Here is a 57,671-nt window from a genome sequence, read left to right as displayed (position 1 = left end):
CAGGGTTTGTAATCCTTTATAGCGTCCTACCCCAAATTGTAAGTGGACGACAGGAGTATCAATTCGAAGTTCAGCTAAATCTCGAATAATTAAGTCTGGATCGACCGTTTTTTGGCTACTGCGTCGTTGAGGTATTGCTTGTTCCCCAAACAATTGCGCTTCCACGATAATTGCCAAGCGCTGCTCTGTTAATTCAGTCCCATAAATGAGCGAACCTGTAGTAATGTTAATAGGTGCATCGTCATTAAGAAAATCTTTCCATGAGGATTGGACTTTAGGAATTATGGAGGCCTGTTTCAGTAAATCTAATAAAACCTCGCGCCTTCCGGCACTCTCTGCAACGATTAAAAAGCGTTTATCTTTATCAGTTAAATAGGCACAAAATTTTGCTAGTGGGTTCTCTGACTGTCGTTCGATAGGTAACGATGGGGCCTTGGCAATATTAAAATTAAATACGATGCCTTTTCTATCAACGGTTTCATGATGACAGCGAATTTGTTGATACTGATTAGCATGAGTGAGTAATTCTGTTGGTGTGAGAAAACAGCTAGCTGGTTTGAGAATAGGGCGAGTAATGTCATAACTTCTTTGTCCATAACGTGTTTCTACCTCTTGCCAAAATTGCTCGGCATGCTCAGGAATGTCTTCAATCAGACAAATACTTGCATCTTTGGGTAAGTAGTCGAAAAAAGTGGCGGTTTGCTCAAAAAACAAAGGCAAATAATACTCAATTCCTGAGGGGAATTGTGCCTCACTCACTGCTTCATACACCGGACATTGGCTTGGGTTGCCAGAAAATTGTTCTCTAAATGCTCTGCGAAAGAGTGTAATACTCCGCTCATTCAGAGGAAATTCTCGAGCAGGTAAAACTTGGATGTCATTAATTTTAGCAATAGTACGTTGAGTCTCAGTGTCAAATTGACGTAAGCTATCAACAACATCATCAAATAACTCAATGCGAAAAGGAACTACACTTCCCATTGGATAAACATCAATAATTGCACCACGAATTGCAAACTCACCATGCTCTAACACTTTGTTAACGCAATGATAGCCGGCTTCTTGTAATTGATGGCGGAAGAGTTCCAGGTTTAATGTTTGTCCCTCTTTTAATACGAAGGCGTGATGGTGTAAAAACTGCGGTGGACACAAACGATGCATTAAAGTATTAGTGGAACTGATAACAATAGCATTAGAAACTTGTTGCAGGCGGCTTAAACAGGCTAATCGTTCAGAAATTATATCTTGATGAGGTGAAAACTGATCATAGGGTAGCGTCTCCCAATCTGGAAAATAGAGTAATTCAGGTGAATTTTCTTTATTTAGGAAAAAAGCCAGCTCGTCTAAAAGTTGTCCTGCACTTAAGTTGTCAGGAGTAACCAATAGCGTTATGCCTGTTTTTTGTTGACAAAATTCAGCGATAGCTAAAGGAAGACTGCAGCCATACAACTGCCCCCAGGCTTGCTTTTTTTCGATTTTTGGAAGGTTGAGTACTAGTTTGACCATAGAATGCCGGATACCTCTAAACTTCAGGTGCAGTAGTATACTATAGAGTAGTTCATAAAACATGGGTTCTTTATAGGGATTGCATTCAACTGAGTATCTCCAAGAAGCCGAGGCAGGTGGAAAAAATGCGAAGAGAATATACTAAGTTATTTTAGAAGCAGTGAACTACTCTACGTGCCTCGGCTTGTCCGAGGCATCCAGAAATATGCTGACATGAGAACGCTAGAGTCATTAGCCCAACACACATTCATGATATGACAGAATTAACACCACAAGCCAACTTTACTCAGGCATGCAGGTGGGGTTGCAATTATTAGGATTAATGCTATTTGCATCGCAAGCATTTTTAGCTAAGGCATTCGCTTGTTCTTGAGTGGGTGCAAAAAACGACCAATGCTGGCCTTTCAAGTTACTGACTACACAATGCCAACGACCAGCAGCCACACCATTATCAAAACAAGTTGGATTGCAGTTATTGGGATTAATACTATTGGCATCACAGGCATTTTTTGCCATGGTTTGTGCGCCTTCTTGAGTTGGTGCGGTAAATGTCCAGTGCTCACCACGCTTATTGGCAACATTACACACCCAGTTGGCATTCACTACAAATGTCACTAATGACAAGCTAACTATACCTACCAATGCTCTAACTCTCATACGATTTCCTTATGATTATGAAATATCCTGAAACAGTATAAACGGGTCTCATATTTATGAAAATTGGTATAAGCTAGGTATAAAGGTTTTTCGTGATTGGGGTATTGCATGAGTTTAACGTTATTTCGACTAGAAGATATTAAAGAGTGCATTTCCATGAAAGAAGCTATAGAGACTATGGAAAGGGCTTTTATCCAATTAGCGACACAGGATGTTATAATGCCACTGAGAACGCCTATCTCCATTGAAAAGAAAAATGCATTAACGCTGACTATGCCTGCCTTTTTGCCAAAGCAAGAAGCATTAGGTCTTAAGGTTGTTTCTATTTTTCCAAACAATGTAAGAAAAGACCTTCCCAGTATTTATGGAACTATTCTTCTTTTGAATGTTAATACAGGAGAATTAGAAGCTATTATGGAAGGTACTTATTTAACTGCTCTAAGAACAGGGGCTGTATCGGGTTTGGCAACAAAATATTTAGCGAGTGAAGATGCCAAACATTTGGCCATAATTGGTTCGGGTGTACAAGCAGTGACACAATTGGAGGCGATAGCTGCGGTGCGAGAAATTGAGAAAGTATCAATTTGGTCACGCAATCGCGAGAGGGCTAAGTTATTTGCAGAGACGATAGCAGATCATTTTGAAGTAAAGACTTATAGAAATGTGAAAGATGCCGTCAAAGAAGCCGATATTATTTGTACGGCGACAAGTAGCACGGAGCCACTGATTCATTTGCAGGATATTAAACCCAACGTGCATATTAATGCGATTGGTTCACATACAAAAGAAATGCGCGAAATTGCCAATGATATATTGACAAAAGCATTAGTCATTGTGGATCAGAAAAAAGCGGTTCTTGCTGAAGCTGGAGAAATAATTCATGCAATTTCCAGTAAAGCCCTTACCAAGACTCGACTTAAAGAATTGGGTCATATGATTCAGAAAAATACAACTTACTATAAAAAAAGATTAACTGTCTTTAAATCAGTCGGATTAGCAATCCAGGATATTAGCATTGCGCAAAGGGTTTATCAGAATGCGAAAGAAAAACGTTTGGGTTTAAAATTTGAACTTTAGACCGGGCCTAAATAACCCATTAAATAGCTGGTGGCAAAACCTGCTATTAATCCAAATAAATGCCCTTCCCAAGAAACACCTTTCTTGCTGGGAAAGATACCTAAAAAAATCCCGGCAAAATAATAAAGACTTATTACCCCAAGAATAATGGCGGTAACTGTGCCCTGTTGCAAAATATCACTGACCAATAATCCCCAATAACCAGTGATTAAAGAGCTGGCTCCAATATGAATACCAGGTTTAGCGAAACACCAAATTAAAAGACCGCTAAAAATAGTAATCAATACCGTAACATATAAAAAATAAGTCAAACCATTAATCAGAATAAAATTACTTAAGACAAGTAAAGGAATTGAATTAAAGAAAAGATGATTAAAATTGGCATGCAAGAGGGGCGCAAACAAAATGCCAAATAGACCATGAAGCCGTCTTGGAATAATTCCTAGATAAAGCAACCGATTATTGAAGAATACATTAATAAAATAGACTAGCCAGGGTATGCATACAATGATAATAAGGATATTCATATTCGCTTGTGTTTGTTGAATAATTACTGACAAACTGTGATTGATCTCATCAAGCATAGATGCTCCTTATTAATGATTCGCTAATGCTGGTTTTTGCGGTTTTTGTGCGGTTTTATCAGTTGCTGGTATCGCCGTAATAATTCGGACTGGAACAAAAAGTAGTGGATCAACCAAAGTTTGGTTCATTATCATTGACCAGTGTAGATGAGGACCTGTTGCTCGTCCGGTTTTCCCTACAATTCCAACTTGTTGACCTTGTTGTAATTGATCGCCAACTTTTACATCCATGTTTTTTAAATGCGCATACAGTGAAAATAAACCCATACCGTGATCTACGATGACTGTGTTTCCGGTAAAGAAATATTCCTTGGCGCTGACAACATTCCCTTTGGCTATCACATGAACAGGTGCGCCTTCAGGTGCACCAATATCCAAGCCTGAGTGAGGCGGTCGGGATTGGTTGTTATAAAATCGTTTTAATCCAAATAAACTGGTAATAGGGCCGTGAGCCGGAGGGGTGAACTTTACTGCAAAAGGATTGGTCGGTGTGTATTGGGCATACAATGCCCCCATTTCCTTAGTTTCTTGGTCAATACGTGCCTGATCTTCAGGGGAAGGATTAATTAAACTCTGATCTTTAATGGTCAAATATTGGGTTGCATAATATTTATCAGTGACGTGAAAAGGGATCGACATGCGATAAGGTTTTTTCATGATTAGCTCTTGGATAGGTTGTTCTTTATCCAGAGGTATACCAACAATAAGTAACCATTGATTGGGTTTCATGCTTGGGATTACTGCAATCTTTTTATTGTCATAATAGATTTCAGGCTGTTGTTTAATATCAATAGGGATAATGGTAACACCACCATTCACAGCATGATTTTCCGGGAGTGCATCAGCCATGGCAAACAGACTGTATATCAAAGACAAAGCAAAAAAAATTAAACGGAAAAATTTAAAATAATCCTTCATGGTTTATCCCTTTTATTAATTACTTCACAATTTAAACTACCTTGAGCTAAACGAACATGGATCTGATCGCCTTTTTTTACTTGAGAGCTGTGGTAGAGCACTTTCTCATCGATGGATGCAATCGCGTAACCTCTGTCCAGTGTAGCTAATGGGCTGACTGCATGCAATGTGGCTAGCTGTGCTGTAAAAGTTTGTTTTAATCGGGACAGTTTGATAGTGATAAGTTGTATAAGTCGTTGTTCGATTGTATGAATTTGATTTTGTAATTGCCGCAGTAATGTTTGGGGATTATTGGCCTGTAATTTAGTAAGTAGTAATGTTAGTTGCGTCTTTTGTTTTCTTAATAAATTCTGCATGGATTGGTAGAGTTGTCGCTCTAAAAAATCAATGGCCTGCCAATGCTTGCTAATAAGCTGTTGAGGAGACAAAATTTTAGCCATTTTGTGGGATAGCAGAAGTTTTTTATGTTGAGTTAAGCGTGCTATCAAAGACATGGCTCGACGTTCAAGTGTTTGGAGGGCAACGATTAACTCGAATTGGTTTGGTGTAACGGCTTCAGCAGCGGCTGTAGGGGTTGCAGCTCTTAAATCGGCAACAAAATCGGCGATGGTAAAATCAGTTTCATGCCCAATTCCTGTAACAATAGGTATAGTGCTTTGACTTATTGTCAAAGCGAGCTGTTCGTTATTAAAAGCCCACAAATCCTCAATGCTTCCGCCACCTCTTGCAAGAATAAGGACATCCGCTTGTTTATCCTGGTTTGCCTTATTGATTGCTTTGATAAGCTGCTGTGCGGCGTCTTTACCTTGTACCTCGCTGGCGTATATCTTTACGATAGCCAATGGGTATCGTCTGGCTAAGGTAGTGAGTATGTCGTGTAGGGCTGCACCAGTGGATGAGGTAATTATACCTATTATTGAAGGAAAACGAGGGATAGTTTTTTTTCTTTCTGCTGCAAATAATCCTTGTGACTGAAGTTTTTCTTTTAACTCTTCAAATTGTCGGTAGAGTTCTCCTAACCCTGCTTCAGTTAGTGAGTGTACAATGAGTTGATAATCACCACGCGCTTCATAAAGGCTTAGTTTTCCTTGCGCCAAAACTTGTTGACCATCTTTAAATTGTCTACTCTGTGCGGAATGATAATTACGAAAATAGACACACCGCAACTGTGCTGAAGCATCTTTTAGCGTAAAGTAAAAATGTCCGGAGCTTGGTTTACTTAAATTAGATAATTCCCCAAGTACAACTACTTCACCAACTTCATTTTCCAACCAAAAGCGAATTTGACGATTGAGTTGGGTCACTGTGAGCGCTGGTAAATCTTGTTGCATAATAATCCCAATAAAGAGGCAAAAACGCATTATATTAACAATAAAATTAATAGGAAAAATAGTTAATGTAATGTAAGCTTTCATTTAAGCAAAATAAGAATAATAAAAAGAAAGGGATTAGATGAAAACGAAGTGTTTTTGGATTATTGCAGGGTTAATAATCACTTGCTCGGTATCCGCTGAAACACTGTATGATGCTGTTCAACATGGGATGATTTCTAACCCGGATGTGTTATTTAACACGGCAAGAGGATTGTCTGCTCGTCAAGCTGTTGATAAAGCAAAGGGTGCTTACTGGCCGACTGTAGATGTAACGGGAGGGTTTGGTCGGGAAAAGAGTCTTAACCCAACAACAGAGGCAATTGATGGCCCTGGTCAACGTATTTTAAATCGCACCGAATCTAATATTGAATTCAAACAAAATTTGTTTGCAGGTGGTGGTGTTGCTTATGAGTTAAAACGCAATGTCTATCTCTGTGAAGCCCAGAAATTAAAAACTCAAGGTGTTGCTGAGGATTTAGCGCTTGATGTGGTCAATCGTTATTTGCTCGTTCTTCTTCATGAAAAGCTTTATGTTTATGCGATTAGAAATTATCAAGCACATCGCTCTGTATTCACAATGATTAAAGAGCGAAGTGATGCCGGTATTTCTCGAGAAGCTGAGCTTGACCAGGCAGATGCACGTTTAGCGTTAGCAGAGGCCAATAAAATTAGCGCAGAAGCAAATCTTCAGGAAGCAAGAATCAATTATGCCAAAGTAGTGGGAAATTGGCCGGGTAAACTAGCCTGGCCTAAAATTCCAACACGTAGCGAATTACCTCAGTCATTAGGACAAGCGATTGAACGAGGCCTGGACAATCACCCCACGGTAAGATCAACCTACGCCGATATAAAAGAAGCCAAATCACAATATCAAGTGGCTCAGGCAAGCTATTATCCTCGTGTGGATTTAGTGTTAAGTGCCTCGCAAAACCGTAATTTGGATGGTCTTATTGGACGAAATGACGATAGGCTCGCTATGATTCGCATGAATTATAACCTCTTTCGTGGGGGAGCAGACGAAGCCCATGTGAGAGAGACCGCTTATCAAGTTCAAGAAGCTTATGAGGTAAAAAACAAAGCCCTTATCGATTTGAAAGAGTCAATACGGCTGTCGTGGAACGCCTGGATGGCAGCAGGTTTAAGACTGAAGCCACTAAGGCAGCATGTTGTTTCTTCTCGCCAAACACGCAGTGCTTACCAGGAACAATTTAAAGTGGGTAAACGGACACTGCTGGATTTGCTTGACTCACAAAATGAATTTTACCAGGCACAAATTGAGCTTGCTCGTGGTGAGAATGATGAGGTTTATTCTCGCTACCGTATATTGAATGGTATGGGCAGGTTATTGTCTTATCTCAAACTCAGATTACCGGCAAATGTAGTAAACAATGATGTCTTTAGCTCAGCGCAGACTCATATTCTGTTGAATAAGGAAATGGATAAGATTCCATATCCTAACGACGTAACAGATAGTCAATTAGTGCTGGATCATCCTGTAAAAAATATGAATACCACCCCGCTAACCAAGGCTACGATTTATAAAAACACGACTACACCTCCTATTGTTGCACCAAAAATTTGGTATGTTTCCGCTGGGTATTTTGCGGCGAAAGAAAAAGCAATAGCATTAACGAAACATCTTAGAGGCTTGGGATTTAATGCATGTATAGTGCTTGTTAATGATTGTTTCCATGTAATAGTTGGTCCTTATGAATATCGAGGTCACGCAGGGAATGCCATGGAGAGACTAAAGGAAGTTGCTCATGTACCAGGAAGACTGGTTACTTATAAAAGAAGGCCAAAAGCATTTTTTTAATTTAATCTCCAGCATACTGATTACTTTGGGTTTGGTATTCCAGGGAGGGTATAGCTTTGCACAAAATTCTTCTTCCATCTCAATCGAACAAATTGACGAAGCGCAGCAGAGATATACTGGCGATATAGCGCGACGATTTGCAGCATGGAAAAAATTAATTTTAACTTATCAAAATAAGGCGATAACGAATAAGTTAAAAGTGACCAATGACTTTTTTAATCAATTCACTTTTCAATATGACGATGCACAGGGGCATGACTATTGGAAAACGCCTGAAGAACTTATCGCTTCAGGAGTAGGGGATTGTGAAGATTTTTCCATTGCCAAATATTTTACGTTGCTGGCGCTGGGAGTGCCTATGTCTAGTTTGCGCATTACCTATGTTAAATCCCTGCAACTTAATCGTGCACATATGGTTTTAGCATATTACCCGACGCCAGAAGCAGAGCCACTGGTTTTAGATAATTTAATAAGTCGCATTCTACCAGCATCGCAACGACCAGACTTAACCCCTGTTTATAGCTTTAATGGTAGAGGGCTGTGGTTAGCAAAACAACGTGGACGAGACAAGCTTTTAGGGGACTCGAATCGTTTAAGTAAATGGCAAAATCTCATTCAAAGAATGCAAAAAAGGTGATTTCATGACATTAGCCAAGAAGATGTCTCTCGTTGTATTAAGCTTATTAATGTTAATTTTTATAGGCTCGTATCTTATTACACTCAATAATGAACGAAATTATTTTATTGAGCAGCTGAGTAGTAATGCTCAAGATACAGCGACGTCGTTAGGATTATCACTTTCCCAAGCATTAATGAAAAATGATAAAGCACTGATGCATTCCATGGTGCAGGCAGTGTTTGATCGTGGTTATTTTTCTATGATTGAAGTGCGTGATCTTAATGGGAGACTATTGGCTTCACGTTACGCTTCGACTGAACACAAGAAAACGGTGCCTAATTGGTTTTATAAACTGGTTCAATGGCAGCCTGTTATTCAATCGTCTATTGTAATGAGGGGATGGAATCAGGTTGGTGAAGTATTTGTTACAACCGATTCCAATTATGCGTTACATGCATTATGGAACAATGCTTTTTACCTGACAGTTTGGTATGCCATTTTTGCCGTGATTTCTTTGTTTATTATTTATTTTTTCATTCATTGGTTGCTGAAACCTCTTAAACGTGTAACTCAACAAGCACAAGAGATTTGTTTGCGCAAATTCCCAATTCAGAAAGAAATTCCTAAAACACCTGAGTTAAGACAGGTCACTCTGGCTATGAACAAGATGGTCAGGCGAATTAAAGAAATTTTTAATGATCAACTGGAACAAATGGAAAAACTAAGCGACCAGTCGCTTCAAGATCCATTAACAAATCTAGGTAACCGTCGTTATTTTTTACAACAGTTAACGTCATTATTAAGTGATGAAAAGGAATTTGCACCCGGTTTTATGATCCTGGTTGCTGTAGATGGATTAGAGAGTGTGAATAAAGAACAAGGATTCCAGCAAGGGGATAAAGTTTTATGCGATATTGCCGATGGTTGTACGAGATTCTGGACAAATTCTGTTGCTATTAATATCTCAAGAATTAGCGGCACCAATTTTGGATTATTAATACAAGAACACGATCCAGATGTGTTTATTAAAAACTGCGAATCATTCAATCAAACTATTCAAAAACTAATAAACGCTTATCCTTCATGTGAGGTAGCTATTGCTGCACTGTCCTATTCTTTTCAACAAACATCGACTGAACTATTAATTGAGGCCGATCGCTTGTTAAAAATAGCTCGGCATGAACCGAGTAAACTGGCCTACAGTCCCCAACTGTCGATACCTTCGGTAAATATCACCAAAGATGCCATTACTGCAGCATTGTCCGAACTACGTTTTTCATTGTATGGCCAATGGGTTGTTGCGATTCAAGGAAAATTACATCAAGAAGTATTTGTTCGTCTCAATGAAGCAGGGAAAGAAATCAATGCAGGTTATTTTATGCCGATTGCGGAAAAAGAGGGAGTCGCTTATTTGATTGACCAAGTTGTTTTATCAAAAGTGATTACCGCAAATCTGTTAAACCAAACTCCGTTGGCTTTAAATATCACGGAGGAAACAATTACTAATACCAACTATCGCTCAAGCTATTTAGATAAACTCGAACAATTACCAATAGAACTGCGCAAGCGTTTGCATATTGAATTTAATGAAAAGGCCGTCTTAAAGAATTTTTCCAAGACATTATTGTTTGTGCAATCCTTACAAAAGTTAAGTATTACAGTGGGGATTGATCAGGTTGGGGTTAACTTTTCACAGATGCATTATTTAAATGAATTACCGATTAATTATATAAAATTGCATGGTAGTTTATTTTGTGATGTGACCGAAAATCAGAATAAACAATTTTTTATTCATTATTTTAACGAAATGGCAAAAATTCTGGATATTAAGGTCATTGCTACCTTTATAGAAACACAGGATCAATGGGGGGTTTTACAAAGTTTGGGTTTAAAATGGGGACAGGGACAATTTCTTAGCGGCATTCAACCGCTTTAGATGGACTCGTTTCAATGATTTATGTAAAATTAAAGTACATATCGATTGTTTTAAATGCGTAGACCATGCCTCATATACCGTTAAAGAATTTAAAACTCGAAGTCCCAAACTTCACATTTAAAACGGTAAATACAAGCGTAACCCGACCAATTACGGACCATCCTCCAATTATTCAAAATACATTGTGGGGCGCTATAGGGACAATCAATATACTAAATCCGGGCTCTCCTTTAGCTCCTCCGGCCCTGGTAAATGGTGTTACCAGTTTACCGAAAGACGGCAAGGCACAAATGGAGCACATGGCTGAATATATTTATGACATGTTTCAAAAAGGAGTGGGGATGCTGGCGCTGCAGGAAGTTCCGGCTCCAGGTACAGCAAATTTCGGATTTTTAATCAATAAATTGAAAAGTCTTGATAAAGCTTCGAAGCTTATTGATGTCGATAGTTTAGCCACTCAATGGTCAAAGACAGGTACTCATGAGTTTGGTACTTCTTTATTATATAACCCAAAGATGTTTACTGTCTCTGGTAGCCCGACCCTTCAATTAAATAATCGTGCAGCTGTCTATAACGTCACTGCTGCGGATGGAGCATCTATTCCTGTCGCCAATGTTCATGGGGATTTTAAGGCGCAACAAGCAACCGCTAACTTTTATGCTAATTTTGATGGTTTTTGTTTAGGGGATTTAAATATTCCTAGCTCTTCCATGTGTCCTGGTATTCAGCCCCAAGCTTTACAATCTATCGTGAGTCCCTCACTCCAGATAAACAATCGACCCTGCCAGATAAACACAGTTGATGCTGTGCAAGATACTTATAGTAGAAAAGTTAATCCTGGTTTTACTCCCAATTTAAACGGAATTTCTAACCCCGTAAGCTCCTACAGAGCGCCTGAGGAAGATAAAGGTGTGTATTTCAACCTGTGGTGATTAAAACTTTAGCGGAAAATACAAAGCCTTTTTTAAATTACTTTGCTAACTCTCTGGTAAGTAAGTCCTGATTTTATAGGAGCATCTGGACGTATAAAGGGGATTGATTTAAAAACAGCGCCACCTTATAACGTAGCTCATATCACCATAACTGACCCGCGAGTTTATTGCGAATACCTAGAGTTAAAACAATCCAAAATGACTGGCTTTATAATGAGCATTCAGGAAGTTCAAGGGCAATTTGTTTCTAGTCTGGATGAGCTGAATACAAAACTTAATTCGCGCGCAAAGAAAATCTAACTCCCAAGATTTAAGCTAAAACTAGAGTTTGTTGACATTTCATCTTACAGTCGACGTCCCACGGCTTGTCCGCGGGATCCATGGGTGTCGTGGGTAACTATGGCAAGATAAATTGTCAACAAACCCTAGTTTTGTAAAATGTTTTCCCTCACGGCTTTTTCAGCAACTGGCATGCCCCCTCTTAAAATGACATATCTTCCTGAAAAAGCAGAAACACGCTCGCCGGGCAAAACAATACCTATTAAATTTAGAGGGTCAACTGCAGAGATACTGATGTTGTTTTCATCCGGTATTTTCTTTTTGATAGCCCGTACCGAGTCGACGGCATAAGGAAGAGCAAATTGCTCTCCAATAAAGCCACTGACAAAACGCCCTCCTCTGATCTCTCCTTGCGCTTCCAGTCGTCGAAACGCAAGTAATAAATCCCGCCAGGAAGGAATAATTTTTTCCCGTGCTAGCAATTCACGGAAGCAAACACCGTATCGTTTAAGTAAAACCCAACAAATTGCTTCAAGTTGATGATCTTTATGGATGGCTTTTTTAGATTTTAATAAAGACCAACGACCTGTTGAATGTCTGAAGACGCTACGAGCTCTTTTACCTAATCGGCGATGAGGATCGATTAATGTTCGCAAATTGTCAAAACCATCAGCAGTGATTAACCCTGCTGAAACCAACTCCCACAAACCGGTCTCAATTTCAGATTTAAGATGATTGATACCCTGAACCATATCGATAAAAAATGAAGCCCCATTCTCCTTTAAATAAGCATAAATGGCCTGGGCAACATGACTTAAAACTGGGAGAGTCTCATCTTCCAAATGAGCTTTGGCTGACATCCAATCTGATTCTTCGCGCACAAAAAATGTAATAGGGGCAACGCTAGTTGGGAGTATACGCTTTGGTTTTAAAGAATCTGTGTTTTCTGGCGCCTCTGGAGCAATTAAAGCAGGGTGGGGTGATAAGCGTCCCCAACCAACGACACCTGTTAAACACAATCGATCGAGCATGTCTGGACTGTAATCTTTAACCCGTTTTGCAAAAATTTGTTTTTCCCAGGCATTTGCAGGAATCTCATATCCTTGCATTTGTTTAAGTGTTTCCAATAAACCCTGGTCACCACTTAATTGTGTACCTGGTTTGATGTGCTGCCAGATAGTTAACCACTCCATAAACTGGGCAGCACTAACAGGTTGAATTTCTTTACGTAATTTACCTAAGGTTAAGCTATGAATTCTTGCTAGCAATCGTCTGTCACACCACTCTAGTTCAGAGCGAGTTATTCTAAAGTGGCCTCGCAAAATGGTGCCTGAGGACTCAAGATGAAGGAGTGCTTGTTCTATTTCTGATGATTCCAGCCTCAAATCTGCTCCTAATTCAGAGACGCTAATGGGTCCTAGATGTTGCATCCATTCTCGAATCATTTGGACAATCGCTGTGTCGCGTTCGGGTCTTTTTTCCTCAATGTCGATAAGTGACGTTGAAAAAATAGCCTCAGTATAAATCGTGAGGAAGGTTTGTTTTTTTTCTGTAGCTACCCAGAATGGTTGATGATCTATAAAGGCAACGCCTGCTCGACCCTGGGCAATTAATTGCTCAATAAAAACTTTCCACTCTGACGGAATGGTTTGTTCTTCAGTAAAATGAGTATCTGTAGGTAATGCAATCAAGCTTTGTAAAGTATCATGCAGTTCGTCAGCATTTCTAATGTCGGGCCATGCTTGTTTTTGGACTTCAGCAATGGCCTCAGGATCTAATGCACCGACTTCACGTAATATTGCATCCGGTAAAACACGACGCATTTCAACAGCACGAGCTCTTCGTTCTTCCAGTGGAGCATCATCAAGAAAAGCATAAGGATTTGCATTCAATATTTCATGTGAAAAAACAGAGGGTACCGGTGTATCTACAGCCAGACATTGGATGTTCCCCTCGACGATGCTTTGGAGAACACGAGTAAATCCCTCAATATCGAGCGCTTCAGTTAACGCATCTTTCATCGTTTCGATAATTAAAGGATGTTTTGGAAGCTCAATGTCTTGACCTGCAAGATTGTCTTGGCAGGCTGCTGCATCAGGAAATACCGCTGCTAAAAGATCATCAGAAAGCATTCGCAAAATGTTAGGAGGTACTTTTCGCCCATTACGAAAGCGCACTAACGCTAAAGCTCTTGTCGCGGCCCATCGCCAGCGTGTTGTAAAAAGGGGAGACTGTAAAACGGCTTGAGTTAGCACATCGGCGATGGTATTTGGGTGTAGAAAATTAAAAACATCAACTAATGGAAAACTGTGTTGTTCAGCTAAAGAAATATTAATACCATCATCTGTAGCTGCCGCTTGTAATTCAAAATTAAAAGAACGACAGAATCGTTTTCTTAAAGCTAATCCCCATGCTTTGTTAATTCTTGCACCAAAAGGTGAGTGAATGACAAGTTGCATTCCTCCCGACTCATCAAAAAAGCGCTCTGCAATAACTGTTTCTTGAGTAGGTACTGTTCCTAAGACAGTTCGCCCTTCCAAAATATATTCGACCAACTGTTCGGCACCCGCATCAGTAACACCGCAATGCTCTTTGAGCCAGTTAATCGCTTCTCGAGTATCTGCTTGTTTTCGAACCTCTTCAACAGGTGATAAAGTGAGAGGAAGCATTGCATTGATTTTTTTTCGTAGATCAGAAACCTGTAAGGAAAGCTCATCGGTGCGTGGTGGTGCTTCTCCTCGCCAAAAGGGAACACTAGGAGGCGCCCCATAAGCATCTTCAACTAAAACACGACCTTTGGCACTTTCAATCCGCTTGATTTTCCAAGAGGTATTGCCAAGCAAAATGATATCCCCACGATTGCTTTCAACAGCAAAATCCTCATCGAGAGTTCCTACGATTACTTCGTTAGGTTCAGCAACAACTGTAAATAAACCATTTTCAGGAATAGCACCGCCACTGGTAATTGCTGTCAAACGACTGCCTCGCCTACCTTTGACGATACCATTAACTCGATCACGGAAAAGATAAGCACTATAACGACCACGTGAACCTGCAATACCTTCGGCCAGCATTACCAGAATCTCGTCAAATTCCTCCCGTGATAAATGTTGATAGGGAAAACTTCGTTTGACTAATTCATACAAAGTATCTTCATGCCACTCATCAGTAGCACATGCGGCAATAATCTGCTGAGCCAAGATATCAAAAGGGGCTTCAGGGATAATAAGTTGGTCTAAATCTTTTTGGCGAATGGCATGAACTAAAGCAGCACACTCTAAAAGTTCATTCCGAGTCGTGGCAAAAATTCTTCCTTTCGAAATTGCACCATGCCAATGTCCAGCACGGCCAATGCGCTGTAAGGCAACAGAGATAGAGCGAGGAGAGCCAATTTGGCATACTAAATCGATAGCACCAATATCGATTCCAAGCTCTAAAGAAGCCGTGGCAACCAGTGCTTTTAATTCTCCATTTTTTAACTTAGTTTCAGCGGCTAATCGCAATTTACGGGATAAACTTCCATGATGCGCCGCTACCAGATCTTTGCCTAAACGTTCCGCCAAATGATGAGCAACCCGTTCGGCCAAACGCCTTGTATTCACGAAAATTAAGGTAGAGCGATTTTGTCGAGCCAAAGCAGATAGACGCTCATAAATTTCGTCCCACAATTCATTTGAGGCAACAGGGGCTAATTCACTGGAAGGGACTTCGATGGCCAGGTCAAGTTTACGAATATGACCAATATTAACAATTACCGGTGGTGGGCGATTGTTACCGGTTAGAAAGTTTGCAACCATCTCGATGGGTTTTTGTGTAGCTGACAAACCAATACGAATAGGAGATTGTTCTACGAGTACCTCCAGACGTTCTAAGGATAAAGATAAGTGAGTTCCTCGTTTACTATTAGCAAGAGCGTGAATTTCATCCACTATAACTGTTTGTACACTTCTAAGAATTGTGCGACTCTTCTCGGCCGTGAGTAATAAGTACAATGATTCAGGAGTCGTTACTAAAATATGGGGAGGCTTTTTTAGCATGGCTTGTCTTTCGCGAGATAAAGTATCGCCTGTGCGCACAGCGACCTGAATCTCTTCCATATCATAACCTTGTTCTTTGCCAAGTTTGATAATTTCCTCTAAAGGTCCCAGAAGATTTTTTTGCACGTCATTTGTCAATGCTTTTAAGGGGGAGATATACAAGACTTGAGTTTGATTCTTTAGCGTTTGCGCGATGGATTGACGAACTAATCGATCAATACAAACCAGAAAGGCAGCAAGGGTCTTTCCCGAGCCTGTTGGCGCAGAAATTAAGGTCGTATTGCCTGCCAAAATTTGCGGCCAGCCTTGCTCTTGTGGTTCAGTCGCCAGAGTAAATTTCTTGACAAACCATTCTTGAACGAGAGGGTGAGCCCATTTCAGGCTGTCGAGATAAGTCGAATTCATAGTTTACAGTATATGCAAAATTCACAAAGATACTATGTTGTGTAATGAATTAATCAGCCACTTTTATCCTTTTACACAGGCTAAAGGTTTTAAAAAGGCTACACGACGGGCTAATCCAGCCCATTCGGTAGCCTCGACTACTTTGTGGACATCTTTGTAGGCACCAGGTGCTTCTTCTGCAATACCACGCATTGAATAGCTACGAATGTAGATACCTTCCTTTCTTAATTGCTCAATAAGGGCTTTCCCTTGCCAATGCTTTAGTGCCTGTCTTCGGCTCATGTGGCGGCCTGCTCCATGACAGGCTGATGCAAATGCCTGATTCTCAGCATTACCTGCCAAAATAAAAGAGCCTGTTCCCATGCTTCCTCCAATACAAACTGGTTGTCCAACTGCTTTATAACGCTGTGGTAGGGATGAATGTTCTGGTCCGAAAGCTCGAGTTGCTCCTTTGCGGTGAACATAAATTTCTTTTTCTTTACCTTGTACGGTATGTTTTTCCTTTTTGCAGGTGTTATGCGATACATCAAATAAAGTTTCTAGTTGTGCATCAGGGAGAACGTTGGCGACCGCTTCACGAGTTAAATGAACAATAATTTGGCGATTAGCTAAGGCACAGTTAACTCCAGCACACATCGCACCTAGGTATCGTTGACCTTCATCAGAAAGAATAGGAGCACAAGCAAGTTCGCGATCGGGTAAATGAAGCCCCAGTTTTCGTGCAACTTTAGCTAAAGATATCAGATAATCTGAACCAATTTGATGTCCTAAACCGCGTGAGCCACAGTGGATAGCAATAAGAATTTGATTTTCATGGAGCCCAAAAGCGTCAGCGGCTTTTTTATCGTAAATCTGTTTAACGACTTGTAGTTCCAAATAATGATTACCCGATCCAAGAGTGCCCATTTCATGCAATTGACGTTTTTTCGCATGATCGGAGACATAATCAGGATGAGCACCGGCCATGCAGCCATTTTCTTCAACATAGTTCAAGTCGATTTGCTCTCCATAACCATGCTGCACTGCCCATTTCGCTCCACCATACATTACTTCATCTAATGCCTTGGTTGATAAATGTAATTTACCTACGGAACCAACGCCTGAGGGAACATATTTAAACAATTGCTCAGCCACCACTTCGAGATGGGGCAGGATATCTGGGAGAAAAAGATTGGTACGTAAACATCGGATACCACAGGAAATATCAAAACCTACACCACCTGCAGAGATAATCCCCCCTTTATCCGCATCAAAAGCGGCGACGCCACCAATAGGAAATCCATAGCCCCAGTGAGCATCGGGCATTGTCATTGCTTGGCCAACAAGCCCTGGTAAATTAGAGACATTAATAATTTGCTCGCGTACTTTTTCATCCATTGCGGCAATAAGCTCTTGAGTACCATACATCATTACAGAATCTGGGGTGTTAACAGGAACCCATCGATAATCATCAATTTGCTGTATTCGAGTCATGTCCATAAAGATAACTCTCTTATCATGTTATACATCAACCACGCATTGAGATTCCCACTGTTTATCCAGTTGTTTGACTGAGAGCATGGTTAAAGTAGCTCCTTTTACATCAATACCTCGTTCGATACTGTCATGCCAAACATCTCCCTGTGCTTCTCCATGCCATTGGTTGCCCTCTCTTTTAATTTTAAACCTGCACAGGATTAAATGAGTGGCTTGTGCTTTTGCTAAAAGTAAGTTTAACCAAGTTACCAATGCTAGTTCGGTGTCATTTTCTTCAAATTCAAACGATAGCTCTGTTTTAGGGGAGACCTTGGATAAGTCCCCCATTAACGCGAACATGGCTTCTGCTGCCTGCTCAAAACTTTGTTCCAGAGAGAGGCCTTTTCCAATAATGCCAATATCGGCATCATGATCAAAATAATTCTGATCGGTTATCATTTCTCTTTCCAATTCATGTTTGTCGAAATAATTCTCTGCTTTACAAGCAATAAATTACATGCCTCTCTTAAAAAATAATGGTAAAAAATTTGCAAAAAGCAAATAGGACACAATTTACACCACTGATTTTGTACTATATTCATAAAGTATCACTGATATCTGTGTGATAAATGGCAAGTGCTACATTCAAGGTAATGGATAACTCGTAATTGTGGTAATGGAATGAAAAATTTACCCTATATTTATACATAGGAGTGGTTCGTGAGATTGCTAAAATGAATAGATCCTTACCCACGGTAGATGCTTTAAATGGCCTTTTAATTAAAAATTACCCCGATGGACATCTTTCCATTGCTAAAAATGGCACTCAAGTAATGAGTGGTGAGCAACTTTTTTTATTAAGTGGTGAGGCTATTGTACATAACCTTGGTATCGGCGATGCCGTTTTAGGTGTTGGACATCCTTTTAAAGTAGATGGTATCTCACCACTTTTAAAAAATATTACTACTCAGGCCGAGGTTGAAAATTTAATTGAACAAGCCATTGCTAATGGAGTTGATCCTTTCCCATTATTAGAATCATTGGAAGCAACCGCAGCAGGGGAATCGGTACCACTTGGCGGAGGCGGATCCTTTTTTGTTCTTGACCCGCTTTATGGTGCGGGTCAAGTTAATGCTGGCTATGATACCCGAGGCATTGATTTCACAGTAGAATCTACTGAAAGAGATGTTCCTCTTTTTGAAAGACGAGAGACTACGACAACGACTCAATCTGCTATAACTGAACCTGAACCACCCACTCCTGAACCACCTGCACCTGAGCCAATATCATTAACTACGACAAATTTGACCTTTGATGAAACATTCGGTTTACAAACAGGTTCTGCATCGCTGTTATCAAACTTAAGCTCCTCAGAAGTGGATTCTTTAACCTTTTCTGCGCCTAATGCAACTTGGGATAGTGCCTCTCAGACATTAACAGCAAATGATGGTAGCTGGAGTCTTAAATATAATGCTGATACGCAGAATTATGAATTTACTCAGCTTCAAGCTTTTCAACATGCGGATAGCACCAATCCCGACGATAGTATGGCTATTCCAGTCTCTGTTACCTTAACGAGAACTGATGGTGCAGTTGCAACCAGTACATTTAATATAACCATGTATGATGATGGCCCCAGGATTGAAACAACGTCTCAAGTTTTAAATTTAACTGTAGATGAATCTAATTTTACTGCCAATGATAGTGCCAATTTTTCAGAAAGTTTTACAGTGAATGCTGGTGTTGATGGCATAAGCTCCATAAAGTACGCGCTTAGTGTAACTGCTGGTTCTACAGGACTTGTTGATGCCCTGACTAACGAAGCGATAGTGCTTTCTATTAATGAAAAAGGAGTGGTTGAGGGAAAAACCGCGCGGGGCGGCGAGTTGGTGTTTACTCTTTCTGTAGATAGCACCGGTACAGTAACCCTGGATCAACTACGAGCAGTACTCCATAGTCCCAATACAGGATCGGACCAAAGTGCCACACTAAACTCTCCTGATTTAATTCAATTAACAGCAGCTATTACTGATAATGATGGTGATACGGCATTAGCTTCTCTTAATATAGGCCAGGCGCTGAATTTCAAAGACGATGGCCCCAGCATTAATGCTAGTGCCGCGGCCGACAGTTTAACGGTTGATGAAACGACATTAGGCAATGATGCGAGTGCGAACTTTGCCGATAATTTCACGTCCAGTTTTGGTGAAGATGGCGCAGGACAGATTGATTACAGCTTGTCCGTGCACGAAGGGGTAACGGGCTTGGTCGATACCGCCACCAATGAAGCGGTGGTCTTATCAATCAATAACGATGGGGTGGTTGAAGGACGCACAGCCAATAGTAATGATTTAGTGTTTACTGTGACAGTCGATAGTGCAGGAACGGTGACTTTGGACCAATTACGAGCCGTGGTACACAGTCCCAACACCGGTGCTGATCAACCCACCAGTTTAAATGCCGCGGATTTAATCCAGTTGACGGCCACGATTACCGATAAAGACGGCGATAGTGCCAGTGCGCATCTTGATTTAGGCCAGGCGCTGAATTTCAAAGACGATGGTCCCAGTATTAATGCCACTGCCGCAGCGGACAGTTTGACGGTTGATGAAACGACATTAGGCAATGATGCGAGTGCGAACTTTGCCGATAATTTCACGTCCAGTTTTGGTGAAGATGGTGCAGGACAGATTGATTACAGCTTGTCCGTGCACGAAGGGGTGACGGGCTTGGTCGATACCGCCACCAATGAAGCGGTGGTCTTGTCAATCAATAACGATGGGGTGGTTGAAGGACGAACCGCAACCAGCAATGATTTAGTGTTTACCGTGTCTGTGAATGGCAATGGCACGGTGACTTTGGACCAATTACGAGCCGTGGTGCACAGTCCCAACACCGGTGCTGATCAACCCACCAGTTTAAATGCCGCGGATTTAATCCAGTTAACGGCGACCATTACCGATAAAGACGGCGATAGTGCCAGTGCGCATCTTGATTTAGGGCAAGCGCTGAATTTCAAAGACGATGGTCCCAGTATTAATGCCACTGCTGCGGCGGATACCCTCACGGTTGATGAAACCACATTAGGCAATGATGCTTCCGCCAATTTTGCCGATAATTTCACGTCCAGTTTTGGTGAAGATGGTGCAGGACAGATTGATTACAGCTTGTCCGTGCACGAAGGGGTGACGGGCTTGGTCGATACCGCCACCAATGAAGCGGTGGTCTTATCAATCAATAACGATGGGGTGGTTGAAGGACGTACAGCCAATAGTAATGATTTAGTGTTTACTGTGACAGTCGATAGTGCAGGAACGGTGACTTTGGACCAATTACGAGCCGTGGTACACAGTCCCAACACCGGTGCTGATCAACCCACCAGTTTAAATGCCGCGGATTTAATCCAGTTGACGGCCACGATTACCGATAAAGACGGCGATAGTGCCAGTGCGCATCTTGATTTAGGGCAGGCGCTGAATTTCAAAGACGATGGTCCCAGTATTAATGCCACTGCTGCCGCGGATACCCTCACCGTTGATGAAACCACATTAGGCAATGATGCTTCCGCCAATTTTGCCGATAACTTCACGTCCAGTTTTGGTGAAGACGGTGCAGGACAGATTGATTACAGCTTGTCCGTGCACGAAGGGGTGACGGGCTTGGTGGATACCGCCACCAATGAAGCGGTGGTCTTGTCAATCAATAACGATGGGGTGGTTGAAGGACGTACAGCCAATAGTAATGATTTAGTGTTTACTGTGACAGTCGATAGTGCAGGAACGGTGACTTTGGACCAATTACGAGCCGTGGTACACAGTCCCAACACCGGTGCTGATCAACCCACCAGTTTAAATGCCGCGGATTTAATCCAGTTGACGGCCACGATTACCGATAAAGACGGCGATAGTGCCAGTGCGCATCTTGATTTAGGCCAGGCGCTGAATTTCAAAGACGATGGTCCCAGTATTAATGCCACTGCCGCAGCGGACAGTTTGACGGTTGATGAAACGACATTAGGCAATGATGCGAGTGCGAACTTTGCCGATAATTTCACGTCCAGTTTTGGTGAAGATGGCGCAGGACAGATTGATTACAGCTTGTCCGTGCACGAAGGGGTAACGGGCTTGGTCGATACCGCCACCAATGAAGCGGTGGTCTTATCAATCAATAACGATGGGGTGGTTGAAGGACGAACCGCAACCAGCAATGATTTAGTGTTTACCGTGTCTGTGAATGGCAATGGCACGGTGACTTTGGACCAATTACGAGCTGTGGTACACAGTCCCAACACCGGTGCTGATCAACCCACCAGTTTAAATGCCGCGGATTTAATCCAGTTAACGGCGACGATTACCGATAAAGACGGCGATAGTGCCAGTGCGCATCTTGATTTAGGCCAGGCGCTGAATTTCAAAGACGATGGTCCCAGTATTAATGCCACTACTGCCGCGGATACCCTCACGGTTGATGAAACGACATTAGGCAATGATGCTTCCGCCAATTTTGCCGATAACTTCACGTCCAGTTTTGGTGAAGACGGTGCAGGACAGATTGATTACAGTTTATCCGTGCACGAAGGGGTGACGGGCTTGGTCGATACCGCCACCAATGAAGCGGTGGTCTTATCAATCAATAACGATGGGGTGGTTGAAGGACGTACAGCCAATAGTAATGATTTAGTGTTTACTGTGACAGTCGATAGTGCAGGAACGGTGACTTTGGACCAATTACGAGCCGTGGTACACAGTCCCAACACCGGTGCTGATCAACCCACCAGTTTAAATGCCGCGGATTTAATCCAGTTGACGGCCACGATTACCGATAAAGACGGCGATAGTGCCAGTGCGCATCTTGATTTAGGGCAGGCGCTGAATTTCAAAGACGATGGTCCCAGCATTAATGCCACTGCTGCCGCGGATACCCTCACCGTTGATGAAACCACATTAGGCAATGATGCTTCCGCCAATTTTGCCGATAACTTCACGTCCAGTTTTGGTGAAGACGGTGCAGGACAGATTGATTACAGCTTGTCCGTGCACGAAGGGGTGACGGGCTTGGTGGATACCGCCACCAATGAAGCGGTGGTCTTGTCAATCAATAACGATGGGGTGGTGGAAGGACGCACAGCCAATAGTAATGATTTAGTGTTTACCGTGTCTGTGAATGGCAATGGCACGGTGACTTTGGACCAATTACGCGCTGTGGTACACAGTCCCAACACCGGTGCTGATCAACCCACCAGTTTAAATGCCGCGGATTTAATCCAGTTGACGGCCACGATTACCGATAAAGACGGCGATAGTGCCAGTGCGCATCTTGATTTAGGGCAAGCGCTGAATTTCAAAGACGATGGTCCCAGCATTAATGCCACTGCTGCCGCGGATACCCTCACGGTTGATGAAACCACATTAGGCAATGATGCTTCCGCCAATTTTGCCGATAATTTCACGTCCAGTTTTGGTGAAGATGGTGCAGGACAGATTGATTACAGCTTGTCCGTGCACGAAGGGGTGACGGGCTTGGTGGATACCGCCACCAATGAAGCGGTGGTCTTGTCAATCAATAACGATGGGGTGGTTGAAGGACGTACAGCCAATAGTAATGATTTAGTGTTTACCGTGTCTGTGAATGGCAATGGCACGGTGACTTTGGACCAATTACGCGCCGTGGTGCACAGTCCCAACACCGGTGCTGATCAACCCACCAGTTTAAATGCCGCGGATTTAATCCAGTTGACGGCCACGATTACCGATAAAGACGGCGATAGTGCCAGTGCGCATCTTGATTTAGGGCAGGCGCTGAATTTCAAAGACGATGGTCCCAGTATTAATGCTACTACTGCCGCGGATACCCTCACGGTTGATGAAACGACATTAGGCAATGATGCGAGTGCGAACTTTGCCGATAATTTCACGTCCAGTTTTGGTGAAGACGGTGCAGGACAGATTGATTACAGCTTGTCCGTGCACGAAGGGGTGACGGGCTTGGTCGATACCGCCACCAATGAAGCGGTGGTCTTGTCCATGAACAATGACGGTGTGGTTGAAGGACGAACCGCAACCAGCAATGATTTAGTGTTTACCGTGTCTGTGAATGGCAATGGCACGGTGACTTTGGACCAATTACGAGCCGTGGTGCACAGTCCCAACACCGGTGCTGATCAACCCATCAGTTTAAATGCCGCGGATTTAATCCAGTTAACGGCGACCATTACCGATAAAGACGGCGATAGTGCCAGTGCGCATCTTGATTTAGGCCAGGCGCTGAACTTCAAAGACGATGGCCCCAGTATTAATGCTACTACTGCCGCGGATACCCTCACGGTTGATGAAACGACATTAGGCAATGATGCGAGTGCGAATTTTGCCGATAACTTCAATTTAAACTATGGGGCTGATGGCGCCGGTAATGTAGCTTACAGTTTAGGCATTAAGGCAGGTACCACCGGTCTTGTGGATTCTGCCACGAATCAGGCGGTGGTGTTGTCCTTAAACAATGGGGTGGTGGAAGGAAAAACCACGGGTGGTGCTTTGGTATTCACGGTGTCTGTGGATGCCAGCGGTAATGTGACCCTGGATCAATTGCGTGCGGTAATTCATAGCCCCAACACCGGCCCTGATCAAACCACCAGTTTAAATACCGCGGATTTAATCCGATTGACAGCCACCATTACCGATAAAGACGGCGATAGTAGCAGTGCCTCCATTGATATAGGGCAAGCGCTGAACTTTAAAGACGATGGCCCTAGCATTAATGCTAGTGCCGCGGCGGACAGTTTGACGGTTGATGAAACCACATTAGGCAATGATGCGAGTGCGAATTTTGCCGATAACTTCAATTTAAACTATGGGGCTGATGGCGCCGGTAATGTAGCTTACAGTTTAGGCATTAAGGCAGGTACCACCGGTCTTGTGGATTCTGCCACGAATCAGGCGGTGGTGTTGTCCTTAAACAATGGGGTGGTGGAAGGAAAAACCACGGGTGGTGCTTTGGTATTCACGGTGTCTGTGGATGCCAGCGGTAATGTGACCCTGGATCAATTGCGTGCGGTAATTCATAGCCCCAACACCGGCCCTGATCAAACCACCAGTTTAAATGCCGCGGATTTAATCCGATTGACAGCCACCATTACCGATAAAGACGGCGATAGTAGCAGTGCCTCCATTGATATAGGACAAGCGCTGAATTTCAAAGACGATGGCCCTACTATTAATGCTAGTGCCGCGACTGACAGTTTGACGGTTGATGAAACGACATTAGGCAATGATGCGAGTGCGAATTTTGCCGATAATTTCAATTTAAACTATGGGGCTGATGGCGCCGGTAATGTAGCTTACAGTTTAGGCATTAAGGCAGGTACCACCGGTCTTGTGGATTCTGCCACGAATCAGGCGGTGGTGTTGTCCTTAAACAATGGGGTGGTGGAAGGAAAAACCACGGGTGGTGCTTTGGTATTCACGGTGTCTGTGGATGCCAGCGGTAATGTGACCCTGGATCAATTGCGTGCGGTAATTCATAGCCCCAACACCGGCCCTGATCAAACCACCAGTTTAAATACCGCGGATTTAATCCGATTGACAGCCACCATTACCGATAAAGACGGCGATAGTAGCAGTGCCTCCATTGATATAGGGCAAGCGCTGAATTTCAAAGACGATGGCCCTACTATTAATGCTAGTGCCGCGACTGACAGTTTGACGGTTGATGAAACCACATTAGGCAATGATGCGAGTGCGAATTTTGCCGATAATTTCAATTTAAACTATGGGGCTGATGGCGCCGGTAATGTAGCTTACAGTTTAGGCATTAAGGCAGGTACCACCGGTCTTGTGGATTCTGCCACGAATCAGGCGGTGGTGTTGTCCTTAAACAATGGGGTGGTGGAAGGAAAAACTACGGGTGGCGCTTTAGTATTTAAGGTGTCTGTGGATGCCAGCGGTAATGTGACCCTGGATCAATTGCGTGCGGTAATTCATAGCCCCAACACCGGCCCTGATCAAACCACCAGTTTAAATGCCGCGGATTTAATCCGATTGACAGCCACCATTACCGATAAAGACGGCGATAGTAGCAGTGCCTCCATTGATATAGGACAAGCGCTGAATTTCAAAGACGATGGCCCTACTATTAATGCTAGTGCCGCGACTGACAGTTTGACGGTTGATGAAACGACATTAGGCAATGATGCGAGTGCGAATTTTGCCGATAACTTCAATTTAAACTATGGGGCTGATGGCGCCGGTAATGTAGCTTACAGTTTAGGCATTAAGGCAGGTACCACCGGTCTTGTGGATTCTGCCACGAATCAGGCGGTGGTGTTGTCCTTAAACAATGGGGTGGTGGAAGGAAAAACCACGGGTGGCGCTTTGGTATTCACGGTGTCTGTGGATGCCAGCGGTAATGTGACCCTGGATCAATTGCGTGCGGTAATTCATAGCCCCAACACCGGCCCTGATCAAACCACCAGTTTAAATGCCGCGGATTTAATCCGATTGACAGCCACCATTACCGATAAAGACGGCGATAGTAGCAGTGCCTCCATTGATATAGGGCAAGCGCTGAACTTTAAAGACGATGGCCCTACTATTAATGCTAGTGCCGCGGCGGATACCCTCACAGTTGATGAAACCACGCTCGCCAATAATGCGAGTGCGAACTTTGCCGATAACTTCAATTTAAACTATGGGGCTGATGGCGCTGGTAATGTGAGTTACAGTTTAGGCATTAAGGCAGGTACCACCGGTCTTGTGGATTCTGCCACGAATCAGGCGGTGGTGTTATCCTTAAACAATGGGGTGGTGGAAGGAAAAACCACGGGTGGCGCTTTAGTATTTAAGGTGTCTGTGGATGCCAGCGGTAATGTGACCCTGGATCAATTGCGTGCGGTAATTCATAGCCCCAACACCGGCCCTGATCAAACCACCAGTTTAAATGCCGCGGATTTAATCCGATTGACAGCCACCATTACCGATAAAGATGGCGATAGTAGCAGTGCCTCCATTAATTTAGGCAATGCCATAAACTTTAAAGATGATGCTCCCACTGCAGGTACCCTAACAATAACCGCAGATGAAGATGATCTGTCCGTCGGTAATAAGGATATTGTTGCTGGTGATGATGCACAAACTAATTTGACTGGAACCCTGGCTCATAATTTTGGGGCAGACGGTGTTGGAAAAATTGATTTTGCTGCCATGAATGGACAAACTGCGGTCGTGGGTAATGAAACAGTTAAGTACTCCTGGAATTCATCAAATAGTACGTTAACTGCTTATCGTGCTGGTGGTGCCTTAGGGGTAGATGATGTATTTAAAATTACGGTGAATCCATCTACTGGCCAATATACATTTGTTCTTCTTGCTGCTATTAGCCATCATGCGGTCGCTGATAATAATGAAACTACCAATGCCAGCTTAACTTTAAATTACACGGTGACAGATGCTGATAATGACACAGCGACAGGAGCTATGACTATTGTCATTGATGATGACGTACCTACTGTAATTACCCCTGAACATGCTTCTGTTGGTAACGCCGCCGGATCAACGGGTACGTTTTCTTTGGATATAGATAGCAATATCCACAACAATATAGGTGGTGATCAACCCGGTACGATTAGTTTTTCAGGTATTGTAAATGGTCAACAGGCAACAGGTGTTATCAATGGTAGTGAGGTGCCCTTGAGTTCTGGTGGTTTCCCTATCCGTTTATATTTGGTTGATCATGATTCAAATGTGAACACTCCTGATGTTGTAGAGGGTTGGATAAAAGGAGCACCAGGATCCTATGGGGCGGAAGAAGTGTTTAGAGTTACTTTACAACCTGATGGCTCTTATAATCTAAGTAATGATACTTATAAAGTCGATGTTTTTGCTCCAATAGAAACAGCGACTTCAACTACATTGACTAATCTTAATTTTTCAACTGCGGGAAATAAAGCGTTTAACTATATTGATGTCGCCAATACATCAGAGGATTTATTGTTTTCAGGTTTTGTCCGAAGTTCTTCTGGCTCAACAACCACTGGTACAGTGAATACGAATGCTACGGCAATTGGTATTAATAATCAAAGCATGAATGATGGTGATAATCTTCGCATTGATTTTGTAAACTCAGCGTCAGTAACCAACTCCTCAAATAACTCCTATAATTATGTAGATCATTTCGATATTAATAACTTCAGCTTTAATATTGTTCAAGTAGGCGGAAACACTCAACCAAATTCTATAGAAGTGTGGGTACGAATTTATAACGCTGATAATGATGATCCTGCTGGTAGCAATACCTCAACCCATAGCCAACAATTAGCAGATGATCCGCAAAAAGTTATTACTTCAATACAAGTTAATAATGTGGAAATCAATTTAAGTAGCCTGCAGAGTGATGGAAATGGCGGGTATTTAATCAGAGGTTTGAATTTAAATGATAAAATTACGGTCAGTGGAGATGAAAGCTATAACCGGATTGAAATAGAAAACGCTATTTCAAAAACTCATGGTGTTAATGATAGTAGTTTAAATGGAGATTCGTTCGATATAGGGATTTTCTCCTACAATAAAATTGTAACGGATATCCCTGATGTACAAATGGATTTTGACGTTGTTATTAAAGATGCTGATGGAGATACCAGTTCTGCCAATCTGGAAGTGAATTTAGCGCAACCTGTTTGCATTGTGGGTACAAATGTTAGTGATACTGCTGCTGCTAATACGCCTTACGAAGTTGGTACTGGAACTGGTGTGATTACAGGGGATGGTGGAAACGATGTGCTGGTAGGGGATACCGGTGGTGTCGATGTTACGCCAAAAAGTATTAATCTTGTCCTCATTTTGGATACTTCAGGAAGTATGGCGGATCAAATTTCTTTTGACGGTTCTACAATTTCACGTATGCAAGCGTTAAAAAATGCAGTAAATAATCTTTTAAATCAACTTACCGATAGCGATGCGGCGAATGTTCGTGTGAATATTATACAGTTTAATACTACAGCTACGACAGTTGGTACTTATAATTTGATTGTAAATGGTGATCCACAAGATTCATCTAATGAAGCGCTTGGGCAAGCTCATAGTGCCATTAATAATCTGGTGGCAGGTGGTGGAACTAACTACGAAGCAGCATTCAACCAGGCATTAGCCTGGGTTGATAGTGGTGGTGCTCTAAGTGCAGACAACCTTATAAATCAAGTCATCTTTATTTCTGATGGAGCACCTACTTATTATCTGAACTCAAGTGGAGCTGTAGCGGGTACAGGCAATACAACGACACAACAAACTGTGTTTGATCCTCTCGGGGTTACCGATAGCTCTAATGAAGTTGCTTTACTCGAACAAAAATTTGGTCCTATCGATGCCATTGGCATTAATGTTAACGAAACAACACCTGTTTATAATCCCTCAGGTACAGCAAACGATTTAACCGCAAAACAGATATTAGATAAAATGGAAGGAAGTAATCCATCTAGCTCAAGTAACAATATTCATAGTGCAGAAGAATTAACCCAAGTGTTGTCTGATTTGTCACCTCTGAAACAATTGAATACCACTGGAGATGACACGATCATAGGCGGCAATGGTGAAGATATTCTCTATGGAGATTCGTTATATACGGATCATTTGGCAGCACTTCAGGGATTAAATCTTTTCGATTTTGCTAATGGTTCTGGCTGGGATGTGTTTAACGAATTAGAGTCAAACAGCCAATATAATTGGTCTAGAGAAGATACGCTTAATTATATAAATCAGCATAGTCATGAATTAGCTCAGGAATCATTATTAGCCAATAACACAGGTCGTGGTGGTGGTAATGATTACATTGATGCCGGTGCAGGAAATGATAGAATTTATGGTCAAGAGGGAAATGATACCATATTAGCGGGTAAAGGAGCGGATATAGTAGATGGTGGAAGTGGAAATAATATCATCGACTTAGGTGCCGATTCAGATCAAGACACGTTGCTGTTAAATGTTGAAACACTTAAAGGTCATAATACAATTCATAATTTTAATCCTCAACAAGATATTCTTAAATTTGAGGGTGTTTTAAATATGGATGATGTAGGAGATCTTGATGCCTTGCTGGATCAAAATAATCCATTTACTACTAGCAACAATGGACAGGATCTGAATGTGAACTTTGCGAATGGTGCACAGCTTACTTTTGTTGGTTTAGCCGCTAATGTCGATGTGGGAGGGCTTACATCCATTCAAGACCTCGTACAGCAACCTGTTGTTGTGGTAAATGAATTGGGTAGCTAGTAAGGTAGTGCGAAATGCCAATTCATTGCCTTGGAGAGTTCTTCCAACATAATTTCGCCACGAATGCTGTTGCCCTTGCAGTTAACGCGGGGGCTTAAGACAACAATACCTGCTTTACCAGGAACCGTCGCGATGGTATAGCCGGAGACACCACTTTTTGCTGGCATTCCTGTTCTAACCATATGTGTTCCCGTTTCATCGTATAAGCCGCAAGTTGCCATTATAGCGAGTGTAATTTTGCAAGTCTCTAATGAGATAATTTGCTCACCAGTTGCAGGATCTTTACCTGCATTGGCAAGAACCGTTGGTAAATAAAGCATTTGCTCGAGCATGGCTTCATAAGAACAAAGAGTAAAGTAAAGATCTAAAGTTTCATTAACGCCTGCACCTAGATTGTTTCTACTTTTTAATAAATAAGCGAGTGAACGATTCCGATTTCCAGTGCGTTTTTCAGAAGCAAAAACTAAAGGATTGATGCTAAGACGTTGATTAAAAAGTTTGACCACCCAATGTTCTAACCAGGCAAATTGTTGCTCACCTACACCTGGAATATGAGAGCACAATGTGATTGCACCGGCATTTAACATAGGATTTGATGGTTTGGGTCCGAATTGCTCAAGGCGAGTAATGGAGGCAAAATCATCTCCAGATGGTTCTACTTTAACCCATTCAAAAAGTTGATTAGCACCGAACTCTTCAAGTAAGCCAATCAGTGTGATCATTTTGCCAGTGCTTTGTAAGGTTACAGGGGCCAGTGCCTGATTACTATAGGAAAGTGTTTCACCGCCTAGAGTATGAACTGCAATGGCAGTAAGGTCTTTGTTAACATTGGCCAATTCAGGAATGTAATTAGCCGTATCACCATCGAGACTGTGTTCCGCTTTGCTTACCAATTGTTTTAAGAGCTCAACAGTTATTTTGTTTTGGGTCATAGACTCTCAAATAAAAAAAAAGGGTTTGCATTATGCTAAATTTAGCACACTAATACAAATAAAAGGGCAACTCAGGAGTGAAGTGAGGGTATCGCATTGAAAATACAGCAATATTTAAGAGATTATTATTTTTTTAAGACATAGAACCCTCTTTCTGGAGCATCTTGTCTTAATGAGTAAATAGATTGCTTTTGCGACAGAAATGAGAAAATTTTAGCGACTAACAGTGGATGTAAATCCCCTCAAACGGATAGAAATTCTCTTAATTTATCGCCTATGTCAGCAGATCTCATTAGACTTTCTCCTATAAGAAAACAATGAATCCCATGATCTAACATTAGACGAATATCTTCACGCGTGTTGATGCCACTTTCAGTAATCAGCATTTTATCGGCTGGAAGAGACCGAGCTAACTCAATGCTAGTACCAATATCTGTAGTGAAGCTATGTAAACTGCGATTGTTGACTCCCATTAGTGGGGTAGGAAGAGCTAGCGCTCGTTGCAGCTCCTGATGGGTATGGCTTTCTACCAAAACTGCCATATTAAGCGCTTGTGCTAATTGGCAATAATCCTTAAGTTGATAATCATCAAGCATTGCAACGATAAGTAAAATGCAATCGGCTCCTAAAAAACGACTTTCATAAATTTGATAGGGATCAATAATGAAATCCTTGCGCAGCACAGGTAACCGAGTGTTTTCTTTAGCCACCGCTAAGTAGGTGGGATCTCCTTGAAAGAAATTAATGTCTGTAAGTACAGACAAACAACTCGCTCCGTTTTTTTCATAGGTTGTTGCAATTTCAGCTACATTAAAATTAGAGCGAATGACTCCTTTGCTCGGCGAGGCTTTTTTAATCTCAGCAATGATAGCTGGGCTTTTAGCTTGAAGTTGGGCGATAAAATCCCTTGTGGGAAGCATCTCATGTTCGATTAATGTTGTTAGAGGAGTTCGCTGTTTTGCTTGTTCAACTTCCAGTCTTTTATGTTCGCCAATTTTATTAAGAATGCTCATTTACTTGCCTTACGGGTTAATTCTTTTAATTGCTCAAATCGTCTTGCGGCCTCACCACTGTCAATCGCTTGTTTTGCTTTTTCGATTGCTTCAGACATATTTAAAGTAGGGGTTGCACAATAAAGAGCAAGGGCCGCATTCATTAGAACGATATCCCGTGCTGGTCCTGGCTCACCGCGCAAAACCTTTTTAGCCAACACTAGACTTTGCTCTGGAGAGTCTACAATTATTTTATCGAGTGTTGGGTGGTAACAGCCATGTTCTTTAGGATCAATACTCCAATCTTTGAATTGGCCATCCTGATACTCGACCACATCAGTCACTGCTGAAATGCTGACTTCATCCATCCCATCTTGAGAATTAACAACTAAGGCATGTTGGCTACCAAGATTGACTAAAACCTTTGCTATTGGCTCAAGCCACTGTTTTGCAAACACACCGACTACTTGTTTTTTGACACGAGCAGGGTTGATGAGTGGGCCAAGAAGGTTGAATAAGGTTCGAATACCCAATTGTTGGCGCGCAGGACGAGCATGTTGCATGGCCTGATGAAAATGTGGGGCAAAGAGAAAACTCACGTGGCACTGATGCATGCACTCTTTAAGCTGTTCATCATCAAGTTGCAGTTCAAATCCTGCATGAAGTAATAAATCAGCACTGCCACTACGACTTGAAACAGAACGATTGCCATGTTTAGCAACATTAGCTCCAGCCGCTGCAACAACAAAACTGGTTACTGTAGATACGTTAAAAGTATTTTTACCGTCACCGCCGGTCCCCACAATGTCAATAAGATCATCACCAAGATCAATCGGGTGCGCTAATTTCATCATGACAGTAGCAGCAGTGGTTAACTCTTCAACCGTTTCTCCCTTCATACGCATTAGAGCAAGGAAAGTGGCTATTTGTACATCGGATAACTGACCACTCATACAGGCATGCATGAAATTTTGCATTTGCGATGTGGTTAAATTTTCACGTGAAATTAATTGCTCGAAAAGTTTATTTGTATTCATGCTGTCTCAAGAAAGTGGCTTAATAATTGCAAACCGTGCTCACTTAAAATTGCTTCCGGATGAAATTGTAGCCCATAAAGTGGGTATTGACGATGAGAAATAGCCATAATTGTGTCGTCAGCCCAGGCATCAATAGAAAAGCAGGGTGGTAAGGTGGATGGATCTATGGCGAGTGAATGATAACGAGTTGCTTGAAAAGGACTAGGCAAACCACGGAACATCCCATGTTTATGATGCACAATCGATGAAGTTTTACCATGCATGATAGTCGGAGCTCGTACAATGGAAGCGCCAAAAGAATAGGCTAAACACTGGTGTCCAAGACAAATTCCCAAGATTGGTATTTGTTGATGAAATCGTTCAATGACGTCTAAAGAGATACCCGCTTCCTGTGGACCTTTAGGACCTGGCGAAATAACCAGATGTTTTGGGGCTAACCGTTGAATTTCATCAAGTGTAATACGATCATTGGTAAATACTAAAACTTCCTGGTTCAACGATTGAAAATATTGAACCAGGTTATAAGTAAATGAATCGTAATTATCGATAATAAGTAGCATTGATTTCTGATAATTAAAAATTAATATTAAATGTTACAGCCTATAGTCTAATCGGATATGAGAAGAGTTTATAAAGAAAATTCTTCGCCTAAATAAACTGCTCGAACCTGTTGATTGCCTAAAATGGCTTCTGGGGTACCCTCGCAAAGAATTTTTCCTTGACTAACGATGTAAGCACGCTCACAAATATCGAGTGTTTCACGAACATTATGATCAGTAATTAATACCCCAATTCCCTTATCACATAGATGGGTAATAATCTTTTTAATATCTAGAACTGAGATAGGATCCACACCTGCAAAAGGTTCATCCAATAAGATAAAATTAGGCTCGATGGCAAGTGCACGAGCAATCTCTACTCGGCGTCGCTCTCCTCCCGAAAGACTCATCCCCAAACTTTTTTCAATATGAGTGATATGAAATTCATGCATTAATTCTTGTAATTTTTCCTGACGACTTCGATCATCAAGATCTTTACGTAGCTGTAATATTGATAGAATATTGTCAGAAACGGTCATTTTTCGAAATACTGAAGCTTCTTGCGGTAAATAACCAATACCCAACCGTGCTCTCTGATGCATAGGGGCTCTGGTAATATCTTGACCGTTGAGAATAATTTGACCTTTATCACAGGATTGCAAGCCTACAATCATGTAAAAACACGTGGTTTTACCCGCTCCATTTGGACCAAGTAATCCTACACATTCTCCTCTACGAATGTTAATGCTGACATCATTAACAACTGTGCGCGTCTTAAACGATTTTTTTAAATGTTTTGCTAATAATTCACTCATGCTTTTTTCTCGGGATGAATGATAATCGTTGTACGATTTTTGTGATCACCTTTAGAGAGAACATGTTGTTTTTCAGTATCATAGCTGATTTTTGGTCCTGCAAAGGAATTATCTCCCTGAGTGACGCGTGCATTACCAATTAATTCAACCAAGTGACGTTCAGGATAGTAACGAATTGTATCCGCATAGGCGTGTAATAAAGGTTTATCGACTGCTGTTTGCGTCCAGAAATGAGCCTGGTTTCTGTCATCTCCATAAGCAATAGCGAGAGTGAGTTTATTTTGTTGGTTTCCTTCCGTAATTGCTCTTGCTGCGCGTAGATGCGAGGTTCCCTGATCAAATTCAACTTTGCCAATGTATTCGCCCTGGTGCGTTTGTTGATTGAGATCTGCAGAATCGGCAGATAACTCGGCGACTTTTTCACGATCGTCAGGCATGGCAAAGCTTAGTTTTGCCATAAAAACCAGAATAAAAGCAAAGAATACTTTGACTATCTTAACCGTGTTTGGGTTCATAGGTTGCATGCGCTCTACTTAATAGTTGAACTCGCTTATCCGCTAGATAAGCTTTCATTCCTTGTGAATGTACAGTACTTCCGGGTTGTTCAAAGCTAACAGCTAAATCAGTTGTTGCTAATTTTTCCTTTGGAAAATAAGTTAATTCCTCTGTTTTCATGGTGCTTTCTTGTGAATGTTCACCTTTGTTTTGATGAACAATAACATTGCGAATGAACGTAATTTTTTCGCCACCATGAATGGCTTTTGCATGGTCTGAATTAATCTGCCAAGCGGGTTGCCCGGGTTGCGTAATAATTATTTGCGGGGTTTTTAACAAATTTGTGTTGTCGGCAGGAATATGTTGCATCTGTGGGGTATGCAGGTAGTTGATTAATTTACCTTCCTCATCAAAACGTCGCACCGTTAAGTTGGTCACTATAACATCTGCTGACTGAGAAAGCGTTTTGTCATCAAGTTTGACGATAGCTGTCGAGCTGGCAAAATACCATCCAGAGCAAGCAAGTGCGATTAGGGCACAAAATAACCAAGTGGCTTGTTTGGCGGCATTCATGAGGCTAAATACCGTGTAAGCGCAATTTCTTGTTTATTTTGCGCATTTAAAATCAATTCACAAACTTCACGAACAGCGCCACGGCCGCCGGTTTGTTCTGTTTGCCACACTGCAAATTCTTTAACCTGACTCACTGCATTCGCTACAGCAATACCTAAACCCACTTGTTGAATAATAGGTAAATCAGGCAGGTCATCACCAATGTAAGCAAATTCTGTGTAATCAAATCCTAAGCGTTCCTTTAGCTGCTCAAAGGCATTTCGTTTGTCGACCTGACCTGTAAAATAATGCTGAATACCAAGTTGTTTCATGCGATGATCAATAACTGCATTAACTGACGTAGTTATAACTGCAACTTCAATGCCCGCAGACATGAGTAATTTTAAACCCATACCATCTTGTACATGGAAAGTTTTTAATTCATTACCGAAGTTGTCCACGTAAAGAAGACCATCAGTTAATACGCCGTCGACGTCGGAGATTAGACATCTAATTTTTTTTGCTTTTTCAATTAATTCGTTCATGTTTGTCTTTCTCATACTGTTTTGAAGCACCGTCTAAACGACGCCAGCACGTAACAGATCATGTAAATGTACAACAGCTATTGGATGGTTAGCATCATCAATAACAACCAGGGAGGTAATACTATATCTTTGCATCATAGTTAGGGCTTCTGCAGCTAAAAGGCCTTTTTTAATCGTTTTGCAATTTCTGCTCATCACCGTCGACAAAGGAGTCGTATTGATGTCAAAATTTTGGGTGAGTGTTCTTCTTACATCACCATCAGTATAAACACCAGCAAGACAACCACGAGCATCTGTTACACAAGTCATACCGAGTTTTTTTGCAGTGACCTCAATCAGGGCTTCACTAATCGTCGCTTGTTCATTGATTAGAGGTAATCCATCACCGGCATGCCATAATTCATCTATACGGAGTAACAAGCGTCTGCCTAATGAACCGCCAGGATGTGCCAGAGCAAAATCTTCAGCACTAAATCCTCGTGCTTGCAAAAGTGCTATTGCTAAAGCATCACCCATAACCAAGGACACTGTAGTGCTTGTTGTGGGAGCAAGACCTAAAGGACAAGCCTCTTGATGGATGCTAATGTCGAGATTTACGTCTGCTGCTTTAGCGATTGTAGACTCTAGGTTCCCGGTTAATGTAATTAACGGAACTTCTAAGCGCTTTAATAAAGGGAGTAATGTAACTATCTCATTAGTAAAGCCTGAGTTGGAAATTGCAAGTACGGTGTCTTGGCGTGTGATCATCCCTAAGTCACCATGACTTGCCTCGCCTGGATGCATAAAGAAAGCAGGGGTACCCGTACTTGAAAAGGTTGCAGCAATTTTACTACCAATATGTCCCGATTTGCCCATACCGGTGACCACAACTCGGCCTTTACATGCTAATAAAAGCTCGCAAGCGGTTTCAAAACGCTGATCAATACGTTGAGTTAAATCAAGTACCGCCTGCGCCTCGGTTTCAATGACTGCAAGGCCTAATTTGCAAAAATTCATGTGCTCTAGTGTCATTTGAACAAGTGATAAAGTGTAACATACTCATCCAAAAATAGGTATGATTTAGTTTAACAGCACACTATTCCTATTTAATTCGCAAAATAATACATATCAAGTATATAATTACTTTTTCACTTTCTGCCGGTAAAAATACATGCAAGATAATTTGGTGCAGATTACTAATCTTACCTTTGCCCGAGGTGAGCGTCGTATTTTTGATGGTGTTGATATGGCGATGGCGCGCGGAAAAATTACCGCGATCATGGGGCCGAGTGGAAGTGGCAAGACCACACTTTTACGTTTAATTGGCGCACAACTATACCCACAAACAGGTACTATTTTCGTTGGGGGAAATAACATCCATCAACTATCTCGTAAAGACTTATATTTGGCACGCCGAAAAATGGGGTTACTCTTTCAAAGCAGTGCACTCTTTACCCATCTCTCTGTTTTTGATAATGTCGCCTTCCCGTTGCGGGAGCATACCCATCTAAACGATGCAATGCTTCGCGATATTGTATTAATGAAGCTTGAAGCTGTGGGTTTGCGAGGAGCCGCCCAATTAATGCCAGATGAATTGTCAGGGGGGATGGCAAGACGTGTAGCTTTGGCTCGAACTATTGCGCTTGATCCTGAATTAATGATGTATGATGAGCCTTTTACAGGCCAGGATCCTATTTCAATGGGTGTACTTGTCCGTTTAATAAAGAGATTAAATCAGCTTTTGCAAACCACGACGATTATTGTTTCGCATGATGTGGAAGAAACTTGTTCAATTGCTGACTATATTTATTTGATTGCAGGAGGTCAAGTTATCGGACATGGCACGCCTCTTGAATTAAAACAATCAAATCAACCTCAAGTTAAACAGTTTATGCATGGTGAAGCTGATGGTGTGGTGCCGTTTCATTATCCGGCGCGTCCCTATACAGAGGAGTTACTCGATGCTTGATATGTTTGCCCGTATAGGGCAGCGAGGCGTAACAAATTTACAAACTATGGGAACATCAGGGGTGTTTCTGTTACGCATGTTTATAAGAAACCCTGATTTATCAAGACTTTGGCCAGCCTTGAAAAGACAGCTTTATTTTGTTGGTGTGTTATCTTGTTTGATAATTGTGGTTTCAGCGCTATTTGTTGGGATGGTAATTGGTTTGCAAGGTTACAATACTTTGCAAAAATTTGGAGCGAGCAGTCAACTTGGACAACTTCTGGCATTAAGTATTGGCAGAGAGCTTGGTCCTGTAATTAGCGCTTTATTGTTTGCAGGACGGGCTGGTTCGGCATTAACGGCAGAAATTGGCCTAATGAAGGCAACGGAGCAGTTGGCAAGTATGGACATGATGGGAGTGGATCCTTTAGGGCGGGTAGTTTATCCGCGTTTTCTGGCAGGTTTAATTTCCTTGCCACTTCTAGCATTAATTTTTACTGCTGTTGCTATTTATGGTGGTTATTTTGTTGGGGTGGATTGGTTGGGCGTTGATGCCGGCAGTTTTTGGTCTAACATGCAGGCAGCTGTTGATTTTCGCCTGGATATTTTAAGTGGCATCATTAAAAGCATAGTGTTTGCATTTGTAGTGGTGTGGATAGCCGTGTTTCAAGGGTTTAATTGTATTGCTACCGCGGAAGGTATTAGTGAAGCAACAACACGGACTGTAGTTTACTCCTCGCTGGCAGTGCTAGGGCTTGATTTTATTTTGACCGCGATGATGATTGGAGGTTGGTAAATGAATAATAGGCAACGTTATATTGATATAAGCGTAGGAATTTTTATGTTGCTAGGCTTGTTTGCCTTACTTATTCTGGTAATGAAAGTGAGCGGTGTTACTACATTAGTTTCCAACAAAGGTTATCATGTCACCGCTGAATTTACAGATATAGGTGGGTTAAAGGTAAGAGCTCCCGTTACGGTCGCAGGAGTAAGAATTGGTGAAGTAACCAATATTGAACTGCAACCTGGGGAATTAAATGCCAAAGTAACGATGTTACTACGCAATGACAAACAAATACCTTATGAGGATACTTCTGCGCGTATTTTAACGGAAGGTTTAATTGGTTCTAATTACATCAGTATCGTACCAGGATTTGAAGACGACGAGCAGAAACATCCTTACTTGCGTGAAGGGGATGTTATTGCTAAAACGCAAGAGGCTGTAATTCTTGAAAATTTAATAGGTCAACTTTTATTCAATATTAATAAAAAATAGGGTGAACCATGAGAGCAATAAAATCGTTAGTTGTTGTAGTAATGTTGTCGCTCAGCCAGTTGTTATGGGCTCAGTCATCTCCTGTGCCAATGCTTGAAAATACAGCTAATCAAATTATAGCTACACTCAATGCAAATAAAGCGAATCTGAAGAATAATCCTCATGTTATTCACCAGGCTGTACAACGCTATTTGTTACCCAATGTTGACGTAAGTGGGATGGCTCGCTCTGTATTGGGTCGTCAAGCATGGAGTAAAGCAACCGCTAGTGAAAGACAGCAATTTGCTCATGAGTTTACTCAGTTAGTGATTCGCACTTATGCAACACCTTTAGCCGAATATACTGATGAAAAAATTAAATTTTTACCCGTTCGAGGTTCTCTGGAGAGCCGTTTTCTACGTGTAAACAGTGTAATAATTCGTTCAAATGGTCAGAATATTCCTTTAAGTTATAGCCTGGTATCTAAAAATGGAACCTGGAAAATTTATGACTTAAGTGTTGAAGGAGTAAGCTTACTACAAAGCTTCCGTTCACAATTTGCTGATGCGTTAAGAAATTCCAGCATGCAAGAAATTATTAAGCAATTGCACGCTCAACCTGGTAAAAAGGCGGCATAGTGAAAATTAATGCATTTAAACCATCTTCTGAAATGACATTCTCAACCGTTCAAGTTGATCGCGAGCGGTTGGTCAAATATGTTCGTGAAACCACAGGGGATGTAATAAAACTAGATTTAAGCGAAGTGACACATTGTGACAGCGCAGGTCTTGCTCTCTTAATTGAAGCCAAACGACTAAGTACTCAAAGAAGCAAAGTTTGCCAGGTCGAGGATATGCCTAAAGCAGTTCATGCCCTGGCAGAGTTTTGTGGAGTAGATGGAATATTAAATAAAAACGAAATAAACCCAATGTGAGAATAAGTTGTATGATTAATAATGAAGTGCTAAAGCAGCACCTTGCTGAAACGGGTGAGGTTGATTTTGTGCAAGTTGAGGGTGATGGTTATCATTATCAACTCACTGTAGTTTCTGATGCTTTTTTGGGAAAGACAAAAGTATCGAGGCAACAATGGGTTTATGCAAAGCTTAAAGACTACATTACGTCCGGCAGTCTTCATGCAATAAGCATGAAAACTTTTACAAAGGAAGAGTGGGAGAAAAATCGTGGATAAGTTAATTATCAATGGTGGCAAAGCCTTGCAAGGCGAAGTTACAATTTCCGGAGCTAAAAATTCAGCGTTACCGATTATGGCTGCCACGCTTCTAGCTACTGATAATGTAACCATTGCTAATGTTCCTCATCTTAAAGATGTGACGACTATGATGGAGCTCTTAGGGCAATTGGGTACTCAGTTGACAGTTGATGAGAAGATGAATGTTCAGGTGGATGCTTCTCATGTTAATGAATATGTCGCTCCCTATGAATTGGTTAAAACAATGCGTGCTTCTATTTTAGTATTAGGTCCGCTTTTGGCTCGTTTTGGTCAAGCTGATGTTTCCCTACCTGGTGGTTGTGCAATTGGCACACGACCGGTGGATCTACATCTTAAGGCTTTAAAGACAATGGGTGCTGATATTTCTGTAAAAAATGGTTATATCAAGGCACGTTGTAAAAAAGGACGATTACAAGGAAAAACTCTAGTATTTGATTCAGTAACAGTAACAGGAACAGAAAATATATTAATGGCAGCTGTTCTTGCAGAAGGGAAAACCCTTATTAAGAATGCGGCTCGTGAGCCAGAGGTTGTTGATTTAGCTAATTTTTTAAATCAAATGGGTGCCAAAATTACTGGAGCTGGCAGTGGTACTATCGAAGTAGAAGGCGTATCTTCACTTTCAGGTGGTAGTTATTCAGTGATGCCAGACAGGATTGAAGCAGGTACTTATCTTACCGCAGGTGCTATAACTCGTGGCAAAGTAACTATACGCCGAGTTAAGCCTGACAATTTACTCTCTATGTTGTGTAAGTTTGAAGAGGCTGGCGCAGAGTTATCCATTGGTGAAGACTGGATTACTTTAAATATGCATGGGCTTCGTCCACAAGCAGTGAATATCTCAACAGCTCCGTATCCTGCATTCCCAACTGATATGCAGGCGCAATTTATGGCCTTAAATGCGATTGCGGATGGTACTTCATCTGTGATTGAAAATATTTTTGAAAATCGCTTTATGCATGTGCAAGAGTTACAACGCATGGGAGCTCAAATTCAATTAAATGGTAATACCGCGATGATATCAGGTGTTGAGCGATTAACCGGAGCTCCAGTAATGGCTACAGATCTACGCGCTTCTGCAAGTCTGATTCTTGCAGGCTTGGCTGCAGAAGGGGAAACCACTGTGGAGCGTGTTTATCACGTAGACAGAGGCTATGAGCGGATTGAAGAGAAATTATCCATGCTAGGCGCTGATATCAAGAGGGCTTCAGCACGGTGATATCTCGCGACAAACTTACTCTCCATCTGCACGAATTTTTAGAATGCGCTAATTTTAATGATTATGCACCTAATGGCGTGCAGGTTGAGGGTAAGGAAGACATTAAACGTATTTGCACTGCTGTTACTGCCTCATCAGAAGTAATAGAACATGCGATAGCCATGCAGGCTGACGCATTAATTGTCCACCATGGGTATTTTTGGCGAGGGGAAGAACCTGTTCTAACTGGTATGAAGCGTCAACGAATTGCCAAACTGCTTACTCAAAATATTTCTCTTTTGGCTTATCATTTACCACTGGATTGCCACCCGGACATAGGAAATAATGCCTGTTTGGCAAAATTGCTAGATATCAAAACTCCCAAGATGCATTGGGCAGGGAAAACGCCCAATCTTATTTGGTCAGGTGTTATTAAAGACTCTAAAACACCCAATGAATTTTTACTGCAACTGGAGGATGTTTTAGGTAGACGACCTTTGTTGGTTGAAGGCTCAAATAAGCCTGTTCAATCGATTGCATGGTGCAGTGGTGCTGCACAAGATTTTATAGAAGATGCTTATAAGCTTGGTGTCGATACTTATATTAGTGGTGAAATTTCAGAGCGGACTTATTATCAAGCAAAAGAATTAGGTATTCATTATTTTTCCTGTGGTCATCATGCAACTGAACGCTATGGTATTCAAGCACTGGGAAGCTATCTGGCATCTCATTTTAAATTGGACCATCATTTTATCGATAGTGCCAATCCAGTCTAAGTCATACTAAACGAACTTTTCGGATTTGGATCTTCAGGAAGTCTTTGTGCTATTGCTTCTGGACAGTAACTTTTGTAGTGCTGAACAAGGGTGGACAACTTCTCATCCTGAACTAAAAGTTCCAATTCCTTTTCACTGAAAGTAGGAAGATTTTCTTCATCAAACACCTCTCCAGCCACATTGATACTATCAAATATCTTGGCCGCAACCGCTTGAGTTTCGGAATTAAAATCACTATGGAGATAATCCAAGAGAGCTAATTTAAAGTCTTTAAGGTTCTTTGTTAGTTCAAAACTCGACTGGGCACAGCTATCTACTCTTAGACTCTTATAGTGAGTGTGGGCATAGCCAACCTGAACCCCTAGTGAATAATTTTTCCCAAGTTTATCAAACAAAATTTCGACAGTCGGAATATAGGCAGGCACATCGGGTACAAAGTGACCACTTGCTAGATTTAAAAAAAACTCATGATCGTATTTGACAATCGCTCCAGAAGAAAGCACCGGGGGCGTAGGTGTTCCTTTTTCTATTCCTAAAGCCTTTCTGATTAACCCGCCATGAGTTAGTTTTTGACCGCCCGAAAATTGTGGGGCAAACCAGGTTTCACCTGACTCTGTAATAATATACAAATAATTTGTGCCATCTTTTAAAGTGGTAGGATCGTTAGTTACGGGAACATGTTGATAGAGGGTATCTTCAATCCTGATTGTAGAGGCATCAGTGTATTCATCGAGTAACTTATACTTTTTATAAGACTGCAGTAATAAAGAGGACGAGCCTGTGCTAGGTGGGTGGTTCACAGTTTGAGATGAAGCTGAATGACCTTCCGTTTTCTCGAACATAGCTTTATCCATTAGTGTAATATGAGATAATTCTGACATAGTTATCTTAACGAAAGATTAAACTATGAACAGAATGATTGTATTTAGAGTATAGTAGGAATATACGGACATATAAGGAGAAAGAATGCATTCAATGGGTGAATGGTGGATGTGGGGAGGCTTTTTTCTCTTTATTGGCTTGATGCTGTTCGTAGATATGTTTTTATTTGGGGGTAAAAAAGCACATCGCGTTTCAACCAAGGAAGCATTAACATGGGTTATTGTTTGGGTAAGCTTGGCTTTATTATTCAATCTTCTTTTATGGTTTTATCTGCTTAAAACTACCGATGCTGCCATAGCACATCAACAAGCTTTAGAGTTTTTTACCGGCTATCTTATTGAAGAATCGCTCTCAATAGATAACATGTTCATTTTTATACTGATATTTAAGTATTTTGCGGTTCCTATAGAATATCAGCGACGTGTTTTATTATTTGGGGTATTAGGTGCAATTGTTATGCGTCTTTTACTCATTTTATTAGGATTATGGTTGATTACCAGGTTTCATTGGATACTGTATGTATTTGGTGGATTTTTGCTCCTTAGTGGAATTAGGTTACTGCTAGCTGCTGAAAAGGAACCTTCGCTCGAAAGACATCCGTTGTTAGTTTGGATGCGAAAGTATTTACCCGTCACGAAAACCTTTCATAAAGAGCAATTTTTTATTATAAAAAACAAGCAACTGCATCTTACACCCTTATTTTTGGTATTAGTTCTTATTGAAGCGAGTGATTTAATTTTTGCTTTGGATAGTATTCCTGCAATTTTTGCTATTACCGAGGATCCCTTTATTGTTTTTACCTCAAATATTTTTGCAATTTTGGGTTTACGCGCTATGTATTTTCTACTGGTCAATATGTCAGATCGGTTCCATTTGCTGAAGTATGGGATTGCACTTATTTTAATTTTTGTCGGTTTTAAAATGTTAATTGCTTATTGGGTTAAAATACCTGTTTTTATTTCTTTAGGATTTATTATTGCCACTTTAATTATGAGTATATTGTGTAGCCTAATGAGTTCAAAGAACAACAATAATAATTAATCAATGAGGTTGTGATTATGTTAAATTGCGAGCAGCTTGCATTTGCTCATGGCTTGCCGATAAGTACAGGAAAAATTAAATGTTATCCAGAGGATTTTAAAGTTAATGAACTATTAGGATTTGATTTAACAGGAGAAGGGGAGCATTTATTTCTGCAAATAGAAAAGAAAGGCTTGAATACGGAAGAAGTGGTGAAACTGCTGGCTCAAGCACTACACAAATCAATAAAGGCTATTTCTTATGCAGGTTTGAAGGATAAGGAGGCAGTAACTACCCAGTGGTTTTCTATCCATTGTCCTGGTGAAACTATTGACTCAGCTCATGCTTTAAAAGGTGAGGGGTGGCGTGTAATACAGGAGCAGCGCCATGCAAAAAAATTAAGAACAGGGGCTTTGGCCGCTAATGAATTCACTCTGGTGATAAGAGAGCTTTCTCATCCAGAAACAATAGAAGCTCGTTTAAATACCATTTCAACTGTAGGAGTACCAAACTATTTTGGTCCACAACGTTTTGGCTATGAAAATCAGAACCTGCTGAAGGCAGAAAGGCTTCTATTAGGTGGAATGAAAGTAAAAAATCATTTTCTTCGTGGTATCTATTATTCCGCGGCTCGAGCATTTTTATTTAATCAAATTTTAAACGAGAGAGTAAAAAGCCAAACCTGGAATAAAGCGATTTCTGGGGATGTAATGCAGTTATCAGGGTCTCATAGCATTTTTTCCATTGAAGAAACTGATGATGTCATTGACAAAAGAGTCACTGAATTTGATATATCGCCAGCAGCTCCTCTTTGGGGTAAAGGGGATGAGCGTCTTCAATTGCAAGCACTAGCCCATCAGCAAAACGCTCTCGCTTCTTATGAGGCCTGGTGTGCTGCTTTGGAGCAACAGGGATTGGAGCGAGCTTATCGAGCACTACGATTAATTCCAGAGAACATGAAATGGGAGTGGCAAGGAAATATTTTGCACGTGTCGTTTAGATTAACTCCTGGGAGTTATGCGACAGCTGTCATGAGAGAATTATTTCAGATGATGTAAGAAAAAACATAAAGCTCCGTTAATTAGAAATTCGGAGCTTCTTGAGATAACAGCAAATTAATCAAAACAAACTTACTGATTTAGTTTGCTCTTCAGAATGTTCTGCAGTTTCCAGATGTTCTCTTGCACTTTCAGCAGTAAGCCTTGCTGGAGCAGAGTTATCCGTAACATCTTGAGTAATGATTGATTTTTCTTCTTTTTCTGCTTGTGAGGCAAATAATTTCTTCAATTCTTCCAGATAAAGGGCTTGTTTACCTTCTTCTAATGGGACGATAGCAGAGTGTTCGTCGTTCACCGTCACTTTCAGTGCGTCTTCATGAACCTCAAATTTTACGGGGCACAATTTATAGTTAGGAGGTAATTGAAGCGTATTCATATCAACAAATTTTAGTTCAACACCGTTTATCACACGATGGCCATTTTTCAATGAAAGACCATTTAACTGTTCAGGATTTCCGCGTCCAGAATAAAGACTAGCAAGCAACATGACGCTGTTGTACATCAATTTCCATCCAACATCAATTGTAAGGCCTGTCACTAATCCAAGCCCTTGTCCAGTAATGTTGCCGGCAGTACCTAATAACCAGGCTAAGCTCACACCGCAATAAGTGTTTAAAATACGTCCGGCATAGGTGGGGACGAGTAGGGAGATGCCTAGTCCGGCGGATGGCCCCATCAGTAAAACTAAGCCACTGCCTATAGCTGCAGATAATTTAAGATGAGCCGGCATGAGTTTGGCTGATTGACCTACCATTTCGCCTATAATAAACCCTGTTGTATAGCCTGCGAATTCTAGAGGTTTGCTCATTAATGGCATCATCATGTTTTTGACAGGGAAATTAGTTTTGTATTTGTCATTCATAGCGTCATAACGTTGTGTTACGAAATCTAGAAAGTCACTCCACTGTTTTGCAGAAAATTTATCTTTTAATTTGGCGTTGACTGATTTTAAGTTCCCTTCCCCCAAGAGATAACATTTGGTCTCTAATAAACAGCACGCTTTGGTTTCTTTATCCAAAATGTTTGATGAGGTGATTCCCATCGCTTCATTCATTAATTGTTCTAAAATGGCACATTGACCAGAACGAGCGATGTAGGTCCCATCAATTTGTGACTTCACATACATACAGACAGTTACTAATACACGTAATGCCGTGAGATATTCTTCAATAATTTTTTCGGATTGAGTATTGGTTGAAGATTCGCCCTGCTCATCCTCATCGCCTAGCTTCATCTGATCAGAGGAGCCGTTTTTTTGCAATAAATTCTTAAGGTCTTCCTCTGTAATTTTATCGATAGAAAGCTCTTTCTCTAAAGCCATAAGCCATTTTTCAATAAAATCAATTTGGGTATTTCGTGTTGTTACATCCTTTGCCCCAAAAAAAAGACTGATTGCATAAGGTTGTTTTGATTCATCAAGGATAACATTCGCGCGTTCTTGGTAATTAGTGCGTATGGAGCGCAGTTTGGTTACAAAGTTGTCAATAAGTACGAAGAGCATCATGCACCTCAGTCCATTGTTAAAATATCGTCCGTTTTTTTTATATTACGGATTCTCTGATTAAATGCAATCTTAAGTGATTAAATTTTATTGTTTATAGAGTCAAGAAGTGTATATAGGACAAGAGAGAATTCAAATTTATTCAGTAGAATTAATATTGTTAATATTGATAAGGGAGGGTCACAACAATGAAATAATATCATTGTTTTCGGATTAACCTATTGAAAAACTGATGATATAGTGGCGAATATTTACAATGGTTTTTCAGGACGGGTATGACATCAATAAAACATTTCTTTAAGTTACTTAGATTATCACATTGGACTAAGGCAGCCTTTGTTTTACTTGGTGTTTTCTATGCAGATACACTTGAGTATCTTCCGGATGCGCTTTTGGCAGCATTGGCCTTTTGTTTAATTGCAAGTGCTGTTTATATCTACAATGATTTTCAAGATCGTGAGGAAGATCGCTTACATCCGCAAAAATGTTATCGACCACTGGCGTCAGGTGAAGTTTCAGTTGACTTTGCGGTTAGCATGTTAGCACTTCTTCTGATTGGTGGTTTATTACTAGCCTGGTCTATCTCAAGTAATCTCGCTGCTTTACTTGGCATCTATTTGTTAATTAATTTGGCTTATAACCATTTATTAAAGAATGTGCCTATTCTTGATGTATTGTGTATTGCCAGTGGATTTCTATTGCGAGTATTGGCAGGAACTATTGGCATTGGGTTACCCATCTCATGGTGGTTGGCTTTTACCGCAACCTTAATTAGTTTATTTATTGCATTGTGTAAGCGTCGTTTGGAAAAACAATTAGGATTGCGTTATTCGACCCGTGCAGTTTTAAAAAAATATCCCTCACGTTTGCTGGATGCTCTAATTGTGTTCACGGCAATCGCCAGTTTTGTGACTTATCTTTTTTATACCATTTATGCACGTGATGAATCATTCTATTTTCTGCTAACCTTGCCATTTGCGGCTATTGGCATATGGCGCTTTGCCCGACTAACGATGCGAAGTACCGACAATGATGATCCTGTCTCTCTTTTTTTTCATGATAACTTGTCACGCTTTAATTTGATTTGTTTTCTGGGCTTGACCTCGATTGCTCTAGTTAAATGATAAAAAAAAATCTCATTGTAGCTATTTTATTATGCTTTGTATTTGGCTATTTGCTGATACTCCAAGTACAGGCTATTTGGCCGTTCACCATCGATGATATGTATATCTCCTTGCGTTATGCCAAACATTGGGTTGCAGGGCATGGGGTATTATGGAACATCGGCGAAGAGCCAGTTGAAGGCTATTCAAATTTTAGTTTTGTTGCATTGGCAGCGCTTGCTATCAAACTTGGGTTTAATCCTATTACTCTCCTTAAAAGTTTAGGAGTGATGGGATTAGTTTTAAGTGCAATAAGTCTTTATTATCTTTCCCGGTTTTGGTTTTCTGCATGGATTGCATTTATTCCCTGTATTTGGTTGTTGCTTTATAAGGGCGAAATTCTTTGGAGTGTCAGCGGATTAGAAACAACTTTTTATCAAGGAGTAATTTGTCTGGCGTTAGTTTTTTTGTTTCGAGGAATGGGATATCAGTTTTTTTCCAAACAAAGAGAAGAAGCCAATACGCTTTATTGGATTTTAGCGGCCTTTTTATTGGCAATTGCAGCTCTAACTAGACCAGATGCTCCCGCCTTCATACTAATTTTTTATGGATTAGCTCTTTTTGATAGACCGAAAAATCAGGTACGTGATTATTACAAAGGATTATTTCTAAGTAGTGCTATTTTGGCGCTATTATTTATGCCTTATTTCTTTTGGCGCTGGCACTATTATGGTCGTCTATTCCCCAATGCAGTGTATTGCAAAGGATTTATCAGCTCATCATTGACCTTGGACTTGATATATCTTGAGCTAATTTGGCCTTTTGTAGTACTCGCATTACCTGCCATCGTTAAAGCCAAAGACAAGCGACATTATTTCTTGTGGCTGCCTTCACTTGTTTATTTAGGTTTGCTGGTAGGTGCTGATCCAATTGTGGCCTTTGCAAATCGTCTATTTTTAGCTGCTTTTATCCTATTACTGCCCTTAACGTTGCAAGGGATGAGTGATGTCATTTCGTATTGCATGCCTGAAAATGAACGCATGCGGTCAATTGCTCTAACAATTGTGGCTTTATTATTTGCCTTCTTTTTTATTCCTAAAATGACGTTAACTAATTATCGATATTTTGCTATTAATCCTCAAGAAGGAATTCAACTCAGGCAACAGGTTGTCGAGTGGCTAAATAGTAATGTTTTGCCAAATAGTCGTGTGGTTTTAGCAGACAGTGGTCAAGTTCCTTATGCAAGCTCTTTAAATTTTATAGATTCCTATTGTTTAAACAATAAGAAAATGACGGAACCTTCCACACAAAACATGTTTTCGTGGTTATGCGATGAAATTTTTAAGACGAAACCCGAAGTTATTATCCTCACCTCATTAAAAGTTGGCGATAAAGTAATTTATACGCCTGTCGATTTTTGTTTGAAGATGGCTTTGAAGAACAATCATATGTATAAATTTGGAGCATATTTTAAGACAAATAATCAAAATTCATCGTATCGGTATGAAATTTATACCCTATTAAATTGAAGCTGTAGTAATATAAAGCAATATTTTCTATTTGGATTTGAGCCTTGCTCAGTTAAAGGATTTGTTAAAACATGCAGAGTTTTTTTACTTTTTTTCAAAAATTATACAAAAAATTTCCTGTCATCGCGTTTGATGTGCTGGCGATTCCCGTTGCCTGGTACTTTGCTTATTGGTTGCGTTATAACTTACAGCCTTTTCCAAGTGATCTTACAAGCTCATATTCATTATGTTCACTGCTCATTTTGGCATTAATCCAAACGGGGTGTTATTACTACTTTAAAGTTTACCGTGGGTTGTGGTGCTTTTCATCAATAAATGATGTGGCAAGAATTATTAAGGCTATTGCTTTTGCGACGATTCTTTCTGTTCTGGCGTTGTATTTTACATCTCTGTTGCAACACGTCCCGCGTTCCGTTTTCCCACTTTATGATTTGACTCTGGTAACTTTTTTGTGCGGTGGGCGATTGCTTCTTCGTTCTTACTGGGATTGGAAAGAAAAAGGACAGTCTACTGAAAGCAAACGAGTTTTAATCATTGGTGCTGGAAGGGCTGGGGAAGGTTTGGTGCGGGACCTAAAACGAATTCAATCCTATCGCCCAATTGGCTTTATAGACGATAACTTGGGGAAAAGAGGGTTGGAAGTCCATGGGGTTCCTGTTTTAGGTACTACGCGAGACTTGGTTGATTTGGTGGTTGAACACAATATTAATCTTATTTTTATTGCCATACCCTCGGCCCGCTCAGCGACTATGCGTCGTATCGTCAATCACTGTGAAGAGTGTAAAATTCCTTTTAGGACACTGCCTAGTCTTTCTGCATTGGCGGCAGGCCGAGTCGAAGTTGATGCATTAAGAGATGTTAATATCGAGGATTTACTCGGACGAGATCAAGTACAACTTGATTGGCAAAAAATTGCTTCTAGCATTAAGGATAAATGCGTTGTCGTGACCGGCGGAGGTGGCTCGATTGGTTCTGAATTGTGCCGCCAAATTATGTTTTTGCAGCCGAAGAAATTATTAATAATTGATAACTCAGAGTTTAATCTTTATAAGATCGAGCTTGAATTAGCCAAGACATTCCCTGGCGTTTCATGTGAGTTAGCTCTCATTTCTGTGACAGATATTACCGCCATTGATTTTCTCTTTCATCAGTTTAAGCCGCAAATCGTTTTTCATGCGGCAGCCTATAAACATGTTCCAATGTTAGAAGAGCAGGTTCGTGTTGCTGTGCAAAATAACGTAATAGGCACGCAGGTTGTTGCTGAGGCAAGTGTTGCAGTAGGTGTTGAAAAGTTTATTTTAATTTCTACGGATAAAGCTGTTAATCCTACGAATGTCATGGGTACAACGAAGCGAGTTGCTGAGATTTATTGTCAAAATTTAAATGAGCGTGTCGACACGCAATTTATTACCGTACGTTTTGGTAATGTATTAGGCTCGGCAGGAAGTGTTGTTCCATTATTTCAGAAACAGATCCAGGCGGGTGGTCCAATTACCGTAACCCATCCAGATATCCAACGTTATTTTATGACTATCCCTGAAGCCTGCCAATTGATTCTACAAGCGATGGTAAATGGAGTAGGGGGCGAGATATTTGTGCTTGATATGGGCGAGCCTATTAAAATTAGTTATCTTGCTGAACAAATGATTCGCTTGTCTGGTAAAGAGCCGGGCAGGGATATTGCCATTGAGTATACAGGATTAAGGCCCGGTGAAAAATTATATGAAGAGCTTTTTCATCCCTCTGAACAATTGGTACAGACTTCTCATGAAAAATTGTTTAAAGCGAGATTTCGTCATTTGGAGTGGACTGAATTAACACAGACAATCCGTCTATTGAATATGGCTTGCACGATGCACAATAATTCAGAGCTTTATATTTTATTGAAAAGTTTAGTTCCAGAGTTTAATTCTCAAGTTGAGAATAGTTCAATTGCTAATGTACTTGAATAAGATAATTGATAAGCACCAATAAAAGTGAGTGAAGATGAGTTTCGCTTATACTCTTGTTGATTTAACGCATGTGTTAACGGATTCAATTCCCTCCTGGGAAGGGAATTGCGGGTTTAGACACCAAAACCTTCAAGACTATGATGCCAGTTTAGATGTTTCTTTTCGCGTTCAGCATCTTACTATGGATGCAGGTATTGGTACCCATATGGATGCACCCGCACACTGTGTTAAAGATGGTAAAACAATTGCGGATTTTGATTTGAATGAGCTCTTGGCACCGTGTGTGGTTATCGATGTTTCAAGCACTCAGACAGCAAATAACACTGTCATACCAGAAGATATCTTTGCGTTTGAAGACCGCCATGGAGAAATTGGTGCTGGTTCTTTTGTAATTATTAGAACGGGCTGGGAAAGATATTGGAATAGTCCTCGCAAATACCGTAATAATTATAATTTTCCCTCGCTTGGTGCAGAGACAGCCAAGTTACTCTTAAACCGTAACATTAGTGGACTTGGAATAGATACACTCTCTCCAGATAGACCCGACGCCGGATATCCAGTTCATCAACTTATTCTAGGCGCCGGAAAATATATCGTTGAAAATATAGCTAACTCGGGATTACTTCCTCCAATGGGAAGTTATATTTTAGTATTACCTCTAAAGATAAATGAAGGCACAGAAGCACCCGTGCGATTAGTTGCTTTATTAAAAAAATAATAATGACAAAAGATTTTGGGAAAAATATGACAATCAGTTATGAAGATTTTGAACGCGTTGATTTGCGTTCTGGAACAATAGTAAAAGTGGAAGAGTTTCCTCGCGCAAAAAAACCTGCCTTTAAAGTCTGGGTTGATTTTGGAGAGGAAATCGGAATTCTACAAACTTCTGCTCAAATCACGGTTAACTACACTCTTGACTCATTAATTGGACGTTCAGTTGTGGGTTGTGTGAACTTAGGTGAAAAAAATATCGCTGGATTTACCTCACAATTTTTATTAGTTGGTTTTACGGATGCTAATGGTGCAATCAGCTTACTTACCACGGATCCTGCAGTTCCTAATGGACAAAAATTACATTAACTTTTGTCCATTAGTGAGTTTTACATTAGAAGTTGACTATTAGACTTATCAGACTCAGGAATTGTTGGGGTTTCATGAATGATTACATCATCTACTTCATAGGGATCAGTATCTTCCTCTAATTGAGGAGTTTTTGAAGTGTCATGAGTGATCACTTCAGCATCCACCTCAAAGAATCCTGGCTGCTTTGCAGCGGCTTTTGGAGTTTCATAAACAATTACATCATCCTCTGTATCAAAAGAAACTGTTTTGTCATTGTTAGAGCTGGTAAGTTTTTTAGTTGCCCCAGAAGATGATTCATCCTTTTCTGAAGAAGGTTTCCTTAAAACCTCTAGTTTATGATAAGAATGAGGAACTTGAGGGGATGCTCCCTGATATAAAGAAACGATATTTTTCATTGCTGCGTTATATGCAGTCAATTGTTTTTGTGTATGCAATGAAAAACCCTGCAAGAGAGTATGGCATGCTTCAAAATCGGGGTTTGACTCTAGATCACTTAGTGTAACTCGATTGGGAATAGCACGAATACCTAGCCAAGCTAACATTTTTTCAAAAAACCAGGCTTGTTTCCTGTTATGTGATGAAATAGTTTCTGTTATATAAGTAAAACAAACCTTCTTAAGGGTGTTAAAACTGTTTTTTAAATGTTTCGGCTGATTCTCAAAAGTATATGTGATGTATTTATTCAAATAGCCGGCAGCTTTTTGTAACTCTTCTTTACTGACTTGTTTATTTTGCATTTTCTTATTCAGCACGTCTATTTGAGCTGAATCGAGGTGAGGAGCATAGATTTTTTCTGTTTGCGTAATAATTTTAGTCAAGAGCTTATGGGCAATCGAAGATTCTTTATGCGTGGTTAAAAAGAGTTCCCCTTCTTCTAGAGCGTGATGAAGAGCAATCATACGTGTGTCATCTACAGAACTGTCATTAATTAAATTTTGAATAGCCTGGATGTGTTCAACATAGTTATTATAAGAAATGCCATTTATCGTTTTTGTTTCAAGAAGATCTAATACAATTTTTTCAACATCATAATCAAGCAACAACAAATCTTCATCAAAAGGTGCTAATAATTCATCCAGGGTCTTTTGCTCAATATTTTCGGTGAGCAAGAGCGCTTCAAGTTTCCTATTAATAGCAAAGGGATTTTTGCCTGTGGCCATTTCCAATTGATTTAAAAATTGTTCAGTTGGTAATTGCAGTATTTCAGGAGCTAACAAGGTTTGGAAAACCTTTAAACTAATACGCTCTGTTGGAATATTTCTTGTTAGTGCCTTACTTAAGATAGCTAAATTTTTATACCTGAGATCACTAGTTTCTATGGCTAACGAATCAATATTAGCGTGGAGATTTTTTACCTCTCCTCCCAATAAAAACGATCTTAAAGCTAATCCTACTTGAAAAGACATAAAAGGAAGAAGGTCTAGTTTCAGTCTCTCTGCTTTAAAATTTGTTCCATTATTGTTGTTGTTTACATATTTTAAGTATTCTTGTGGAGCATACCAAATGCTTGGGCGTATCGCGCTTATTTTCACATGGCGTTCGGGCTGAAATCTTTTGCGATCGCTAATAAGAATTTGACCATTATCAAGTAAAAAATTGGATAGTTTAATATCAGAATGATAAAAACCTAAAGCGATTAATTCCAGGCAAAATTGACTAATTTGCAAGAAGTAATCTTGCCCTTGTTCGGCCAGAGCAGAGGGTTGCATTCTTATTTTTTTTGCGACTTGTTTTAAATTCCCTTGAGTCGCATATTGACTAATTGCCGCTGGATGATAACTGGAAATATCCTCATTTTTCTGTCTATTTGAAAAAGTGACGAAGTCTTTAACAAAAAATCTGTCGATCGGGTGAGATTTAAACCGTTCTTCCCCGGCAGCAGTTTTACGTTCTTCATATCGAACTACTAATTGGATTGGCTCTTCTTCTTTGGAGACAACAGTGAGCAGTAAATTTTTATTGTTGACTTGCTTTTTAAATGGCTTTAATTGATACCCATCGAATTTTTCAGCGTTTTCTTCAGTTATATGTATTGCTCCATAAGAAAGAGCAAACATGTCCATATATTCTGTTATGAATTTATGAAGCTCGAGTGACGAATCAACAAGTTTAAAGAGTTGAAGATGAAGATTTTTTAGTTTGTCATTAAGCTCAGCAAGTTTACTTTCCTCATAATCTTGTTTTAGAAGCTGCGTTAAAAGAAGATAGCGTTTATCCATAAGCTCATAAAATTCACGTCTTTGAGTTTTAATATCGCCGGATTTTTTTTCTTCCTTCGGGGTAATGGGTTGTAAGCGTTTATATGCGGTTGCGTATTGTACAGCTCTCAGCGTAATGGAAGCATCTGGATGGACTCCATACCTCTGCATCACTTGTCTAAATGTTTCGTCTTTTTGAGTTCCAGGCTCATTTTGAGGTTTGGGAAGTTTAAATGCCTCCATACGCCATGCATATATTGCATCTGTAAGCGCTTGCACACGTGATCGCGGTGGCTTCTTTAAAAATTCTTGCTCACAATTGTCAACGACAGCTTTGGAATACATGTCAATTTGTTGCAAATACATTATTTTCATCGATTCATCGTTTGTTTCATTAAACTGATCAATAAGAATAGACAAGTGCTTGTAATCGGTTCGAATGGCAATAACAGAAGAAACCTTAGGTTTAGAAAGCATGAAAAAACTCAATAAATAAACAATTTGTCCATATTATCACTATGAATATATTTGTACAATAAGGTAAGAGAATGGACTTTATAACGTCATTGTATAGCTAAGTGAAATTTAAGATATCAACAGAATTCTATCCAATGTTAAGCTATAGGAAGGATATTTCCTTTCTACAAATTATGAATAATAAATCTTATTTAGAAACATCACGTTATCCTTTGTTTCGCCTGTTGAGCTACATGAAAGGTGATCGTAAAACCTATTTAGCAGCAACATTGTATTCCATATTAAATAAATTGTTCGATATTTTTCCCGAAGTATTAATAGGCGGCGCTGTAGATGTTGTTGTTAACCGCCAACATTCATGGTTAGCTCGATTAACAGGTTATCCGAATATGTTAACTCAGTTAATCCTTCTTGGTGTTTTAACGTTCATTGCTTGGAGCCTGGAGTCTATTTTTCAATACCTATACAGCGTGAAATGGAGGAATCTAGCACAAAAAGTTGAGCATCGACTTCGTATGCAAACCTATCAACACATTCAAAATGCCCGGATGGAGGATGTTGATAAAACGCCAATTGGCCAATTGATAGCGACCATTAACGATGATATCAACCAATTGGAGCGTTTCTTAGAGGACGGAATTAATCAGATTATTCAAATTGTTTCGTCAACAATTTTAATTGGAATTATTTTTCTATTTTGCTCTCCTTTGATTACGTTATTCTCTATCTTACCAATCCCTTTTATTTTACTAGGTGCTTTTTATTTTCAGCATAAGTTAGAACCGAAATTTATAAATGTGCGTGAAAAGGCGGCCAATATTTCTGCAGCACTGACTAACAATTTAACTGGTCTTTTAACCATAAAAAGCTTCACGGCCGAGAAATTTGAAGCCCATCGGATAGAGGAATTAAGTGATGACTATCAACAGGCAAACCGGGAAACGATTGTTATTAGTTCAATGGTAACACCCGTAATACGTATTATGATTTTAACGGGTTTTTTGTTTACCTTGCTAATAGGTGGATATCAAACAATTCATGGTGAGATGAATGTGGGAATATTTAGTCTCCTGGTTTTTTTATCACAACGACTTCTATGGCCTTTTTCTTATTTAGCGGATGTAACGGTCAATTTTCAACGAGCAATGGCATCCACAACAAGAGCTTTAAATTTATTAACTTGGGAGAAAGAAGAAAACAATACCGAGAAAGCAAACATTCAATCGATAAATAAAGAACAAGAAGGTTTATTGATTACTAATTTATCGTTTACTTATCCTGAGGCAAAGCGGCCTGTGTTTAAACATTTCAATATTACTGTTGGCAAAAATCAGACTGTGGCGTTTGTTGGTGAATCAGGCTCGGGCAAAAGTACTCTCATAAAGTTACTCTGTCGTTTTTATAATCCGGAGCAGGGTGCCATTTATTGGGATGGGCAGAATATTGATAAATATGAATTGTCTGAATGGCGACAACAGATTGCTTTAGTCAGCCAAGATGTTTTTCTTGTTGAGGGGACGATTGCTCAGAATATCGCTTATGCTAAAGTTGGAGCGAAACTTGAAGATATTCGACATGCAGCGCAGATAGCGGGTGCCGATAAATTTATTGAAAGTCTGCCACAAAGTTATGATTCCTATGTGGGGCCAAGAGGAGGATATTTATCTGGCGGTCAAAGACAACGAATTGCCATTGCACGAGCAGTTCTTAAGAAAGCACCTATTCTTATTTTGGATGAGGCAACGTCAGCGGTAGATAATGATACCGAGCTAGCAATACAGATGGCCTTGGCAACAATTTCACACAATAAAACCACTATCATAATTGCTCATCGTCTTTCTACTGTCACAGGTGCAGATAGGATCTATGTTCTTGATAAAGGGGAGATCATTGAACAAGGTAAGCATCAAGAGTTAATCGCTAAGCCGACTTATTATCAGTATCTGTGGAATATTCAAACAGGGGGAGTCAAGAAATCGATATAATCAGTGCGTTATTCACCGAGGAGTGAGGTGAAATCACTCTGTTTGCTCTTCCTTTCTCAGGTGAGCTAATTTCAATTTTCTCAATGAATTAATATAAAACCAACCAATATCAAATTCGTTTTTCTTATACGAAAATTTAACTGCGGCAGGATCATAGTGATGGTTGTTATGCAATTCTTCGCCCGCAACAAGAATTCCCCAGCGTGTTAAATTATGAGAGTTATCATTAGTTTTGAAATTGCGATATCCACAATGATGACCTAATCCATTAATGAAGGCGGTTTGTGCAACAATCTGAAAGATCATTTGCAAATTCCACAATACAACACCCCATAAACCAAAAAGGGCAATTTCTATGAGAAGAAAATAAAAGGGCCCCATTTTGGATTTATAAACATAAGTCTCTAGAAAATCATTATCATTAACATAGCCATATTTATTAATGATTTCTGGATCTTTTGCTTGATTATAAATTTCTGCACCCCTTAAAAACATATTGAGTAGACCATGGTTTAATGGGCTATGAGGATCTGAATTTTGATCAGGATTTTGATGATGTGCACGATGTATTGCTACCCATTCAGATCTCACAATTCCTGTGGTCAAAAAAAGCCAAAAACGAAAAAAATGTCTTAAGGCAGGATGAAACTCAACCGCTCTATGGGTTTGGCTTCGGTGTAAATAGATGGAAATAACAATCATTGTTATATGGCAACTCACTATAAAGAATAAGAGC

General features: G+C 40.6%; 43 protein-coding genes (2 of these 43 only partly in view). 22 read left to right on the top strand and 21 right to left on the bottom strand.

The window, feature by feature from the left end; all coding sequences use genetic code 11:
* Together mfd and LHA_RS09880 are read right to left on the bottom strand one after the other, a co-directional pair.
* Positions 1 to 1,506, bottom strand: partial view of a transcription-repair coupling factor gene (gene mfd, locus LHA_RS09885; RefSeq protein ID WP_045106397.1) — the 5' portion only. It extends 1,953 nt beyond the left edge of the window; only the first 1,506 of its 3,459 coding nucleotides appear in the window; the start codon lies at positions 1,504 to 1,506; its stop codon lies off the left edge, out of view.
* 282 nt (positions 1,507 to 1,788) lie between these two features.
* A complete protein-coding gene (locus tag LHA_RS09880) occupies positions 1,789 to 2,163 on the bottom strand; it encodes a hypothetical protein (RefSeq protein ID WP_045106396.1) in 375 nt (124 codons plus the stop codon).
* Between the two features lie 108 nt (positions 2,164 to 2,271).
* Here LHA_RS09880 and LHA_RS09875 point away from each other — a divergent pair, with 108 nt between their 5' ends.
* The gene (locus LHA_RS09875; protein ID WP_045106395.1) at positions 2,272 to 3,240 is read left to right on the top strand and encodes an ornithine cyclodeaminase family protein; all 969 of its coding nucleotides are present in this window, start codon (positions 2,272 to 2,274) and stop codon (positions 3,238 to 3,240) included.
* Here the strand turns inward: LHA_RS09875 and LHA_RS09870 are convergent.
* The 3 genes from LHA_RS09870 to xseA are packed head-to-tail and all read right to left on the bottom strand — an operon-like array spanning position 3,237 to position 6,073.
* Positions 3,237 to 3,824 (bottom strand): rhomboid family intramembrane serine protease, encoded by a 588-nt coding sequence (locus LHA_RS09870; RefSeq protein WP_045106394.1) that lies wholly within the window; start codon positions 3,822 to 3,824, stop codon positions 3,237 to 3,239. The two genes, LHA_RS09875 and LHA_RS09870, sit on opposite strands and share 4 nt — an antisense overlap.
* A gap of 12 nt (positions 3,825 to 3,836) precedes the next feature.
* The gene (locus LHA_RS09865; protein WP_052673672.1) at positions 3,837 to 4,742 is read right to left on the bottom strand and encodes a M23 family metallopeptidase; all 906 of its coding nucleotides are present in this window, start codon (positions 4,740 to 4,742) and stop codon (positions 3,837 to 3,839) included.
* On the bottom strand, positions 4,739 to 6,073 hold the full coding sequence (gene xseA / locus LHA_RS09860) for an exodeoxyribonuclease VII large subunit (protein WP_045107520.1): 1,335 nt from the start codon (positions 6,071 to 6,073) through the stop codon (positions 4,739 to 4,741). The genes LHA_RS09865 and xseA overlap by 4 nt, the downstream gene beginning before the upstream one ends.
* A 121-nt stretch (positions 6,074 to 6,194) precedes the next feature.
* Between xseA and LHA_RS09855 the strand changes: the two genes are divergently transcribed.
* From LHA_RS09855 to LHA_RS09840, 4 genes are all read left to right on the top strand, one after another.
* Positions 6,195 to 7,931 carry a TolC family outer membrane protein gene (locus tag LHA_RS09855; protein WP_045106393.1) on the top strand — a complete coding sequence of 579 codons (1,737 nt, stop codon included), beginning with the start codon at positions 6,195 to 6,197 and terminating at the stop codon, positions 7,929 to 7,931.
* Complete coding sequence (locus tag LHA_RS09850; RefSeq protein ID WP_045106392.1) at positions 7,879 to 8,568, top strand: transglutaminase-like cysteine peptidase; 690 nt, start codon at positions 7,879 to 7,881, stop codon at positions 8,566 to 8,568. Before LHA_RS09855 ends, LHA_RS09850 begins: the two co-directional genes overlap by 53 nt.
* A 4-nt stretch (positions 8,569 to 8,572) precedes the next feature.
* Entirely contained in the window at positions 8,573 to 10,486 is a 1,914-nt protein-coding gene (locus LHA_RS09845; protein ID WP_045106391.1) for a bifunctional diguanylate cyclase/phosphodiesterase, read from the top strand.
* A gap of 65 nt (positions 10,487 to 10,551) precedes the next feature.
* Positions 10,552 to 11,418, top strand: coding sequence for a hypothetical protein (locus LHA_RS09840; protein ID WP_045106390.1), 867 nt, complete (start codon positions 10,552 to 10,554; stop codon positions 11,416 to 11,418).
* A gap of 425 nt (positions 11,419 to 11,843) precedes the next feature.
* Here LHA_RS09840 and LHA_RS09835 read toward each other — a convergent pair whose 3' ends face one another.
* From LHA_RS09835 to LHA_RS09825, 3 genes are all read right to left on the bottom strand, one after another.
* Positions 11,844 to 16,139, bottom strand: a complete 4,296-nt coding sequence (locus LHA_RS09835; RefSeq protein WP_045106389.1) for a DEAD/DEAH box helicase — start codon at positions 16,137 to 16,139, stop codon at positions 11,844 to 11,846.
* 63 nt (positions 16,140 to 16,202) lie between these two features.
* Entirely contained in the window at positions 16,203 to 17,618 is a 1,416-nt protein-coding gene (locus LHA_RS09830) for an RtcB family protein (protein WP_045106388.1), read from the bottom strand.
* A 21-nt stretch (positions 17,619 to 17,639) separates the two neighbouring features.
* Entirely contained in the window at positions 17,640 to 18,053 is a 414-nt protein-coding gene (locus tag LHA_RS09825) for an archease (RefSeq protein WP_045106387.1), read from the bottom strand.
* A gap of 275 nt (positions 18,054 to 18,328) precedes the next feature.
* On the opposite strand from LHA_RS09825, the gene LHA_RS16095 reads away from it, so the two are divergent.
* Positions 18,329 to 29,851, top strand: a complete 11,523-nt coding sequence (locus LHA_RS16095; protein ID WP_052673671.1) for a DUF5801 repeats-in-toxin domain-containing protein — start codon at positions 18,329 to 18,331, stop codon at positions 29,849 to 29,851.
* On the opposite strand, the gene glsA is transcribed toward LHA_RS16095, so the two are convergent.
* From glsA to LHA_RS09775, 9 genes are all read right to left on the bottom strand, one after another.
* Positions 29,848 to 30,783 carry a glutaminase A gene (glsA, locus tag LHA_RS09815; RefSeq protein ID WP_045106386.1) on the bottom strand — a complete coding sequence of 312 codons (936 nt, stop codon included), beginning with the start codon at positions 30,781 to 30,783 and terminating at the stop codon, positions 29,848 to 29,850. The genes LHA_RS16095 and glsA overlap by 4 nt on opposite strands.
* 242 nt (positions 30,784 to 31,025) lie before the next feature.
* The gene (gene trpC / locus LHA_RS09810) at positions 31,026 to 31,796 is read right to left on the bottom strand and encodes an indole-3-glycerol phosphate synthase TrpC (RefSeq protein ID WP_045106385.1); all 771 of its coding nucleotides are present in this window, start codon (positions 31,794 to 31,796) and stop codon (positions 31,026 to 31,028) included.
* The gene (gene trpD / locus LHA_RS09805) at positions 31,793 to 32,812 is read right to left on the bottom strand and encodes an anthranilate phosphoribosyltransferase (RefSeq protein ID WP_045106384.1); all 1,020 of its coding nucleotides are present in this window, start codon (positions 32,810 to 32,812) and stop codon (positions 31,793 to 31,795) included. The genes trpC and trpD overlap by 4 nt, the downstream gene beginning before the upstream one ends.
* A complete protein-coding gene (locus tag LHA_RS09800; RefSeq protein ID WP_045106383.1) occupies positions 32,809 to 33,372 on the bottom strand; it encodes an anthranilate synthase component II in 564 nt (187 codons plus the stop codon). Before LHA_RS09800 ends, trpD begins: the two co-directional genes overlap by 4 nt.
* Before the next feature lie 68 nt (positions 33,373 to 33,440).
* Positions 33,441 to 34,166: an LPS export ABC transporter ATP-binding protein gene (lptB, locus tag LHA_RS09795; protein ID WP_045106382.1), complete on the bottom strand. Its 726-nt coding sequence runs from the start codon at positions 34,164 to 34,166 to the stop codon at positions 33,441 to 33,443.
* Entirely contained in the window at positions 34,163 to 34,690 is a 528-nt protein-coding gene (lptA, locus tag LHA_RS09790; protein WP_370447926.1) for a lipopolysaccharide transport periplasmic protein LptA, read from the bottom strand. Before lptA ends, lptB begins: the two co-directional genes overlap by 4 nt.
* Positions 34,662 to 35,234, bottom strand: coding sequence for an LPS export ABC transporter periplasmic protein LptC (gene lptC / locus LHA_RS09785; protein WP_045106380.1), 573 nt, complete (start codon positions 35,232 to 35,234; stop codon positions 34,662 to 34,664). Before lptC ends, lptA begins: the two co-directional genes overlap by 29 nt.
* A complete protein-coding gene (locus LHA_RS09780) occupies positions 35,231 to 35,758 on the bottom strand; it encodes a KdsC family phosphatase (protein WP_045106379.1) in 528 nt (175 codons plus the stop codon). The genes lptC and LHA_RS09780 overlap by 4 nt, the downstream gene beginning before the upstream one ends.
* A 33-nt stretch (positions 35,759 to 35,791) precedes the next feature.
* Entirely contained in the window at positions 35,792 to 36,754 is a 963-nt protein-coding gene (locus LHA_RS09775; RefSeq protein WP_045106378.1) for a KpsF/GutQ family sugar-phosphate isomerase, read from the bottom strand.
* Positions 36,755 to 36,908: 154 nt separating this feature from the next.
* Here LHA_RS09775 and LHA_RS09770 point away from each other — a divergent pair, with 154 nt between their 5' ends.
* Genes LHA_RS09770 through LHA_RS09735 form a run of 8 tightly spaced genes read left to right on the top strand, consistent with a single transcriptional unit; the run spans position 36,909 to position 42,147 of the window.
* The gene (locus LHA_RS09770; protein ID WP_045106377.1) at positions 36,909 to 37,706 is read left to right on the top strand and encodes an ATP-binding cassette domain-containing protein; all 798 of its coding nucleotides are present in this window, start codon (positions 36,909 to 36,911) and stop codon (positions 37,704 to 37,706) included.
* Positions 37,699 to 38,481, top strand: a complete 783-nt coding sequence (mlaE, locus tag LHA_RS09765; protein WP_045106376.1) for a lipid asymmetry maintenance ABC transporter permease subunit MlaE — start codon at positions 37,699 to 37,701, stop codon at positions 38,479 to 38,481. The genes LHA_RS09770 and mlaE overlap by 8 nt, the downstream gene beginning before the upstream one ends.
* On the top strand, positions 38,482 to 38,961 hold the full coding sequence (gene mlaD, locus LHA_RS09760; protein WP_045106375.1) for an outer membrane lipid asymmetry maintenance protein MlaD: 480 nt from the start codon (positions 38,482 to 38,484) through the stop codon (positions 38,959 to 38,961). It begins immediately after the preceding gene.
* Between the two features lie 8 nt (positions 38,962 to 38,969).
* Positions 38,970 to 39,578, top strand: a complete 609-nt coding sequence (locus LHA_RS09755) for an MlaC/ttg2D family ABC transporter substrate-binding protein (RefSeq protein WP_045106374.1) — start codon at positions 38,970 to 38,972, stop codon at positions 39,576 to 39,578.
* Positions 39,578 to 39,874: an STAS domain-containing protein gene (locus LHA_RS09750; RefSeq protein ID WP_052673670.1), complete on the top strand. Its 297-nt coding sequence runs from the start codon at positions 39,578 to 39,580 to the stop codon at positions 39,872 to 39,874. Before LHA_RS09755 ends, LHA_RS09750 begins: the two co-directional genes overlap by 1 nt.
* 11 nt (positions 39,875 to 39,885) lie before the next feature.
* Positions 39,886 to 40,131: a BolA family protein gene (locus LHA_RS09745; RefSeq protein ID WP_045106373.1), complete on the top strand. Its 246-nt coding sequence runs from the start codon at positions 39,886 to 39,888 to the stop codon at positions 40,129 to 40,131.
* Positions 40,124 to 41,392 (top strand): UDP-N-acetylglucosamine 1-carboxyvinyltransferase, encoded by a 1,269-nt coding sequence (gene murA, locus LHA_RS09740; RefSeq protein ID WP_045106372.1) that lies wholly within the window; start codon positions 40,124 to 40,126, stop codon positions 41,390 to 41,392. The genes LHA_RS09745 and murA overlap by 8 nt, the downstream gene beginning before the upstream one ends.
* Positions 41,389 to 42,147, top strand: a complete 759-nt coding sequence (locus tag LHA_RS09735) for a Nif3-like dinuclear metal center hexameric protein (protein ID WP_045106371.1) — start codon at positions 41,389 to 41,391, stop codon at positions 42,145 to 42,147. Before murA ends, LHA_RS09735 begins: the two co-directional genes overlap by 4 nt.
* Here LHA_RS09735 and LHA_RS09730 read toward each other — a convergent pair.
* Complete coding sequence (locus LHA_RS09730; protein ID WP_058393200.1) at positions 42,144 to 42,989, bottom strand: hypothetical protein; 846 nt, start codon at positions 42,987 to 42,989, stop codon at positions 42,144 to 42,146. The genes LHA_RS09735 and LHA_RS09730 overlap by 4 nt on opposite strands.
* Positions 42,990 to 43,113: 124 nt before the next feature.
* Here LHA_RS09730 and LHA_RS09725 point away from each other — a divergent pair, with 124 nt between their 5' ends.
* Positions 43,114 to 44,070 (top strand): TerC/Alx family metal homeostasis membrane protein, encoded by a 957-nt coding sequence (locus tag LHA_RS09725; protein ID WP_045106369.1) that lies wholly within the window; start codon positions 43,114 to 43,116, stop codon positions 44,068 to 44,070.
* A 17-nt stretch (positions 44,071 to 44,087) separates the two neighbouring features.
* Positions 44,088 to 45,107, top strand: a complete 1,020-nt coding sequence (gene truD / locus LHA_RS09720) for a tRNA pseudouridine(13) synthase TruD (protein WP_045106368.1) — start codon at positions 44,088 to 44,090, stop codon at positions 45,105 to 45,107.
* A 61-nt stretch (positions 45,108 to 45,168) separates the two neighbouring features.
* Here the strand turns inward: truD and LHA_RS09715 are convergent, their stop codons facing one another.
* Positions 45,169 to 46,611, bottom strand: a complete 1,443-nt coding sequence (locus LHA_RS09715; protein ID WP_045106367.1) for a hypothetical protein — start codon at positions 46,609 to 46,611, stop codon at positions 45,169 to 45,171.
* A gap of 272 nt (positions 46,612 to 46,883) precedes the next feature.
* On the opposite strand from LHA_RS09715, the gene LHA_RS09710 reads away from it, so the two are divergent.
* From LHA_RS09710 to LHA_RS09690, 5 genes are all read left to right on the top strand, one after another.
* Positions 46,884 to 47,732 carry a decaprenyl-phosphate phosphoribosyltransferase gene (locus LHA_RS09710; RefSeq protein ID WP_045106366.1) on the top strand — a complete coding sequence of 283 codons (849 nt, stop codon included), beginning with the start codon at positions 46,884 to 46,886 and terminating at the stop codon, positions 47,730 to 47,732.
* On the top strand, positions 47,729 to 49,240 hold the full coding sequence (locus LHA_RS09705; protein ID WP_045106365.1) for a hypothetical protein: 1,512 nt from the start codon (positions 47,729 to 47,731) through the stop codon (positions 49,238 to 49,240). The genes LHA_RS09710 and LHA_RS09705 overlap by 4 nt, the downstream gene beginning before the upstream one ends.
* A 71-nt stretch (positions 49,241 to 49,311) precedes the next feature.
* Positions 49,312 to 51,192, top strand: coding sequence for a nucleoside-diphosphate sugar epimerase/dehydratase (locus LHA_RS09700; protein ID WP_045106364.1), 1,881 nt, complete (start codon positions 49,312 to 49,314; stop codon positions 51,190 to 51,192).
* 34 nt (positions 51,193 to 51,226) lie between these two features.
* The gene (locus LHA_RS09695) at positions 51,227 to 51,910 is read left to right on the top strand and encodes a cyclase family protein (protein ID WP_045106363.1); all 684 of its coding nucleotides are present in this window, start codon (positions 51,227 to 51,229) and stop codon (positions 51,908 to 51,910) included.
* 26 nt (positions 51,911 to 51,936) lie between these two features.
* Complete coding sequence (locus LHA_RS09690; RefSeq protein WP_045107517.1) at positions 51,937 to 52,272, top strand: tRNA-binding protein; 336 nt, start codon at positions 51,937 to 51,939, stop codon at positions 52,270 to 52,272.
* Positions 52,273 to 52,292: 20 nt separating this feature from the next.
* On the opposite strand, the gene LHA_RS09685 is transcribed toward LHA_RS09690, so the two are convergent.
* The gene (locus LHA_RS09685; RefSeq protein WP_045106362.1) at positions 52,293 to 54,950 is read right to left on the bottom strand and encodes a protein kinase family protein; all 2,658 of its coding nucleotides are present in this window, start codon (positions 54,948 to 54,950) and stop codon (positions 52,293 to 52,295) included.
* A 173-nt stretch (positions 54,951 to 55,123) separates the two neighbouring features.
* Between LHA_RS09685 and LHA_RS09680 the strand changes: the two genes are divergently transcribed.
* Positions 55,124 to 56,935: an ABC transporter ATP-binding protein gene (locus tag LHA_RS09680; protein WP_082060328.1), complete on the top strand. Its 1,812-nt coding sequence runs from the start codon at positions 55,124 to 55,126 to the stop codon at positions 56,933 to 56,935.
* Between the two features lie 33 nt (positions 56,936 to 56,968).
* Here the strand turns inward: LHA_RS09680 and LHA_RS09675 are convergent, their stop codons facing one another.
* On the bottom strand, positions 56,969 to 57,671 hold the 3' portion of the coding sequence (locus LHA_RS09675; protein WP_045106361.1) for an acyl-CoA desaturase. The gene runs 149 nt beyond the window's last position; 703 of the gene's 852 nt are visible here — the last part of the coding sequence; the start codon falls outside the window, past its right edge — the gene reads right to left on this strand; the stop codon is at positions 56,969 to 56,971.

This window comes from Legionella hackeliae, assembly GCF_000953655.1.
Lineage (GTDB): Bacteria > Pseudomonadota > Gammaproteobacteria > Legionellales > Legionellaceae > Tatlockia > Tatlockia hackeliae.
Note: the sequence above shows the minus strand (reverse complement) of the source record. Positions and strands in the feature narration are given on the sequence as shown.

What these genes read in the sequence shown, in the direction of transcription:
- LHA_RS09880 (WP_045106396.1), bottom strand. Translation starts at nt 2,163, where the DNA reads ATGAGAGTTAGAGCATTGGTAGGTATAGTTAGCTTGTCATTAGTGACA.
- LHA_RS09875 (WP_045106395.1), top strand. Translation starts at nt 2,272, where the DNA reads ATGAGTTTAACGTTATTTCGACTAGAAGATATTAAAGAGTGCATTTCC.
- LHA_RS09870 (WP_045106394.1), bottom strand. Translation starts at nt 3,824, where the DNA reads ATGCTTGATGAGATCAATCACAGTTTGTCAGTAATTATTCAACAAACA.
- LHA_RS09865 (WP_052673672.1), bottom strand. Translation starts at nt 4,742, where the DNA reads ATGAAGGATTATTTTAAATTTTTCCGTTTAATTTTTTTTGCTTTGTCT.
- xseA (WP_045107520.1), bottom strand. Translation starts at nt 6,073, where the DNA reads ATGCAACAAGATTTACCAGCGCTCACAGTGACCCAACTCAATCGTCAA.
- LHA_RS09855 (WP_045106393.1), top strand. Translation starts at nt 6,195, where the DNA reads ATGAAAACGAAGTGTTTTTGGATTATTGCAGGGTTAATAATCACTTGC.
- LHA_RS09850 (WP_045106392.1), top strand. Translation starts at nt 7,879, where the DNA reads ATGTACCAGGAAGACTGGTTACTTATAAAAGAAGGCCAAAAGCATTTT.
- LHA_RS09845 (WP_045106391.1), top strand. Translation starts at nt 8,573, where the DNA reads ATGACATTAGCCAAGAAGATGTCTCTCGTTGTATTAAGCTTATTAATG.
- LHA_RS09840 (WP_045106390.1), top strand. Translation starts at nt 10,552, where the DNA reads ATGCCTCATATACCGTTAAAGAATTTAAAACTCGAAGTCCCAAACTTC.
- LHA_RS09835 (WP_045106389.1), bottom strand. Translation starts at nt 16,139, where the DNA reads ATGAATTCGACTTATCTCGACAGCCTGAAATGGGCTCACCCTCTCGTT.
- LHA_RS09830 (WP_045106388.1), bottom strand. Translation starts at nt 17,618, where the DNA reads ATGGACATGACTCGAATACAGCAAATTGATGATTATCGATGGGTTCCT.
- LHA_RS09825 (WP_045106387.1), bottom strand. Translation starts at nt 18,053, where the DNA reads ATGATAACCGATCAGAATTATTTTGATCATGATGCCGATATTGGCATT.
- LHA_RS16095 (WP_052673671.1), top strand. Translation starts at nt 18,329, where the DNA reads ATGAATAGATCCTTACCCACGGTAGATGCTTTAAATGGCCTTTTAATT.
- glsA (WP_045106386.1), bottom strand. Translation starts at nt 30,783, where the DNA reads ATGACCCAAAACAAAATAACTGTTGAGCTCTTAAAACAATTGGTAAGC.
- trpC (WP_045106385.1), bottom strand. Translation starts at nt 31,796, where the DNA reads ATGAGCATTCTTAATAAAATTGGCGAACATAAAAGACTGGAAGTTGAA.
- trpD (WP_045106384.1), bottom strand. Translation starts at nt 32,812, where the DNA reads ATGAATACAAATAAACTTTTCGAGCAATTAATTTCACGTGAAAATTTA.
- LHA_RS09800 (WP_045106383.1), bottom strand. Translation starts at nt 33,372, where the DNA reads ATGCTACTTATTATCGATAATTACGATTCATTTACTTATAACCTGGTT.
- lptB (WP_045106382.1), bottom strand. Translation starts at nt 34,166, where the DNA reads ATGAGTGAATTATTAGCAAAACATTTAAAAAAATCGTTTAAGACGCGC.
- lptA (WP_370447926.1), bottom strand. Translation starts at nt 34,690, where the DNA reads ATGCAACCTATGAACCCAAACACGGTTAAGATAGTCAAAGTATTCTTT.
- lptC (WP_045106380.1), bottom strand. Translation starts at nt 35,234, where the DNA reads ATGAATGCCGCCAAACAAGCCACTTGGTTATTTTGTGCCCTAATCGCA.
- LHA_RS09780 (WP_045106379.1), bottom strand. Translation starts at nt 35,758, where the DNA reads ATGAACGAATTAATTGAAAAAGCAAAAAAAATTAGATGTCTAATCTCC.
- LHA_RS09775 (WP_045106378.1), bottom strand. Translation starts at nt 36,754, where the DNA reads ATGAATTTTTGCAAATTAGGCCTTGCAGTCATTGAAACCGAGGCGCAG.
- LHA_RS09770 (WP_045106377.1), top strand. Translation starts at nt 36,909, where the DNA reads ATGCAAGATAATTTGGTGCAGATTACTAATCTTACCTTTGCCCGAGGT.
- mlaE (WP_045106376.1), top strand. Translation starts at nt 37,699, where the DNA reads ATGCTTGATATGTTTGCCCGTATAGGGCAGCGAGGCGTAACAAATTTA.
- mlaD (WP_045106375.1), top strand. Translation starts at nt 38,482, where the DNA reads ATGAATAATAGGCAACGTTATATTGATATAAGCGTAGGAATTTTTATG.
- LHA_RS09755 (WP_045106374.1), top strand. Translation starts at nt 38,970, where the DNA reads ATGAGAGCAATAAAATCGTTAGTTGTTGTAGTAATGTTGTCGCTCAGC.
- LHA_RS09745 (WP_045106373.1), top strand. Translation starts at nt 39,886, where the DNA reads ATGATTAATAATGAAGTGCTAAAGCAGCACCTTGCTGAAACGGGTGAG.
- LHA_RS09730 (WP_058393200.1), bottom strand. Translation starts at nt 42,989, where the DNA reads ATGTTCGAGAAAACGGAAGGTCATTCAGCTTCATCTCAAACTGTGAAC.
- LHA_RS09725 (WP_045106369.1), top strand. Translation starts at nt 43,114, where the DNA reads ATGCATTCAATGGGTGAATGGTGGATGTGGGGAGGCTTTTTTCTCTTT.
- truD (WP_045106368.1), top strand. Translation starts at nt 44,088, where the DNA reads ATGTTAAATTGCGAGCAGCTTGCATTTGCTCATGGCTTGCCGATAAGT.
- LHA_RS09715 (WP_045106367.1), bottom strand. Translation starts at nt 46,611, where the DNA reads ATGATGCTCTTCGTACTTATTGACAACTTTGTAACCAAACTGCGCTCC.
- LHA_RS09710 (WP_045106366.1), top strand. Translation starts at nt 46,884, where the DNA reads ATGACATCAATAAAACATTTCTTTAAGTTACTTAGATTATCACATTGG.
- LHA_RS09705 (WP_045106365.1), top strand. Translation starts at nt 47,729, where the DNA reads ATGATAAAAAAAAATCTCATTGTAGCTATTTTATTATGCTTTGTATTT.
- LHA_RS09700 (WP_045106364.1), top strand. Translation starts at nt 49,312, where the DNA reads ATGCAGAGTTTTTTTACTTTTTTTCAAAAATTATACAAAAAATTTCCT.
- LHA_RS09695 (WP_045106363.1), top strand. Translation starts at nt 51,227, where the DNA reads ATGAGTTTCGCTTATACTCTTGTTGATTTAACGCATGTGTTAACGGAT.
- LHA_RS09690 (WP_045107517.1), top strand. Translation starts at nt 51,937, where the DNA reads ATGACAATCAGTTATGAAGATTTTGAACGCGTTGATTTGCGTTCTGGA.
- LHA_RS09685 (WP_045106362.1), bottom strand. Translation starts at nt 54,950, where the DNA reads ATGCTTTCTAAACCTAAGGTTTCTTCTGTTATTGCCATTCGAACCGAT.
- LHA_RS09680 (WP_082060328.1), top strand. Translation starts at nt 55,124, where the DNA reads ATGAATAATAAATCTTATTTAGAAACATCACGTTATCCTTTGTTTCGC.